Below are 45473 nucleotides of genomic sequence, written 5' to 3' on the forward strand. Positions count from 1 at the left end.
CGTAGAAGACATGCCACCTATCACCATCAAACCATTCCAATTGAAACCTTTCAATACGCTGACCTTCAGGCAAATATTCTTTAAGCACTATGCGGTCAACGATCTGTTTGCCAGCAAGCTCTAACTCAATCGAGGCTTGCTCAGTGCCGGGAATAGGATGCCAATACGTGTGCTTCAGACCATCTACTATTCTGGAACCCGAGTGCTCTTCGCTGCTGCTCTCGGAAGCGAGAACAGAAGCGCCTGCCGCTGCATTCGTTCGATACATACTCTCTAGCCGTTGTCCCAGATCCTGCATTCTTTGGGCATCATTCTCATGAATACGTCCGCGCCTGTCCGGCGGAAGATTAAGCAGAAACGTCGAATTGCCCCCGACCGTCCGTTCATAAAGATCCGTAAGCTCATCAACCGACTTCACCAAGTCATCTTCCTTGTCATGATAGAACCAGCCTGGACGAATAGACGTATTCACTTCGGCTGGATACCAAACGACGCGTTCTGCTTCAACTAATACATGCCGGCTCCCCAAATCTTCTTCATCAGAACCGATTCGCTTCGAGAACTCGTCGCCTTCTAATTGCTGCGAGTCAGCTTGTATTTTCTCGTTATCTTGCAGGCTTGCGGGTACGACGCTCCATTCTACTTGCCTTGTATGCCCAGCTTCATTGCCGCACCACCGTACATCAGGGCCGCATACAGAAATGACCGCTTGAGGTTGATGATCTCGAATTAAACTGTAGTATGCATCCCAATCATACACTTGCCGCTTGCCGTTCGGACCCTCGCCACAGGCTCCATCGAACCATACGCAGAACAGCTCCCCGTACCCTGTTAACAGCTCCTCCAGTTGATTAAGAAAGTAACGATTATACCGCTCGGAGTCACCATAGGACAATTCATGACGATCCCACGGTGACACATAAATACCAAATTTCAAGCCCGCTTCACGGCAGGCATCGGATACTTCCCTCACTAAGTTTCCTTTGCCATTTTTCCAAGGACTATTCTTAACGGAATGCTCCGTAAATTGACTTGGCCACAGACAAAACCCGTCATGATGCTTGCACGTTAGAATAATGGCTTTCATTCCTGCTCTCTTGCATACGTCCACCCATTGAGCCGCATCAAGTTCTGTTGGATCAAAGAGCAGAGGCGACTCTTCTCCTGTCCCCCACTCCCTGTCCGTAAACGTATTCATAGTAAAATGGATAAATCCATAAAACTCGATTTCTTGCCAAGCCAGCTGTCGAGGTGATGGAGCGACCCCCGCCGCATCAATAATAGAAACGCTCATTCTCTAACCTCCTTAATGATTAATCAGCCTAAATCCGCCTGATCAGTTAATGCCACAACTGCTTCCGTAGTGCCGTGAAGCTCAAATACGATTAACTCATTTACTCCAGCTCGCAGCAATGGAGCAGGAATATATAAGGTTTTCGTTGGGCCAACTTCCCAATACCTGCCCAAATGTACGCCATTCAAATATACGTTACCTTTGATCCATCCATCAAGGGTGAGGAAGGTGTCCGCAGGCTGATCTACCTCGAACATCCCTTTATAGAAGGCGGGCTGAGGCTTCACATGGATGTCTTCCCTGTGTTCCGAGGAGAATACTAATCCGGTTAAATCGTCCAAGGGCAATGGATAGATCGTCCAACCGTATAAAAACTGATTATCTAGCCTTACTCCCTCTGTAATCCCTTTTGGATCGCGGAGATGTGGCCCATAATTGATACGACCCATATTTTCGACCAGAATATCCAAGCGGATACCTTTTTCCGGTACGATGATGGGCAAGGTACGAGGTGCCCAACGTTCAATGACACCTCTATATTCACCATCAACAAAAACCAAAGCACGGTCTCTTACGTCTTGAAGCGTCAGCTGCGCTAAATCTCTCGGACCTTTGACGACAGTAGAATAAAGAATATAGCCCAACGATTGGCCTAGCTTCTCCATCGATTCCGGGCAAGTCCGCAGGACTGGCTTCGATAGGGCATTCAGCTGATCGAACAAGCTTGCTTGCTGCTTCAATGCTACTTTCCCGAATGCCCGTTTCGCTGTTGGCTCCGGCAATTGCAGCTCCGGCAGCTCGAAATGTTTCTCCAGCACTTCGCGAACCGCATAAAACTTAGGTGTCGGATCACCCGATTCATTAAGAAGCGTATCGTAATCGTAGCTAGTTATCGTTGGCTCATATTGATTGATATGATTGGCTCCGTTATAGAAGCCAAAATTCGTTCCACCATGGAACATATAAAAATTGACCGAGGCACCGACACTTAGCAGCTCATCGAGTGTCTCTGCAACCTCCAAAGACGGTCTCGTTTGATGGTTTTCCATCCAATGATCGAACCAGCCATTCCAAAACTCCATACACATCAGCGGTCCTTCCGATTGGTATTCACGAAGCTTATGAAAGGCCTCCGCAGGCTTCGAGCCGAAATTAACGGTCGCAAGCACGCCTTCAATCATGCCGCCTTGCAGCATATGATCTTCCGGACCATCTGAGGTAAAGAGCAGCACATCCATTCCCCTACTCACCATTGCGTCGCGAACATAAGAAAGGTAGCGCTTGTCATTCCCATAGCTTCCATATTCGTTCTCGACCTGGAGCGCAATAATGGGGCCTCCATTCGTACATAGCAGCGGCTTTAAACGTGGGAGCAGCTCGTCGAAATAATGATCCACATGTTTCAGATAGCTCTCGTCATAGCAGCGCAGCCGCAAATTATCATCCGCAAGCAGCCACGCTGGTAAACCTCCAAACTCCCATTCCGCGCAAATATAGAGGCTAGGTCTGACAATGACATGCAGCTCCATCTCTCCCGCGAGCCTAACAAAGCTTTCTAGATCATTCTGGTCTGAGAATTGAAATTCTCCCTTGCGTGGTTCATGTATATTCCAAGGCACGTAAGTCTCTACTGTATTCAACCCGCAGGCTTTGAGCTTCAGCAGCCTATCTCTCCAATATTCAGGCACTACCCTGAAATAATGGATCGCCCCCGAGAGCAGACGCAGCGGCATACCATCAATCATGAATTGATCCCCTTGCACTTCGAAAGCAGCCAATCTAAAGTCACCTCTTTCTTGATGTTACTTCATACGTAATTAACCTTTTACCCCGCCAAGCGACATGCCCTCTGTTAGTTTTTTCTGCAGCAAAGCATACACAAGAATGGTTGGTGCCAGCACAATGACTAACCCGGCAAACAGCGAGCCCCAATCCGTAGCAAATTGCTGGATTTGCATCAGATTAGACAAACCAACCGGAATGGTCTTCTTACTGTCGGTTGTGATGAAGGTCATCGCTAGTACGTATTCATTCCAAAAATCAAAGAAGCTAAATACGATGAGTGTAATAATACCCGGTCGTGCCATTGGAACGATAATACGCAGCAGTATCCCGAAATAGCCGCAGCCATCAATCATAGCGGCTTCCTCATAATCAAGCGGAATGGACTTCATAAATCCGGTCAGCAAGTATACTGAAAACGGCAAACTGCCTGTTGCATAAACCGCGCTTAACCAAAAGCGATTATCGAGCATATGCATATCGTTCATAAAGATGAACAGCGGTACGATAATATAGACGCCCCCGATAAATAGTCCAGCCATATAAAATTGAGAGATAAATCCGCGGCCGCGAAACTTCATACGCCCCAGTACATAAGCCGAAGGAACGGCCGCAAACAGAAGAACGGCCATCGATAGCAGAACGATGATGACGGAATTCACCATGTAGTCTCCAATTTTTGCTGTCGAGAACGCCTGAATATAATTGTCCCAATTGATACTTGTCGGCAGTTTCCACGGGCTTTCCATTACCTCTGCATTTGTCTTAAAGGAAGCGAGTACGTTCCACACAAGTGGATATACAACAAAAACAGCTTGTAAGAGGAGGAAAAGGCGAAGAATGCCTTTTCCCGCGAGGGATGCGCGAGTGGACATCTTAATGCGCCCCCTTTTCTGTAAGCTTATTGCTTATAAATGCGAGCAGCATCGAAATAATGAACACAACGACACCGATTGCCATGGCATAGCCGAAATTAGAGTTGGTGAACGCCTGAGAATATAAGTAGGTCATCACCACTTCCGAATGCCGATCAGGACCGCCCCCCGTCATAATCGAGACAATGATAAAGCTGATGCTGAGAACACCGTTGATGCTGAATATAATCGTGACGCGAATGATTTCCCAGAGCAGCGGAATAGTAATACGGAAAAATTGCTGTATGCGGCTTGCTCCGTCCAGATCAGCGGCTTCATAAAGCTCTGGCGAAATGCTGTCGATCCCCGCCATATACATAACCATGTAGTAACCGGCAGCCTGCCATATCAGTGTAACAGCTAATGCCCAGAGGACAGTTCGCTGGTCTCCCAGCCATGGCTTTGCCCAGTCACCAAGTCCAAACATTTCTAACCCGGCATTCACAAATCCCATTGTGGGATGATAAATAAAGGACCATAGAATAGCAATGACAACGAATGACAAAATACTCGGGAAAAAGAAAACCGTCCTGTAGAAGCCACGTTCCTTTAGCTTCGATTGCGTAAGAACGGAGGCATTAATTAGGGCGATAATAATCGTAACAATAGGCACAACCAGCATCAGAAAACCTGTATTGCGCATGGATAGAAGAAACGTCTCATCATGGAACAGATCAACAAAATTTTTAAATCCGATGAATTGAGGCTTATCACTTAATCCGGTCCAAAGGTATAACGATTTCTGGAAAATTTGAAATGTCGGATACACTTTGAATAAACAGAACAGCAAAAGTCCTGGTAGTAAACAGGCGATAATAAAAAACGTTCTTTTTGATTTCATGGTCATGGTCATTATTCCTTCCCCCTGCCGCACATGCTGCACTAGATCTCCCGGCTTGCAGCACGGATGTCTGTGATGAGCTAATTATATATTCACAGAGGGCAGTGCCAAATAAACAAAAGCGAAGATGATTATGGAGAATATAACGATATTCGTAGTGCATCTGCGCGTGCAATCATAAAATCGTACAGGTTCTATCAATGAAGCACCAAGCAAAAACGCCTGCGGCGACCTTTAGACGCTGAAGGAACTTTGACGGTGAAACGGCTGTCGCCATCCTTTGGCGGCGCGGCGCGTTTCATTCCGAGAAATATAGAGAAAGTTGGCGAAATAATACTCTTTCGTATATTTGTACAAATGCCGCCGACTGAGCCCAGTCGGCGGCATTTTCCTTACGTATTACGTAAACAAGCCAAGCTCAGCGAACTGCAGCTGTGCGGCACCGCCGCTATTGGCAGTCACGTTCAATCGGTAATACGCGTAAGCCGTCGTGTTCGTGAAGGTATACGTTTTGGTTAAGAAACGACTTGCAAATGCTTCATTTGTTCGCGTATCCAGCGTCGTCCAGGTTGTGCCGTTGTTCGACCCTTGAAGGGTCCAGTTTTTCGGATCTCTGGCCGGCACATCGTTGGCAGATGTTATCGCATATGAGGTTACCGTATGCGTAACGCCAGTTGCGAATTTATACTGAATCCATCCGGTACCCGTTGTAATTAGCCATTTCGTTGACGTGTTGGCATCGAATGCTTTCTCCTTCTCTTCTCCACTCGGGCTGCTGGTCGAGCTAGCTGTGACCGTTCCGCCTACGGTTACCGATGTCGGGCCACCGCCGCCTCCGCCTACAACGGTAGATTCGAATGCGCCGATATCTGGAGCAGCACCGTTAAATAACGTATTGCCATAGAAATCCTTCGTCCCCAATTGCGGGACATTGTAACCTGCATTTATTAACGGGGAAGTTGCCTGCAGCTTGTAACCGTCCCATACGGTCGCACCGCTTTTGAAGCCGTTAGCGCCTAAAGTCGGCGTTTGTCCCGGGTTAACCATTTGAGGCGGAGCAATGACTTTTGCTGGATCATTCGGCTCTCCTGCTGCATGACTGCCGGTCGTCACATAGAAGGCATTGTTTCTAAATACGGCCGTTCCATAGCTGCCTGAGCTGCTTGGCCAGAAGCTTGAGGAAGGCGTATTTTTGTCATAAAACACGTTGTTGTAGAAATAATACGGCACGCTTTTGAAATAAGTAGATGCAAGATTGGCGTTGGAGTTCGTGAATTTCGTTACACCGCCGTTATAAATAAACACATTGTTAAGGAAATAGGTTGGCGAAGTATCGACATCGAACCAGCCGAACTTAATCAGATAAGCGGCATTATCGTCACTGATATTGTATCTTGCGATATTGTTGCTGCTTCGGCCGAGGTAGGACATCCATCCCATCGGATTGTTGTGGGTGTAGTTGAATTGATAGACGATATTGCTGTTAGGGGAATCGAAATCAAAGGCCGTTCCATCACCGTTATTAGCACCCGTTGTCGTAGGACCGCCATAAACCTCGTTGTTTTGGAACGTTACATTTTGAGACTTCCAAGGATAGATGCCCGCGCTTTCGGCGTTGTAGCGTTTCGACCAGCCATCTACGACGTTGTACTCTACAATCGCATCTTTCGCATCGCATACGTCGATTGCACCTTGACCAATATTGCGCATGTAATTGTGACCGATATAAATATTCGTCTGCCACAAATTATTAGGCCCGATTTCGTCTTGGAATGCTGTTGTTGTCGTGTAATTGAAGTTGGCAATCGCGAGCAGATCGACCTTCTCAATCGTATTGTTCTCAATTCTTACGTCGTTAAAGGTCATGTTAGCCTTCAATGCTCCAATGACATAGAACATAATACCGCCATTAAACGATGCATTCCCATATAGGTTGGGCCATTCATTCGGGCTGTCGACATCATGTACATAGTTATCATGAATATAAATATGATCCATAATTGTGTCTCCGCCGACCGCCACTTGGTTCGTGTCCAGTACAATGAGAATACCGTCTCGTATGTTTGTAGGCTTGCTGCTCGCATACGTAGTCGTGACCAAATCCACATTAAAGTTGTCGTCATTCGTTACTTCGAGATTGCTAATCTCCCAATACTGTTGGTTGCGCAGCATAACTGCGCCTGTCGCTTGATAATCACGCTGCGTGCCTCCCCCATTAATTATGGGACGAGCCGTTCCGCCGTATTTATCGATTCGGATAGGAGCGTTCGCATCTCCCGAGCCCTTGGGCCATAATTGGCCGTTCCACACACCACCCGATTTGAACAAAATTTGGTCTCCAGGCTGGAACGTCGTTGCATTCACCTTCGTTAAGGTTTTCCAAGCGGTACTTGTTGTTGTCCCGTTGTTCGCATCGTTTCCAGCAGCAGAATCGATATAATACGTCGTATTTGCCGCGCTCGCCGGAGCAGGCCCAACTACGAGAATTGTGGAACATATGACTAGCAAAGCTAATATACTCAAAAAATGCTTTTTCATGTTATTGCTCCTCCCAAACTTATTTGAGTTCATCGTTAAGTTGGAAAATCGCTAGCATTCTTGTTTCTAACCATCACCCTAAGAGCGCATCACCTCTCCAGCCAAAGTCAACATTCTCCATTCTCCATGCTGTTAAATGCCGCTCACCCCCTCTCCGCTCATGGCTGGTTGCTCCTAATTATAGGTTCACTTAACCAATCGCCATATGAACAAATCGCACGATCTATATAGAGGATTTTCAGGTGCCTCGTACAGGAAAAGTGCTTTCACTTGTCAGTGATCATGCATGCTTACAACAAAAAAACAGAATGAGTGAGAGGTCATTCACCTCATCTCATCCTGTTCTCAACAACGTGCCTGCTTCCAATACTGGCCTAGCTGTCAATCAAAATAACCATTACTGCGCGCCAGCGGCGTCCAATTCCTTTCTAATTTCCGAATATACTTTATACAGCTTCTCACTGTATTGATCCAATGTCATTTGTTTGCTCATAATGGAGGAGATGGGCTTATATACTTCATCGCTTGGGTTAAATTTGCTGCCCTTCGCCACAGGCATAAATGAGCCATTCACAGCAATCATGCCGTCATCCGTCGCTTTATATACGTTATAGGTCGTCTCTGTAATGTATTCCTTCACCAGATCGGGCGCGCCTTTTACCGCCATGACCGCTTTGGCCTTCTCACCATTCAGCTTAATAGCCTTATCCGTGTACAAATACTTCAGGAACGCTTTCGCAAGCTCTGGGTTTTTAGCTTTTGCAGGAATCATCACAGTCTCCACACTCGTCAAGGCCGATACAGGCGTATCTGCTCCGAAGGCTGGCACTCCCAAATATCCGAATTTAAACCCATCCTCGCGAGGCGCATCCTTCATCTCATCCTCGAACCAGCTGCCGTTTGGAATGAACATCGATTTGCCTTGAAGGAAAGCCGTCTGCGATTGCGTATGGTTAAGCGCAACTGTTCCTTTCATCAGAGCATTGTCCTCTGTGGCAAGCTTCTCCACAAGGCCCCATACCTGCTTATACGTTTCGCTCTTCCAAAACTCAGGATCGAAATCGAAAAATTGATTCATTGCTTCTTGTCCTCCCGCCGCATAGATGGCAGGCACAATCATTTCCTCCAAATAACCCGGATAAATACCTTGGTAAGTAAAGAGTGCGCGACCGTTCTCTTTTGCCGCTACATTCGCAGCAAAAAATTCATCCCATGTTTTGGGTGGCGTAATCCCTTTGGTGTCGAATAATGCTTTGTTGTACCACAGTCCCATCACCCCGAAGTTGTATGGTGCCAAATACACTTTTCCATCATCATAAGGGGAGGAGGCACGCGAGTTTAAAACGCCATCGAGGATTTTTTCCTTTAGCGGCGCACCTTCTGGTGTAGCTTCCTCGAACACACTCGTCAAATCAAGCAATGCTTTATCTTTAATCAGACCGCTCACAAGCGGTGTATTGTCACTGCCCGCGATGTACATGAAATCAGGCGGATTGCCGGCAACGATTTTCGGGCGAATCAGCTCCGCAATTTTTGGACTGGCGGTAATACTAATCTTAGTTCCAGGGTTATCCTTCATGAATTCCTCTGCAACGCTATCCCAGAATTCCCTGCCATAGCCGCCTTGGAACACCGCAACATCAAGCTCTGGATTTTCAAACGTTGTGCCCTCTGGTGCAGCACTCTCCGTAGGAGCAGCTGTAGCCGCCTCCGTTGGTGCTGTTGATGCTGACGGTGAAGGCTCATTATTCGCATTGTTGCTCGATCCGCATCCAGCCAAAACCGTTGACAGCATGATCGCCGCCGATGCAACCGTAAACCAATTCTTTTTTTTCATTGATTTAGTGACCCCTTTCGTTTGTGATGAGCTTTATTATAAGTTCACCGGGGGTATTACCAAATGAACAAAAGAGCGGATGATGATGGATAATTTTATGTCTATTCACTCATAAAATCGGCGGGCCTATGTGATTTTTATTAATCTCATCCTTTACCTGTACGATCTTATGATTTGCATTTTCATCTTGGCGCGACTCTTATTATGTTTTTCGGAGCATGGCCAAAGCGTTTTCTGAAGAGACGGTTGAAATAGAAGGGGTCAGGTATGCCAACCTCGATCGCAACCTGCTTAACCAGATATTTCCCTGATAGCAGCATCTCGTAAGCCTTGTTCATCCGAATTTCATTCAACCGGGTCAGAATACTGCTTCCCGTCTCGGCTTTGAATAGTTGACAAAGATAAGGCTCTGAGAGGGCCACATAAGCGGCTACATCTGATATGGACACTCTATCCGCATAATGTTTTTCCAAATAGGCCATCGCTCGACGTATTTCTTCACGCAGCGCAGCGGTATGAGAGCCCTTCCCGATTGAACCTAGAATCTCATCTGACATCTCCTTAATGAGGAGCTTTAAGCTGGAATCCGAGTCCGCTTCTTCAATCTTTTCGATCCAACACTTTTCATTCCATGTCGTATCATTCTGCAAAGCGATTACATTCGAGAGCCCCCATATGCCTCCTGCTAATATTCGTTTAAGTGATTTCGAATGAATGCCATGCTTAGCCGCAATTTCAATTAATACAAAAGCACTTTCCACCCAAAGCTCGATGGCACCTCCGCCGAAGCCGCGCAAGCTCTCCTTCAGCTTCGTTTCCGCCGCTCGAAACCCTTCGTCTGTATCCACCGCAACCTCCTGATTCGAATGATAGCCTTCCTTGTACGCAGCATAAAAGCGGAGCTCCTCCGCCTTTTTATTTCGATTCATTTGCTGGGTGAGGCTCTCGAATGACGTGGCTACTTGTCCATAAATCACATTAATAGTCAGTCCATAATACATTTCGGACAGCTTGAGCATACGCTGCGCAATTTCTTCGGGATCGACGATATTCGGAACAAATGGCGTGGCCGCAATTAAGCTGTAACGGTTCGAATGCGTATGGAATACAAACAAAAATAACTTTTTAGGAAATAACCCTTCAGCAAGCTTTTCCAATGTTTCATGGAAATCGATTGTCTGATTAGTGGGAAGGTCACCCTCTTGCATATAGAAGGAGAAGGTATAACAGCATGATCCGTCAACAATAGCGGCTGTTCTCTGCTCCTCTTGATTGAATAGACTAAGATTTACATGTTCTGTAACACCTTGCTCAATCTGTTCCAACAGATCATAGAGCCGCTCGATCTCTCCATTGACTTGTTCATTAATTACCAGTCGGGCTTTCACATCTCCTTTTTTCCCATCCAGCTTCACAGCAATCTCTTCAAGGGTCTGCATAAAGGTTTCCGTCTTCAGCGTAAGCTTGAGCATATAATCATGGGCGCCGAACTTGAGTGCTTCTCGCACTAAATCGAAATCATTGTAATTGCTCAGCACAAGAACCTCACCTTTAAAGCCGCCCGCCATTAAGTTTTTTATGAGCTTGAGACCGTCCATTTCCGCCATTTTGATGTCGGTGATCACGATATCCGCATTCGTTCTTCTGACCAATTCGATTGCCGACACGCCGCTTGCGGCAGAACCTGCATACTCAAACCGACTATCCTCCCATTTGATAATAGTCTTAACAGCATGGCGAACGATCATCTCATCATCTACAATAATGACTTTATACATGTCCTTCTCCTTCTTTCATCTTCATTGGCAATCTGATTAAGGTCTCCGTCCCAAGATCCGGCTCGCTCCATGTTTCGATTCCGTACTGCTTTCCGACATGCAAGCGTATTCTCTCATCCACATTGCTCATCCCAATACCAGACAGCTTGTCATGGGAATACTTTCTTTGCTGCACCTTTGCCATATCAAAGCCTTTTCCATTATCCGAAATTTTAAACAAAAGCATGCCATCGCTAATCGAGCCCTCTACGCTAATATGGACTCTGCGCCCTTCCCCGCTTCCCGCATGCAGAATGGAGTTCTCCACAATCGGCTGTAGAATGAACCGTGGGACGAGGCAGCGATAGAGCTGATCATCCTTCATGCTGCATACTAATTTAAAGGAGTCGCCGTATCTGATCCGTTGAATAACTGCATAATGCAGTACATTTCCAATTTCCTTATCCAAGGTAATCATTTCTTCCGTGTCCAGAATCGTATTGCGAAGCAATTCAGACAACGAAGCGATCCCCTCTTCTACGATTTCGTTCCCGCTCATCATCGCACTCCATTTCAAGGAGTTTAACGTGTTGAAAAGAAAATGAGGGTTAATTTGGGCTTGAAGCATCTTAAGCTCTGCATCTCTCTTCGCCTGCTGCTCTTCCTCCACCTGATAAATCAACGATTTGAGCCGGTCTACCATTTGGTCGATCGTCCCAGCAAGCTTCCCCATTTCATCCGGGTGGGTCGCTCCCAGCCTAGTCTCTAATCTGCCAAGCTTAATTTGCTTCGCGTACTGCAGCAAATCGCGCATCGGCCTATTAATACTGCGATAAATCCACAGGGCTAGCGATCCGGCCAGTAGAAGAATGAACAAACAAATATAAATAATATTTTCTCTAATGACAGATAGCTCCGAAATAATATACGAATGTGGAATTAGCCCGATCATATACCAGTCTGCTGACCGGATATAGGCACTGCCGACAAGCACTCTTTTGCCATCGATAGTTGCATAAAAGGTTTGGGTAGCGGGGTTGGAGATAAGTGTACCGAACACTTCCTGTTGGTTGTAGAGTTGTCCATGGGGAATGGAAGCGGATACAGAAGAGACTACGATTCCCCTATTATCCGTAATATAGACCCTTCCTCCTGCTCCGAGATCCACATGCTCGAAGGTATTGCGTGAGAAAACTTTCTCGTCAATTACGATAATAAGGTACCCTAATCTTTCATTCAAATTATCTTGCGAATAGATAATGCGGCTCAAAGCAATTTTGTTCGAGCCTCGATTGGAATGCATATAGGTCCACTTGATATTGCCCGCCGTACCCGCTATGCCCTGGAGAGCGTCATCGATTTGGTTATCTGGATACCATTCAAATCCCAAATCAAAGAAACTTTTCTCCTCCTTTGTAAGAATGACGACGTTGGAAATATTGCTTAGCCGGAACACTTGCTCACCCAAAGCGTCTTTGATGTTGGTCTGCAAGCCATTTTGCTCGAAATCAGTCATGCTTTTCACATTTTGAAGCCCGTTCTGTATGAGACTATTTATAATAATCGATTCGCTGAGCGTCTCGTATTGCTCAAGCTCTCTTGATGCGTTATTGGCTGTTCCGTCTAGGACCTGCAAGGTAGATGTACTTAATTTCTCCGAAATGGACGTCTCATATCTAATGTTCGAGTATAGAGCAACAGAGACGACAGGCAAGAGAGAGGTAATCAGAAAGGCAATTAACAAGCGATGTTTAATGGATAATCTCCGTAAAAATGTAGCATCCTGCATACTTCTCAGCTTAAAACTCCCGCTCATCCATGCACCGCCCACTCCCTACACCTATTAAGTATCCGTTAATGAATAACTCTATATTAAGTGGAAATGAATAATCAGTCTACATTGCGACAGCCATTATGTCGTACGATTCGGAAAATACGTGATTAAAACACGCGCTGGAGAGGGCAAACGTCAGCGTTAACGCTGTAAAGCCTGCTATCAAACCTAACGCAGAAGTATAGTGAAGGGGCTTGCTTCGAGGCAGCTCTTATTTTTGTTCACTCAACTAAATGGCAGAATAGATCTAAGATGTGGTATAACATATCTGTAAGATAATGGACTGAATTATTATAGAATTTGAACGGATAGAGGTGGCGATCCTACTAATGAAAAGGAAAATAATTGGTGGGATAATCATGTTAACTGGCACCATGATTTCATTAGCGATTTTAATTGCTGCTGCTTCTTATGCACCAAGTATCACTACCTGGCAAGGTTCAAAGTTTTGGTTTACCATTTTTGGAACAAATGATTTTGGAAACGAAGTAGTAGTAGAAAGTTTATTTCTTGGTCTTCCTTTTATTATGGGTATTGTTTTGTTTATTCTAGGATTGATCCAAGCCGCTCTCTTTCTCTCCGACCACCTGGGCCTGACGTGCTTAAGCCGGGTGACACAAGACCAGCCCTGCATAACGGTGCAATGAAAGTCGGATGCGTCTTCGCGCTTCCTGTTATTCTGTTCACGAGAGGAGGTCTGAAGCACATATGGATTCGCTGAAGCACATGAACGCCGCGCTGGCATACATCGAAGCGCGGCTCGCAGACGACATCGACATGACCGAGGCGGCGCGGATCGCGCTTTGCTCGGAGTATCACTTCACTCGGATGTTCTCGTTCCTGGCGGGCATTCCGCTGTCCGAGTACGTCCGGCGCAGAAGGCTGACGCGCGCCGCGGCAGAGCTGCGGCAAAGCGACGCCAAGGTGATCGATATCGCCCTGAAGTACGGATATTCGTCGCCGGACGCGTTTGCGCGGGCATTCCAGCAATTGCACGACGCGACGCCATCCGAAGCCAGGAGGCCGGGCGCGATGCTGAAAGCTTATCCGCCGATGGCCTTCCGATTAACGATACAGGGAGGAAGCGAGATGAACTATCGGATCGTGGAAAAGGAAGCGTTCCGCATCGTCGGCTACAGCAAGCGGGTGCCGATCGTATTCGATGGTGTGAACCCGTACATCGCGGCGATGTGGAATTCGCTGGACGAGGAGGAGTTCGTACGCTTGGAACGGCTGTCTGACGTCGAGCCGGCGGGACTCGTCAGCGCGTCGGCGAACTTCTCCGAGGGACGCATGGAGAAGCAAGGCGAGTTCGACTATTATATCGGTGCCGCGACGACGAATCCCTGCCCTGAGCGGTTCGCGGCGCTGGAGGTGGCGGCGACGACGTGGGCGTTGTTCGAAGCGGTCGGTCCGTTCCCGGAAGCGCTGCAATCGGTATGGGGGCGTATTTATTCGGAGTGGTTCCCGACAACCGGCTACCAGCTGGCGCCGGGGCCGGAGATGCTGCGGAACGTGAGCAAGGACACGAGCTCGCCGGCGTTCCGTAGCGAGATCTGGATCCCGGTAAAGAAGCGAGCGAGCGAATGGGAAGCGTAATGGGCAGGGCAATGGAGAGCTGTTTCGCGACAGCTCTCTTTTTGGCTTTATAACGCAACGATGCTGTGTTGTATTACGAAAAGAGATGGAAGTGGTGGATGAACTTTAACATGGAAAACTAGGAACCAGAGATTTCATCATCATATTCATGCCCCAGCATTAGGCAGTTATAGTGATTCACAATCCAATGAGATAATCAATATTCATTCAGAAATACCCTAAGCGATTGAACTAACGAAGAATGTTAGTTCAATAAGAATCAAGGACGAGGCTGCCGACACGAATCGGCAGTCTCGTTGAAGTAACGAGTACGATATTTAAATTAACCGCCTTTTCAAAGGGCGATTTTCTTTAGGGCTAAAAACAAAATTAAAGTTTAACATAGCCTTTAAAAAAAGGGCCATCCTGAATTTATCATCAGGACGACCCTTAAATAATCCGCTATATTTTAAATTGCGACAGCTTCTCCAGCAATTCTTGAACCATGTTGCTCAGCGCCTCCGCCGAAGCGGAGATTTCCTCCATGGAAGCAAGCTGCTCCTCCGATGCCGCAGCAACGCTTTGTGATTCCGAGGACGCCTCCGATGCAAGGTCAGCCAGTTGTGAAACGCTCGCAGAAACTTGCTCCGTGCTGGCTGTCATTTGCTGCGCCGCAGCGGATACCTCTTGAATCTGACCATTAACCTGCGACATTTCCGTTAGAATGGAAGTGAACAATTGGCCGCTGTCCGCCACGCTCTTCACGCCCTGCTGTACTTTCTCATTGCCTGCTGCCATCGTTAATGCCGCTTTATTCGTGTCTCCCCGCACATCCTCAACCAAGTCGGTTACCTGCTCGGCAGCTTTTTTGGTTTGCTCTGCGAGCTTGCGGATTTCTGCGGCCACAACGGCGAACCCTCTTCCATGCTCGCCTACTCTGGAGGCTTCGATTGCCGCATTCAGGGCAAGCAGATTCGTTTGCGTGCTTATGTTCGAAATCATATCAATCATGCCGCCGATCTGATCTGACCGCTCACCTAAACGGTCAATTGCTCTTCCCGTTTCTGCTACCGACATTTGCAGCTCATCCATTAGATGTATAGCTGATTGAAGCTGGGCGCTGCCCGCTCTTGTCTGCTCAGCTACCTCCTCCGCGGATGACGAGACCGATGCTGAAGAATCTGCAATCCGCTGCACGCCTACTGTCATTTCACCCATCGCCTGTGATGCTTCCGACGCATAGCTATGCTGGCTTTGCGCCCCTTCAGCTACATGGCCAATCGACATTGCAATCGTCTCAGAAGCCTTACCAGTCTGCTCCGCACTAGCGGTTAGCTGTTCCGAAGTCGCGCCGACCGCCATGGATAAATCGGATACGAGCAGGAACATCCCGCGAAGCTTGCTCGTCATTTCGTTGAAATGTCCGCCCATAATGCCGAACTCGTCGCCTGTCCGAATGTGAAGCTGCTGCGTTAAGTCTCCTTGCGACATAAGCTGAAGCTTGCTCGACAGCACTCGGAGCGGCTTGATGACCATGCTCCAAATGAGGAATGCCATAATGCCTGCCAAAACCAGCATGGCAGCAACTGCTGTCCATATAGCAGTAAATTTCGCATCATTATATTCAGCGAAAATAATATCCTTTGAAACCGCCGACTGCGTATACCAAACCTGCTCACTGCCCGGCATTAGAACCGGTTCGAATACACGGAGTACAGTGATGCCTTTGGAATTCGAAGTAAAGTCTTTGTAGTTGGTACCACTCTTTACTTGTTCCCATAATTTCTGCTTCTCGGGATTATCCCCGTATGATTGTAGAATCGAATCCGGATCATTCGGATTGGCTGCGTACAGGCCGGCGGCTGTAACTAACGAAACATAACCGCCTAATGGTTTGTGCTTCGCAGCTTCCTCCTGCAGCTGGGCAAGCGATAAATCGATGCCTACTATGCCGAGAAACGTACCCTTTTCATCCAAGATCGGGTGGACAATCGACATTAGCTCCGTTTGTACGCCTCCCGCCTCATAGCTGTAAGGTTCAATATAGGAAAGCTTCTTGCTCGCTTTTGGAATGAGATAATAATCACCAGCTCCCGGCGTCTCATAATCCTTCAACGGCTCAGCAGCCACCTTATCCCCATCGTGAATGAGGTATGGTACGAATCTGCCGGAAGCATCGTCATACACCGCTTTGCTTTGATTATCCTGATCGCTTTGATCGAATGCATTCGGCTCCCACAGTGTATAGAGACCGAACACATCCGAACGCTCCTGCAGCATTCGACTCATAATGGAAATGACATCCTCCCGTGAGAGTTGGCCGTTGCCTCTTGTCTCAAGCAGCGTCGTCGACAGCGTTTGCAAGGCTGCTTCTAACTCCGTCATCTTGTTCTCTAGTTTTGTAGCGTAATCCATGCCAGCCTTCTCGGCCTCAAGCTCCCCTTTATTCATACTTAATGACCTTACCTGCTGTAGATTAATCAGCAATATCGAACCCAGCACCAAGGCAGTTACTAATCCGACCACCGTTATAAATTTGAATGTCAAAGATAGCTTTCGAAATACGCTCATATGTTCAACCCCACCCATTGTAATAAGACATTAATCGACAAAAATCGACCAAAACATAATAGACATTTATACTTGATAAAAATATATTTTCATAGCTGTCAGCCCTAGCCATTTTCCTTTAACATACAAAAAAAATGGCACCCTCTCGAATGGGTTATCGCCCAGTTACTGCTAACAAGCAGCTTAATGAGGTTATAAATTAAGGGTATATATGGTAAAATTAAGGAAACGTATAAGGTTGGTGAAGTTTTGGACAGAGAATGGTTAGCAAATAAGATTTACGAAACAGCACACTTAACAGGAAGCTTTAAATTAAGGTCTGGAAACGTATCAAATGATTATTTTGATAAATATCTATTTGAGTCCAATCCTGTTTTACTTAACGAGATAGCTGAGCATCTATCCAAGCTAATTCCTTCAGGTACTGAGGTTATAGCGGGACTTGAAATGGGCGGAATTCCAGTCGCAACAGCACTATCATTAAAGTCTGGAATCCCTGTGGCATTCGTTCGTAAAAAAGCAAAAGAATATGGTACATGCAAGCTTGCAGAAGGTATTGACGTAAATGGGAAAACGGTTTGTATTATTGAAGATGTCGTCACAACAGGAGGACAGATTTTGCTGAGTGCGGCAGACTTGCGAAACGCTGGAGCAAATGTTGTGAGCGTCCTTTGTGTGATTGAGAGGGAACCGCAGGGAAGAGACAACCTGGAAAGTGATGGTCTGAGTTTCTTCTCTTTGTTCAAGATGGAGGAACTCCTTGAAACTCAATTGAAAAGCAATTAATTTGGATTTATTGCAAATATGAGTGGTTTAGAAGAATTTCATTAATGGAGCTAACGGGCAGTAGGTTAACGTCATGCCCAAATAACATGAATATGAATGAAAAATTTGATAACAGCTGGGATCCTCTCAGGTGGGTTATGATGCTGATACCCAGCAAATCTCAGGGGTCATTGACGGTTCTGACATCAAATTCGGAGTCGGCGAAATCCCAGTCCGAGACTTCGATGACCGCGAAGAGCTAAGTGAATAATTAATAGTTGATATTTTTCCTCATACTAAGACGTTATCTACTTATACAGCTAACATGAAATTCTAGCCCAGCAATACGACAGCAGCCAACGTATTACGTTCGGTTGCTTTTTTAGAACTAACACTATTTTATGGAGGATGTGCTAATGATGCAACCGGAGCCGTCACTGGAGGTAATCAAACAATTATTTTCGAACGCAGGTTTGGAAAGACACTGGGAGAAATATAAACAATTAGTGAAGCCTGGATTCTTCTTAGAGCCAACTATAACACCAGAAGATCAAATCCCTATCGGAAAAAGTAAAATTGGGGGGAGACCTGATATCCCTATGGGATTTAAGTGGCCCGACTGGGAAGGGCATCCAATGAGTTTTATAGCACAAATAAATGTAGAGGAATTTCCTATATCTTCGATAGATCCGAATTATCCTACCAATGGAATTTTTCATTTTTTTTATCCTTGTGATGACGATGTGCTCTTCTCTCATGAATTTTTATATGACACTTTTCCAAAAGATCAAAACGTGGTGCTATACACATCTAATATATCGGATCTGATACGATTTCAGGCAGGCCCGGATATTATTTCATTTTCGAGTTGCTTAATGAATTTTAAGTTTGAAAACACGATTCCGGATCACTCACTTATTACTGAAAAACGTTTATTTAACAACGACGAAGATGCATATGTCCTCTACGAGAACTTCTGTTCATCGTATTATGAGATGTGCCAGCATGATATTGGGTTCCGTTTTTTAGGTTATATAAATGGGTTACAGTATGGCTCTCAAGATGCTGATACTGAATTACTTTTTCAGGCAGATACCAATGATGAAATAGGAATGCACTGGGATTTATCAGGATTACTATATTTTTATATTACAAAGGAAGATATGCTGAATAGAAATTTTGATGAAGTGTTTACTGATCTTGTTGGTACTTAGTAGCGGCGCATAAAATCCCCTCTCTAAGCTGCTTCACCGTTCGACAAATAAAAGACTGGCCGCGACGTCATTACGTTGACATACTGGACCAGCCTTTATTAACGTGCTCTCGTATTATTTAAGAAATTTCCAAAACCCTAAAAGCATAACGGCAGCTTCCGCTCTCGTTGCTACGCCATTTGGCACAAATAGATTCCCTGCCCGTCCGACCAGAATCCCTCGTTCACGGGTTGTTTCAACATAAGCCTTAGCCCAGTGCTTTGCAATATTCGTAAACGGACACCCTTGAGCTGGTGGAGCAATACGATTAATTGTTAGCGTATAGTTTGCCACGGTTCATCGGCAGCTTGAACCGCAATCTTAAGAACATTGGCTCCCATTGCTAATGAAACGGTACTCTTCTCTCCTGCGCGTTCACCCAGCAATTTAACATTTGCCGTGAAGTAAGAGGGGGCCAAGTGCAGCTCGATATACTCCGCATCTGTTTCTGCTGTATACGTTTTTGTTCCATGTGTGAATGCAGGCGATAAACCCAGCGGCTTGCTTGAGATATACACAGTAAATTTAGCCAACTCAGCATTGCTTGATAGAGTCGTTTCCTGTGGCGGCGCTGCACTTACGGTACCCCAGCAGCTTGGCCTATAACTTCTACGCCGTTCAGATCAACAGTTAAACTATGATTTCTAACGGACTGATCCGCATTGGTGATTCTGAAAATAAAGATGATCTGCCTTATAAAAAATATTATAAATATGCAGCTTTTTATGGAAAATTTAGTCGTTTGAAGTAGAAGTGAGGGATATTTAAATAGGGAGGTCTTACAATTGAAAAAATGGATGCAAACAACGGTTGCTTCGCTTTCCATTGTTGGAATGCTGGCATCAGGATCAGCTATCTCCGCTGCGCCGCAAAAACAAACATTGGTTTATATTGATGGCGCTTTACAGGAGAATGTACTAACAGTAAACGAAAGGACAATGGTACAGCTCAACTCTTTTAAAGATCCTGAAAAACTATTGTACTCCTATGAGCAGGCTACGAAAACGATAATAATAATTAATAAAGAAAAGAAATTAACTGTGCGCCTTAATGGTGGCACCAAAACAGCCCTCGTTAATGGTAAAAGCGTCAAGCTGGATGCCCCTGTAATGATTAAAGATGGTCGAACTTATCTTCCTCTGCGTTTTCTATCAGAAACACTGGGGGGAACAGTGAAATACAACAGTACGGATAAGACTGCAATTGTGCGGACTCCTTCTGGTCATGAGCGCTTCAAAATACTCATGAGCGGAGATTTAGTAAAAGCTCGTGAAATTGCAATTCATTATCCAGCAACGTATGTGGATAAACAAATAGAAGCATCAGGAGAAGGATTCACTTTTACTTATACTTTTCCAAAGGGAGAAGCACTGCGTTTTGAGGTAGAGTATAAAGGACTAATTCATTATAAAGAGATTGATCAGGATGGAATTGCGGTTGTGACATGGCAAAATGATTCTATGGGAAGGAATGGTGAAGTTGGAAAGAGACCTGAGGGCTTTGGCGAATCCGTCTTTTTCACTCAAAATGTTATGCTTGAAAAATTTTTTTACGGAACGATCGATAGTAAAGGTACAAGTACCGTGTTAGGCTTTACCGACTACCCTTTGATCGAAGATGCCAATGATGTTATTATCGTACCAATCGAGGGAGAAGTCCGGACAGATCAAAAGGCATAGGATCTGCCCAATAGCTTAATGATACACCATCAGTCTAAGACTTTATTTTCTTCTGACATTCAGCATTACATTAACAATAATCACCAATACCGTAATATTAGACCGAAGTTATCGATTCAATGATTTAAATACGCTATCTTCTCAACCAGCAACAGCCCTGCTCACTTAAGAGCAGGGCTGTCTATATAGAACCTCTAATAAAATTAGTTCGGATAAGAAGGATTAATAACCGCTTGGCCGCGATGAGACTGTCTTTCGGTTGCCGCGTTCGGGTCTAGCACGCTGCGCAGCTGCTCGAAGCTTAGCTCACCTGTCGGCTTGAACTCCGCTGAAGCTGCATAGCTAAGCAGACTGTGAAGAAGCTGCCTTGCTTCTGGCTTATCCTGCTGACCAATCAGATCACTCGCACATACGAGCAGGCTTCCGCGGCCTGCTTTTGCCTCGAATATCAAACCCAGCTTATGGTTGCGCTCAAAGTTGTCAATCACCTGTACGATCGGGCGGAAATCGGCAGGCAAATCATCCAATAGCAGCGAATGTGAGTTCATCATAATGGGCCACCATTGCCAATTGCTATGGAACTCGGTCGGAAACGCCTGAAATGCAGGATGCTGCTCATCACATAATAAGCCCAGCGTTCCCGGTGCAGGTGCAGCATTATTTCCTTCGCAGATGGATCTAAACATCGGGTAACACCAGAAATCCGAGGCGAAGGCCCCGTCAATATGGGATTCTAGCTGATCCTGCTCGGCAACAAGCAGCACACGGCCACCGCCGTCCAGCAACTCTTGAACCTCCTGATCGAACCTTCGACGTACATGAACACCGTCTGCTCCATCCGTCTCAACCGCTTCTGGGTATACCCAAATGTTGTAATGATTCGCGATCCCGCCCTCCTTCCATGCAAGCTTCAGCGTAAGCTTAGCTGGCGCAATCACCTGGGACAGCTTGATTTGCAGCTTGCCAACGGACGCCAAAGTACCTTGCTGGGCATCCGCAGCGGCTGTCAAGCCAGCCTCGATTAGCTGCTCGCCCTGATGAAGCGACCAGTCGAGTTGAACGCCCTCAAGCTCGTCAGAACCGTAATTCGCCATTTCCAATTGCGCTTCGAACGTCTCATCCGTGGTATACGTATAGCGTGGGAAACGGGCAAGCAATACGATGTCCGAGCAGAACTCGCGCCATTTCTCCGGCTCAATAAACCCTTTCGAATCCATGAACGCATCCAATACGCCGACCAAAGCCGTCCCCTGACCGGGGAAATCCTGCAGATCGAGCAATTGAAACCCGCCGAAGCCCGGCGTACGCAATGCGGCTTCAATTTCTTCGCGGTAGCATATAACGGCTAGCTGTCCGGATGCTTGGAAGAAAGCCTCTGCTTGATCCCCCATTCCCGCCTGTACAAGCCTTTCACGAAATACCTCGAAATTACGGGCCTGTAGAACACCGACATATTTGTCGATTTCGCCAAAGTTAGGGAAGGACTGATATTGCCCGATTTCATGGCTGACGATCGGTGCTTGAATGTCCGGCAGATTGTGCCTATAGTCCGTGAGCGTTGACGGATAGCTTGCCTGCACATGTCCAAGCGGCAAATCCGCATGTGAGAACGAAGCTCTAACGATCGAGCCGGCATGTCCCGTACGCATCGTCACCCAGAAATCAGATTCTTCCGTGAAGGAAGGTGCCCAGAAATAGTTGTTCGCTCCTTCAGCGTATAAGCGTCTGCTGTCTCGTTCCCGATACTCCTTCAGCAGAGCCAGCATCGCTTGGCGGCTTCCATGCAATTCGTTGCCAAGCGTGAACAAAGCGAATGATGGATGATTGCCGTATGCATCCAGAATACGCAAGCCTTCCTCACGCAAATAGTCCGCCCTCGCTTCATCATAATCCACATCCTCTGGATCTTGGAAGGCTCCCCAATAGGGCAGCTCCGGCTCGAAATAAATGCCCAGCAAATCCGCAGCCATAAAGCCCGCTTCAGGGGGGCAGCAGGTGTGGAAGCGGTAATGGTTAATGCCATAAGCTTTCGCAATGGACAATACCTTCACCCACTCCTCCACGGTCATCGGCGAATAGCCCGTTAACGGAAACGTTAGCGCGTCATGCTTGCCCCGCAAAAACACTTTTCGACCGTTGTTCGTAAACTGCGTTCCTTCTGTACCGAATTGACGTATGCCGAAGCTTATAGCCTGCTCATCCCGATAAGTTTCCTGCCCGGCAATGGCCTCAAGGTCAATGTTCATAAGGTAAAGCGCAGGAGTAAACTCGTCCCACAGCGCTGCATCCTCGCCGATGACGTAATCCCATTCAACCGTTTGAGTGCCCGGTTCAGAAGAAATATTCAGTATCCTCCCCACACTCCCCGCATGCTTAGAAACTGCATGAGCTGTCCCCACAGCATCCGACAGTTCAAATGAGAGCCTGACATCGGCAGCGGTCGAAGTTTCGTTAATCAGTTGAAAGGTGAACCGCGCCGACTTATTCGCAACATCGGGGTAGACATTGACCCGCTCCACACGAATCAATTCCACTGCCTGAATTTCGATTCTGCCCAGCAGTCCATTCCAGTTCGTTTGCGTGTCTGGGGATGTCATATGTCCGCCCTTTACAGGCAAGCTGCTATTGTCGACTAATACCGTTAACCTATACGTTCCTGGAGCCATTGCTCCAAATTCATAGACATGAGGCGCGCTGACACTATTCTGCGTACCCTTCCACTCTTCGCCAATCCAAACCTGTGTTATTCTTGTTCGTTCCATATACAGCCGAATAGGCCTGCCCGCCCAAGCTTCCTTAATTTCAATATCGCGCTGATACCAAGCATATCCGGTCAACGGATACGTTTCCGTAAGATGGGCAACCTCCCTAGACAGGTTATATTCACCTTTTTTATTCTCAGCTGTCGTTCCCGGCAGCTGAATATCATCTTGCAGCAGCTCTTTATAATAACGATCCTCGATTCCCTTCTTCAAAGCATCTAGTTGAAATCTCCACGTTCCCGCAATGGACTCTATCATCATTTCTATCGCATCCTCCAGCTCTTGGCAGCATCTGCCTTAATGGTAATCTCTATATTCTTGCGGGGTGTAACCCGTCGTTTTCTTGAACAAATAAGCGAAATAAGCGGCGGTCTGGAATCCAACCTGCTCCGACACCTCGTACACCTTGATGTTTGGATTGTTAAGCAGCTCTTTCGCCTTATTCATGCGCGTTTCCTGAAGAAAATCAGATATCGTTTTGCCCATTTCTTTCTTGAACAGTACACTCAAGTAACTCGCATTCAAATGATGAATTTCTGCAATTTGCTTCACTGTAATATGTTCTTGGAAGTGTGTCTCCAAATACTCGGATACCTTGCCAATCAGATTATGCCTTTGGCTGGCTTCACCTTTCTTCTCGTTGACCATATGGCGTTGCACGTAATCGAGCACAACTTCACGAATTTGCGCCTCACTTCTGCAATCGATCAGCTTCTGCCACATCTCCAAATTCATTTCCCCGCCCATCTCTTTATTCCACGTCTGCTTGCGAGCCAGCTCACTTAGCAAAGCCATGCCAAACGCTTGAATATACGTAAACGGCATAGATGGCTGAGGCAGCAGCATATCGAACACATTCGTAACGTAGTCAACAACCTTATGTGAATCGGCCGCATCTTCTGTCAGCTGTATAATCTCAGGAATAATCTCTTCACGCAGACGAAATTGTTGAAATTCCGATTCATCCAGCCGATCGTAGTGCAGAATTTGTCCACTCTCCATCAGGCGGAATCTCGCCATCATGAATTTGACTTCCTTATACAAGGTCGACACATCTTCCCAAGTCGTACATACTCTACTATTGCCGATTGTAACCGTTGAACCGTATTGCTCCTGCATGACGTTTTGGATAAAAGCAAGCTGTTTCTCGATCGACGCACGTTCAATCGGGCTTAAATTAATGTGCAGAGCGACGATTTCGTCGTTGCCGGTCTTTGCGACATAAACATGATCAAAATCACTTAAGCCTATATGAACCGTTCTCAAAAATCCGTTGCTGATTACAACTCTCTCTCTTGCGTTCTGCACGGTCGAATGAAAGTGATCATAGCCCAAGACGATTAATCCGATCTCTCGATTGCTTACAGGAAGCTCCAGCAGACTGCCCCATGAATGCAGCATCTCGGCATGTATGCCTGCTTCCCCAATGACGTCGGACACGAATCGTTCCCTGACAATATCGAGGCTGCCGGATACTTTCTGCTGCAGCTCCTGTGCTTGAGTCTCAATTTGCTTTAGCTTGGTTAGTGACTTGCGGAATCCGGTAAGCTTGCTCTCTACCTCCTCCACCTTAATTGGCTTCAACACATAGGCTTTTGCTCCAACGTTCATCGCTTCCTGCACAAATTCAAATTCGTTGTACCCGCTGATCATAAGCACCTGAAGCTGCGTCTGGACTACTCGCGCCTCGGCAACAAGCTCAATTCCTGTCATAACAGGCATAGATACATCAGATATCAACACATCTATAGGAGTATTGTGCAATATGTCGAGCGCTTCTTGGCCGGATTCTGCTGTGAAAGGTACCGCATAGCCTAGCTCCTGCCACTTGATATAGCGCACAAGCCCCTGAATATGGGTTGGCTCATCATCCACAATCAACGCTTGTAACAACATTACATCACCTTCCTAATCTGCGGCCTATGGACACTTGCCGGTATGATAATCGTAACCGCAGTCCATTCGTTTTGTTTACTGTCTATCGTAAATTCATGCTTGCTCTCAAAATAGAGCTGGAGCCGCTCGCGAATATTGGCCGTACCGTATCCATTGCCGTTCCCCGCCTGCTTGCCTAATCGAATTTGTTCCAGCATATCGCTTGAGATGCCTATTCCGTTATCAAAAACCTCGAGTCGAATGTTGTCTTGTTCGAGCTGCGCCGATATTCGAATGACGCCGCCCTTCTTCCCTGTAATGTTGCCGTGCAAATAACAATTTTCTACAATAGGCTGCAATATCAGCTTAATCGTATAAAGCTCCAGCAGCTCTTGCTCAATATGCCACTCAATGGTCACCCTCCCCGGATAACGCATCTCTTGAATGTCCAAATAGGCTCTCACGTGATCAAGCTCGCCCTTTATTTGTATGACATTAATTTTATTGTCCAGTGCCAGCCGGTAAAAGGCGGTCAAGGCATCAATCGTGCGCAGCTGTGTTTCATCTTGAAGATCCAGCGCACGCCACCTCAGCAGACTTAACGAATTATATATGAAATGCGGATTGATTTGAGCTTGCAGCGCTTTGAATGATTGCTCGCGCTCCTTGAGCTTCGCTTGCGTGATGTCTTCAACGAGCATACCTAATCGGCCGGACATCGAATTAAATAAAACCTCCAGATCGCCGAGCTCATCTTTAGCCGTATTGCGGATACTGACATCGAATTGACCTTGACTGACATCATACATGCGAGTGCCTAGCTTACGAATACGCCATACGACATTTTTCAGCACCGTCATGATCAAAAAAGTCGAACAAAGTAGAAATAAAAAAATAACAGCAATGATGCCGTATAAAATCGTCTTGGACTGTTGCTCCAGCTGATCCATCTGAATCAATGCGGCAACATGCCAATTCGAATCAATCGGCCTTACCATTAGCAAATTGCCATCCACCATTACGCCGTCAGACAGGCTCGCTTGTTCCCAGTGATGGTTCAGCGATAGAGATTGTAGCTTTAATCCGATTTTCTCTGGATCGGAGGAAACGATGATCGTGCCGTAATCATCAATAATTGATAATTCGCCTGAACCGCTGAACGGCTGATCGAACAGGTTGCCGAAAACCGACTTATAGTCTAGCAGCATATAAATAATGCCCTGCAAATTGCCGGCAGGACTCATCACTTTGTGGGAGATGACCAGCTTATCCTTGTTCACATTGCTCCATATTAACGAACTTGAAGCTTCGCTCGTTGCTTTGAACCAATCCGTTTCATTCAAGCCGGGCTGCAAAATACGTCCTTCCGGCTTCCACAGCAAGCGTCCATCCTGGACAAGCATTGGATTCGTGTGATAAATCCGAAAATCATCGATACCCGGCAAATATTTACTCGTATATACAAATGAACGGTCCACGTACTCAACTGTATTCAACTGCTCGAACATGTCCGAATAATCGCGGCTTAATCGCGAGATTAGCTCCCCATCCGTTGCTGTCCGGGTGGCAAGCACATCGTAGCTTTGCTTGCGGAATTCTATATTTTGAACGGTTTGGCGCATCGCTTCATTAATGGTGACCAAGTAATTGTCTCTGAAGCTTTCAAGCGCAAGATAACCCGCAATAATGCCTAAAAAAATCGTTGGAACAAAAATAATGGCTCCATACAAAATTAATATTTTTCTACGCAGGTTCATTTTCTGGGTGTATTTAATAACGATTCGTTCAAGGCTTCGGCGTAATTGCATCGTATCCCTCCTTTCCGTATTGTAATCGTATTCGTAACAATGGAAAAGGGAGCAACCTCCCAGAAGGGGTTGCTCCATTATGGTGTACTGTTAGCTTTGCTCTTTCAGCAATACTTCATATTGCTCCTGCCATTCTTGCTTAACTTCAGTCCAGTGCCCACGTTTCTCAAGGGCATCGCGGAAAGCCGTCCAGGTTGCTTCGAACTGCTCTTCGCTTTTAGACATGAGAAACTTCGCTCTATACTCTTTGCGAATATTTTCGAGCTCAGGCAAGTATTTCTCTAGCAGACCGCCTGCCTTCGCTTTAACCAAGTCATAGGTTTGTGTGCTGCGTACAGCGCCCATCTGTCCTACCGTTGACGTGAATTGCGACGTTTTTTCGTTTCCGACTTTATCGCCTGTGCCGTAATTCCACCACGGATACCAGTCGTTATTGTAGGAAGAAATCATGTACAGCTCTGGCGTTACTTTCGCTTTCTGTGCAGGCTCGCCAGAATTACGCGCTTTATCATATTCTGCATCAATATAATTCCATCGTCCTAGCGGCTGATCGATCCAGCCCCAGAACTTTCCTTCTGGTCCTTCATTAATGACTTGCTGCTGTTCCGCCCCAGGCTTAAGCGAGTAATCAAGGAACTTCAAAACCGCCTCTAGATTTTTGGAATCTTTGCTAATGTAGACGTCATATCCTGGATATGGATTGATGACAGTGTTCGCTCCAAGCTTCTCGACACCCTTTACCTTAGGGAATGGAACGACTTGATAGAACCAGCCTGGCTCAGTTGGACCTTCCAACGTTTCCCAGATCGAATTATCCACGTTAAAGAAGGAGCCTACGTTCATCGCTACTCGTCCAGCTTTGTTTTTCTCTTTGTAGCGTTCCTTTTTATCCGTTACGACCTCTGGGTCCACCAGATTGGAACGATACATTTTGTTCATCCATTGGTAAGCCGCTTTATACTGTGGGTCGTCATACAAGAGGACAAGTTCGTCACCCTTCTTCTCTACCGGGATAATACCGCCTCCCGTCGTTACGCCAAACGTGCTCAAAACCGCATTTTCATCATTCCAGCCTGCCGTATCGTTGGGATCCATTAAGAAGCTAAGCGGAATAAGCGACTTGCCTGACGCGTCTTTCTGCTCAGCAGCTTTTTTCAAGTACGCTTCAACGCCTTCAATTGTAGCCAGATCCGCAGTCGTCATTCCTGCTTTCTCAAGAACGTCCGTACGTACAAGCCATGTTTGCGATGCCCAGCCCGGCCATGGATTGTCTGGGTTTTGGTCGAACCAGGTTGGAATGGACCAAATATGTCCATCCGCATCCTTCATTTGTTCCAAGTACTCCTTAGGAATCGCTGCAAGACTTGGATATTTATCAGGCATATCGAAATATTGCTCTACTGACAGAATTTTTTTGGAACGAATCATCGCCGCTTTCACGATTTCACTGCGGTTGAAAACAGCTGCATCCTCGAATCCACCTGTATTTAGCTTCAGGTTAAGTGCCGTTACAGCGTCCCCTTGTGTCGCCTCAAGCTCAATCTCAATGCCCGGCTCCTCTTCTTTCCAATATTTTTGGACAAGGCTGTCATTGTTAACGGTTGCGGACCAGCCTAGCCAAAGATTGAACTTCTGCGGACCCTGTACAGTCTCGGGACTTCCTTCGGCTGTATTCGTACTCGTTGGTTCGTTCTTAGGTGTGTTTGAGCCTGAACATCCTGCGACAACAGAAAGCAATACGACCGCGGACATGGCCATTAAACCAGTCTTCTTTACCCATTTGCTCTGCATGCTTATTCTCTCCCCTTTTCACTTGCATGAATAACGGTATGTGATGAATCCCAATACCCTCAAGTAACGGCTCCTATCCTTTGACGGAGCCGATCAATACACCCTTCACGAAATACTTCTGAAGGAAAGGATACACGCATAGAATCGGAATCGCACTTACCATTACGGTCGCCATTTTGACAGACATGAGCGTCACGTTCTGCATTTGCGTTCCTCTTGCCAGTGCTTCCTGATTCGAGTTCGAGCCCAAGATGGCCGACATATCCTGCGCCGACAATAACTGCTGCAAAAACGTTTGTACCGGAATCAAATCTTGCTTGGTCACATAGAACGCTCCAGCGAACCAATCGTTCCAATGGCCGACGGCGGTGAACAATCCGATTGCAGCAAGCATCGGCTTCGACAGCGGGACGATGATTTGAAGCAAGACTCGGAACGGTCCTGCCCCATCGAGCTCCGCTGACTCAACAAGCGCCTCCGGAATGCCTTGAATGAACTTCAGCATGACAAACATATTCCAGGCAGAGAACATACCAGGTATGATGTAAACCAAGAAGTTGTTAATGAGACCCAAATTATAAAGCTGAATATAAAGAGGTACAAGTCCACCGCTGAAGAGCATCGTGAGCAAAATATAGCTCAAAATCGATTTGCGGAATGGCACCTTCGTATACGATAAACCGAATGCTACCATCAGCGTGACCATAAGGCCCGCTATCGTACCAGCAATGGTACGCAAGATCGTAATGAGATAAGCGTGCTGAATCACTTCGTTGCCAAGTACGATTTCATAGTTGATCAGCGTAAATGCCCGTGGCAACAAGTATACGCCGCCTTTTGCTGCGTCGGTTCCCTCATTCAGTGAGATCGCCAGCATATACGCGAATGGATAGAGCACGGATAAGCATAGCAGAAGCATAAGAACAATAAGAATGATTTGGGAAATGATCTCTCCAGATGTACGTTTCATCGATTACCATAACCCCTCGCCATTCAATTTTCTAGATATCTGATTCGTGAGCACTACTAGAGTAAGACCGATAACGGATGACAGGAGACCGATTGCTGTAGCCATTCCGAAATACCCCTGTTGCAGACCAGTCCGAAGCACATACGTATCGAGAACGTCCGCCACCTGCATGTTCGCCGGGTTCAAGAGCGGATAAATTTGATCCATGCCCACGGTGATAAGACTCGGAATGCTAAGGATGAGAACGATCGAAACCGTCGGGATCATACCTGGAAGCGTGACATGGCGAATCTGTGCCCACTTCCCGGCGCCTTCCACCTTGGCCGCTTCATATTGCTGTGGATCTATTGCTGTAATGGCTGCGAGATAAAGAATCGTATTCCAGCCCACTTCTTTCCACAAGCCGCTGGAGACGATCATCGGTCGGAACCAACTCTCCGAGCCTAAGAAGAAAATTGGTTCTCCACCCATTTTTGTAATCAAATCATTCGCCAAGCCGCCGTCTAATGTCAGAAACGATTGCAAAATATAAGCGACGACAATCCATGAGAAGAAATGAGGCAAGTAGCTGACCGATTGAACGAATCTTTTGAAGCCTGCACTCACCAATTCATTAATCATTATTGCCAATATGATCGGAGCAGGAAATCCGAATACGAATTTCAATACCGATATGAACAGCGTATTTTTTACAACAATCCAAAACTGAGGCTCTTGCAGAAACGCAAAGTTTTGGAATCCAACCCAGGCGCTGTCCCATATGGAGGACCCGATCTGAAAATCGCGGAAGGCGATTTGAATGCCAGCCATTGGAACATAGTTAAATAGAAACAAAAGCAAAACTGCCGGGAAAATCATTACATACTGCCAACGATATTTGTATAGTTGTGCTAACATGATGTCGCGTCCCTCCTTCTGTTATTCATTGTAAGGGCATTCATAGCAGCAAACCATATAACGTTGATTGGATTTTCATCGTAATGATTAGTACTTTGATTTATGATGGTTATATTCAATTGGCTATACTAGCCATCGTATCATTCGAGGGGGAAAAGGGTTGAAGCTGCATATTCTTGTCGTTGACGATGATGCCCATATTCGTGAACTGCTGCGATTTATATTGAAAAAGGAAGGCTATCAGGTGCTGGAAGCGGAGGATGGCATTCAGGCAACTGCGGTTCTGGAACGTGAGCTTGTGCACTTGGCTGTTGTAGATGTGATGATGCCCAGCAAGAACGGCTGGCAGCTCTGCGCAGAAATTCGCGCTGACTACGATATTCCTGTTATTATGCTGACCGCGCTTGGTGAATTCAAGGACAAGGAACAAGCCTACCTTGCTGGGACAGACGACTATGTCGTGAAGCCGTTTGAGCCGGAGGAACTGCTGCTGCGAATGAAGGCGCTGCTGCGTCGTTATCGCCTCGTTTCCTCTGAACAGATCACGCTGAACAAGGTTCGAATCGACAGAAGAGGCTATCAGATACATCTTGGCGAGCAGACGCTTGTCATCCCGCTCAAGGAGTTCGAGCTGCTCGCTTATCTCGCGAGCTATCCTGGCAAGATTTTCACCAGAGAGCATCTGATTCAAAGCGTCTGGGGTGCCGATTATGAAGGCAATGGCCGCACGGTCGATGTCCATATCAAGCGGCTTCGCGAGCGATTCTCGCATTGCTCAGATGATTTTGTCATCACCACGCTCCGCGGCATTGGCTATAAGCTAGAGGTTGCCGGCGAATGAAATCACTATACACACGAATTGTGACTACCTTTATCCTAATCGCGCTAATAAGCGGCGCCGCCTCGCTGTTTATGTCCAACTTTTATTATTTGGCCAAGCTCCGAGAGATCAATGAACAACGAATTACGAGCATGGTAGAAGAAATCGCACAGCTATACCAGCAAACACCTGCTATGGACATTAAGGATTACGCGGATCGAATCGGGCGGCTGGGCTTCCAGATTTATGTTGTGGATGAATCGCTGACAGGCGAATACTTCGGCGGGACTTACAAGCGTAAAGAGCTTGACGCGCAGATTGTGAAGAAAGTGCTTGCAGGCACCCTTTATGAGGGTATTCTACAGCAGCACCACGCGCTGAAAGTAATCGGTTTTTTCGAAAACAGTCTGCGTAACAGTGTTGGCATTCCAGTAGACAGCGACGGCAAACGTTATGCTTTATTTATCCGTCCGGATCTAGCGCAACAAATCGGCGACGTCCGGCTGCTGATGGCCTTCTTGCTCGTTGTCACCTTCCTGCTTAGTCTTATCTTGATCGCACTGCTAACCAGACTCATTGTGAGACCGCTCAAGAAGCTGACGAGAGCAACAGATCAAATTATTCATGGCGATTATCATATTACGATGGATGTGGAGCGGCGAGATGAGCTCGGCGATCTAGCCCGGCATTTCACCACTATGGCAGGCGCGCTGCGCCAAGTGGACAAGATGCGGCAGGAATTCGTCTCGAACGTCTCCCATGAGATTCAATCGCCTCTTACATCCATTCAGGGATTTGCAAGTGCTATTCGCAGCGGAGCAGCAACAAAGGAAGAACAGGAGCTGTACTTGCGCATTATTGAGGAGGAGAGTGGACGGCTGTCTTCCCTCAGCACACAGCTCCTGACGCTAGCCTCGCTCGATAACGAGCAAATGCTGCCGAGCCGCTCCACATTTCGTATGGATGAGCAAATCCGGCAGGCCGTAATCGTGCTTGAGCGGCAATGGTCAGGCAAGGCGCTCACCGTTGAGCTTGATCTGGATGAAGTTACTGTAAGTGCTCATGAGTCGCAGCTCTATCAGGTATGGATCAATTTGCTGACGAACGCTATCAAATTCACCCCTGCTGATGGTCATATTACGGTTCGGCTTCAGGTAAGGAAAGAGATCACCGTGACCGTACAGGATTCTGGAATCGGCATAGCGAACGAAGACCTAATGCATGTGTTTGAGCGCTTCTACAAGGCTAACAAATCACGCAATGGCAAAGGCAAGGGCAGCGGACTTGGCTTATCTATCGCTCAAGCGATTATCGAGCTGCACCAGGGTCATATCTCCATTGAAAGCAAAGCTCGCGTAGGCACAGCGGTTACGATAAGGCTTCCGCATTTGTAACCGTCCGTTCATCGTCTATTCACACTCCTGTTCTACCCTTAATACAGAACAGGAGGCTGACTATATATGAATCGATGGCTGCATACATTTTCCGGAGTAATAACCAGTCCCAGAGGGGCCAAAATATCATTAATTTGCTGGTTATCCATCATTATTCTACTTACCGCATTAGCTCCAGGAGCGAAGGAGTACGCCATAAGCAGCAGCGAGGGAAGCGTGTTTCAGACTGCTCCTTCCGCACAGGCGGAGGCGCTGCTGCTGCAATACGCGCCAGCTGAACAAGGGCAGAAAGCGCTGCTTGTGTTCCACAGCGTCGCCAAGGTGACTGCTACTGAGCTTACAGGGCTTGTGCAATACAGCGAGTGGCTTGCTTCCGAGGAGAAGCCTGCGCTTGTAGCGAGCAGCTTGCCCTATCATTTGCTGCCGGTTGAGGCACGGGAGAAGCTAATGTCGACGGATCGAACGACACTCCTTCTTCCTGTCACTCTTCATAGCGGCATCGACTCGAATCAAAATTATTCTACCCTTCAGCAGCTTCGTGATCAGATGTCCGAGATTCCTATGGGGACACTCGCTCTGGATATCACAGGCCCAGCAGGCATTGCAGCGGATACGATTTCGTTGTTCCGCAACGCCGATATTGTGCTTATGCTCGCTACGGTCTTGCTCATTCTGATGATTCTGCTTGTGATCTACCGCTCACCGCTGCTGGCGCTTGTACCGCTTATGCTTGCAGGTGCGGTATATGCGGTTGTCGATCGGCTGCTTGGACTCGCAGGACAAAACGGTTGGTTCGTCGTCGACAAACAGGCACTGTCTATCATGATGATTCTGCTATTCGCAGTGCTGACCGATTACTGTCTATTCATATTCTCGCGTTACAGAGAGGAGCTCGCTTCCGGAGCTTCCAAACATAACGCCATGCAAAAAGCGATGGAGAGAATGGCCGAACCGATTGTATTCAGCGGCGGAACAGTGCTAGCCGCTATGCTGGCGCTCTTGGCGGCAACGTTCGAGCCGTATCATCATTTTGCGCCGGTCTTCGCTGCCGCGATGGTTGTTATCCTGCTAGCGGGGCTAACGCTTATCCCGCCCGTATTCGCACTGCTTGGCCGAAGGGCATTCTGGCCATCCCGCTTGAATGCTGCGATTTCGGAGCCGAAGCAATCCCGCTTCTGGAGCAGCATCTCAGCGCTCGTTGTGAAGCGTCCTGCTCTTGTCGCTTCTGTGCTGCTAGTCGCATTGCTCGCAGCTGCCTCGCCAATCGCCGGATTAACCTATTCCTTTAATCTAATGAAGTCATTCCCTGAGGATCTATCCTCACGCGAAGGCTTTGAGGTGCTTGCTGAGCGATACCCCGCTGGGCAGCTTGCGCCTGTAACCCTTCTGCTCGCACCCAGTGACAAGCAGATCAGTGACGATTCACAGCTAGCCAAAAAACTGCTCAAGCTTAAAGAAGCTATCGAGCAACAGACGGGCGGAAGAATAGCGGAGCCTGCTGTACCCGCCTCCGCTGACAGCTTAAACGGCTCGTACAAGCTGGAGCTGGTGCTTGAAGAAAATCCTTATGAGGAAGAGGCGCTGGACAAGGTCACTGAGCTTAGACAGGAAGCTGGCCGATTACTGACAGAGAGTGGGCTTGCAGACGAATACGCCTTGCACATTGCCGGACAAACGAGCAAACAGGTGGATGTGCGTCATATGAACGAGCGGGATACACTCGTACTGCTGCTGCTCATACCTCTGCTTCTCGGGGTAATGCTTTGGCTTCAAAGCCGTTCAGTCCTCATGGGAGTGCTTATGCTCGGTACGATGCTCGTTTCTTATGGCGCTGCGCTTGGTTTGACTTGGCTGATCAGCCAGCAATTGCTCGGACTTGAAGCAATCAGCTACCGAATGCCCGTTTATACATTTGTTTTTCTCGTGGCGCTAGGTGTAGATTACAACATTATGTTAATCTCCCGTATTCGCGAAGAAGCGGCTAGCTACGAATGGACAGAAGCAGTACGACGCGGCGTGAGTCTGACGGGCGGTGTTATATCTTCAGCCGGCTTCATTCTAGCCGCCACCTTCGCCGTACTTATTACGCAGCCCATGCAAGAGCTATACCTATTCGGACTCGCCATGGCGCTTGGTATTCTCATGGATACGCTGCTCATTCGCGGCATGCTGCTGCCAGCGCTGCTCGTGCTTCTTGGCGGCAGATTTTCAAAGTCTAGCGTAAACGGCTGATGCCATCCTATTTACTTTCGCAATTCACGTTAATCCGTATAAAAAAGAGACAGGTGAGCTATATGCCAACTGTCTCATTCACTACATATAAATATACTCATTTTTTTATTTACCAATTGAATATTACATTCGATCATGCTCATTAGAAAGTAATAATGACTTTACCTTGCGAATGGCCTGTAGCCACTTTAAGTAATGCTTTGTTAATATCATTAAATTTATAAATGGCATCAATAGACGGCATCATTTTTTCTTTTTCAATTAGCGTAGTCATTTTTTGCAATTGACTGCCATTAGCTTGGACAAATATAAATTGATATTCAATGTGATGCTTGCGTGCCAAAGAATCAATGCGGGATCCCACTAGGCCAAACAACCATTTTTTCCATAATGGAAAATGGTGATCAACCGCAAAACGATAATTAGGCGCTGCTTTCAAGGACACTAATTTCCCATAAGGTTTAAGAATACCCATTTCAGCTTTGATCTCTTTGGCTCCCAAGGTGTCGATTACATAATCGATGTCGGATAGAACGTCAGCATAGTTCTCTTCTTTATAATTGATAAAGCGGTCTGCGCCAATTGAAATGGTACGTGATCTCCCTCTTTCACTGCCGCTTGTAATCACATATAAACCCATGGATTTGGCGATTGGAATTGCCATTGCGCCGAACCCGCCGGTCCCTCCAGGAATAAACAGCTTTTTATTTGGCTGAGCATGAAGCATGTCATTCAATGCTTGATAGGCCGTCAAAGCAGTGAGGGGTACTGCTGCCGCTTCCACGAACGATAAATGTTCAGGAATAAGAGCGATAGCCTCTTCCTTCACGGCAGCATATTCCGCAAACGCTCCAATTTGATTAATCGGTAATCGCGTATAAACGCGGTCTCCCACATGGAAATTCACAACCGATTTCCCTACGGCTTCAATGACCCCGGAAAGTTCATTTCCTAAAGTAAGCGGGAATTTATAATCAGAAATCATTCGAATACTGCCCTTTGAAATTAGTATATCTAATGGATTTACACCCGCTGCTTTAACTTTAATGAGAACCTCATCACGATTCAGATCAGGTATTTTCACTTCGTTCAATTTCAGTTGAATTTCTTTTGAATAGCTGTGTATTTGCGCCGCTCTCATGTTACATCCTCTCTCTTTACTTATTTTTTGGGGTAGCATCCCCTGTGAATGCGATTCGTACAGATAAATTTATGGCGTACAATTTTGAGTTGTACGCCATTCTTCACCCTATAACTGAATCAAACCTATTTTATAGCGCTTCAAAGATCGGATATATTTGACCCCGCAAATTGAAATCATAGTTCTGGTCTACAATTCCTACCACTTCGTCGCTCGCATAAAGATCCAGCATGAAGCCCGCCATTTGCTTGGCAGTGTGATACTTAGGCATGTTCGCTTTGTAATCAAAATCTTCAGCATCTAATGATTTTTTCACAAATTCCGTTTCTGTTATGGCTGGTGCCAAAATTTTCGCCTTTAATTTCGCACCTTTCAGTTCGAGTTCTTTTGCAAGCCCTTCTGTGAACGCACTTACATAATATTTCGATGCAGAATAGGCAACACTGCCAACAGCAATGACATATCCAAGTGCTGAGGATACGTTAATCAACTGAGTACCATCTACATCCGCATAATCCCGTACATATAGTGTAGAAAGAATGGTCAAGGATTCTATGTTCACACGTAACATCGTTTCTACTTTGTCTAGTTTCTGATCGGCAATAAAGGAGCCTTCACCAAGCCCTGCATTATTGATCCATGTCTCAATTTGATATTCCTTCAATTCGTTGTACAGCGTATAAGCCTGATCAGTAACCGATAGGTCGCTTGTACGAACCACAACCTCTACCGTAGGATGGTTGTTTTTAATCGTAGATTTAAGCTCTTCTAATTTATCCAATCTTCTGGCTACCAAAATCACATTTTTGCCGCGTGCTGCAAACGCCAATGCTGTCTCATATCCAATACCTGAACTTGCTCCTGTGATAACGGTGTACTTCATCGTATTCTCTCCTTCAAACATTCATATTAGTGTACATATGCGCGAAATTCTAGAACGATCGTTCTATTTTGATCAAAAAATATCAGCTCCAACTTGCATTTACTATATCATTACTAGAACGATCAGTAAAGAAAAATTTTAATATACGAATAGAGATGACCTATTCGTATATAGTAGCCCTAATCAGCAGCGCGGCTAATTTATACCTCATTTAATGAAAAATATAACTACTATCCGATCTTATCAATGGTCATACTCGTAGTAATCTTTTTTAAAAAAGGATGAACAAAAATGATGATTGCTTCAATGCAGGGTCGAGTAAACTGTTACGGCACACAGGTCGTGCTTGATTATATTGGTCTTGACATTGCCCAAGTTGAAATTATCGGATTACTAGGTCCGAACGGGGCCGGTAAAACGACGTTCATTCATCCGCTCTCACCTGTAAATCAGGGAAAACCCCGATAATCAAGTCAGGGTTTTCCCTTGCTGAGCACTCAGAACAGTAAGGGATATAGCTGTGATTTTCATCACACTTTCTAAAGAAATCTCAAAAGATCAGTAGAACTCCCGATAAACAAAAACAGCTGACTCCGTTATCCTTAAAGTAACAAGAAACGTCGAGGAGTTGGTCCGCATGACCCTTCATTTTCTGGTAAAAGCAGAGCAAACAGCACCTACTACAACAGATCCGGTTCATAACAAAGGCATTATGACGTTGTTCTCTCAAGCGAATTTCGATAAATTAAAGAGCATCATGTATCCCAAGCAAGCCAGAAAAGGCGAGCATTTATTCTGGCAAGGCGACACCGCAGACAAATTATATTATGTCATCAAGGGCAGAGTCCGCATCACGAAGATGTCGGAGCTGGGTAAAAGCTTTGTCTTGTATTTGCATCAAGCTGGCGATTTATTCGGTCAAATTGATCCTTTTCAAGATTCCGTACAAGCCTTTAGCGCCGAGGTCACCGAAGATTGCGAAATAGGTATTATTTTGCGAAAAGATCTTGAAGTACTAATCTGGCAGCACGGCGATTTAGCGATCGAATTTATGAAATGGATGGGTCTCGTTCATCGAATAACAGAAAGCAAATTTCGTGATTTGATGATGTACGGCAAACAAGGCGCGTTTTGCTCGCTACTGATCAGATTGAGCAATTCCTACGGTATTCTAAGTGGCAAGCATGAGCATGTGCTGATCGACTATAAAGTCAACAATTCGGAACTAGCTGATATGATCGGCTCGACACGCGAGAACATAAATCGGATGATAAGTGATATGCGTAAAGAAGAAGTACTCGAATTGCAAAATGGTTATATCGTCATTAAAAATGCTGCCTATCTGCGCAATATTTGCCACTGTGAAAATTGCCCAACGGAAATATGCAGAATGTAAGATTATGCGATGATCAATAATCCCCATCATCGTTCCCAGAACCCCCGTCAAGCAGCGCCATCTGTTCTTTCATATATCGCGTACCATGTACAGCATGCTTAGGGCTAACCTCTTCAATGCGAACCAAATCCTGAGGGGTTAGTTCAACATCCACGGAAGCTGTATTTTCCTCCAAATAATTGATTCGTTTGGTTCCCGGAATAGGAAGTGCGTGATTAGCCATGGTCCATGCTAGAGCCAATTGTGAAGGTGTACAATTTTTTCAATAGCGATTTCCTTGATTTTATCTGCGATTTCTACATTCTTATTAAAATTCTCGCCTCGGAACCTTGGCATATATCTACGAAGATCATTCGCATCCAAATCTTCAAACACTCGAAGCTCGCCAGTAATAAAGCCTCTGCTTAACGGACTGTAAGCTACATGAGTAATGCCCAGTTCTCTTACAACAGGGAGAATCTCATCTTCAATATCCCGACTCCAAAGTGAATACTCGCTTTCTAATGCCGAAATTGGGTGGATCGCATGTGCACGACGAATAGTGGAAGCAGATGCTTCTGACAGGCCAAGATAGCGTACTTTCCCCGCCTTAACTAAATCAGACATCGCCCCAATCGTCTCCTCGATCGGAACATTGGGATCTACACGATGCTGGTAATAGAGATCAATATGCTCCATATTTAATCGACGCAAACTCTCTTCCACTGCTTGTTTGACATAGTCTGGATGACCGCTAATGTTTTCATAATTAGGTGTGTAGGAAAACTTAGTCGCAATAATGGCTTGATCTCGACGCCCTTTGAGCGCTTTCCCAAGAAGCTCCTCGTTATGCCCATTCCCATAAACATCGGCAGTATCGATCATTGTAACTCCTAATTCCAGCGCACGATGTATAGTCTTAATCGACTGTTCATCATTTGTTTCACCATACATACCCGGAGACATTCCCATAATTCCCAGTCCCATTTTGATAAAAAGGTTAAAAAATAGTCGGCACCATTCCACCATCCATCCGAATTGGGGAGCCTTTAAAGGCGGATGCATATGGACTGCATACAAATGTAGCAAGTCTGCCTATTTCGATAGGTCTGATAAATCGCTGTAATTCAGATTGCGGCAGGTTCGTTTTCATAAATTGCTTCTCTTTGTCCGCGAAAGTCATCGCTTCATCCGAATAAATACGATCAATAATTTGATGTACATTCTCAGAAAGTGTTGGTCCCGGCAAGATCGTATTAACTGTAACTTCCTTTCCTGCTGTTAATTTAGATAAGCTTTTGGACAATGATAATAGCATGGACTTGGTCATACAATACTGGGGCATTTGTCCAGAAGGCATAACAGCTTCCTCACTCGCAATAAAGATAATGCGGCCATAATCATTTTTCAACATTTTGGGCAAATAAAATTTAGAAAGTCCGTTCGCAGCAAGAACATTGGTACGGAAATAGGTTTCCCATACCTCGTCGCTAACATCCTCATATTTCATGATTTCATAGATCCCCATACTATTTACTAAAATATCGATTTCGGGGTATTTTTCAAATAATGCTTCTCTTTGCCCAATATCGACAATATCGGCAGCAGCATTTTGCGGGAAAGTATTCGGGAAACTTGTTTTGATTTCATTAACTATATGTTCTACGGCTTCATGATTACGCCCATTAATGAGGACATTAACGCCGGATTTGGCAAGCTCAATGGCTATTGCTTTCCCAATTCCTTTTGTAGATCCTGTAACTAAAGCTGTTTTGTTATTTAGTCCCATATCCATATCCATTTCTCCTTCTCTTGTTGCGGGGTAGTACTTATATTACAGAGTATGGGTTGTACAGTAACTAGCTTCGCGCGCCAACGTTCTTGTTAGACACGCCAATTTGCAAAATATGTGCTAGTCCGCTAGGAAGATGAGAAATGAATAATTGGATCAACGATTTGCCGGATTGCTTAGCCATCCAAATGTTAACGGGTTTGTATCGCATGCTCTGTACGCCAATTCGCGGGTGTATCCCCTTCCCAGAGGCGAAAGGCGCGGTAGAAAGAGTTCTGGTCTTGATAGCCAATCAAGAAAGCCACTTCTTTAATATCGAGAGAAGGGTCAGCTAAATACGCTCGTGCCTGCTCATGTCTAGCATGTGTTAACAGCTGCTTGAAGCTCGTGTTTTCGTCAGTAAGTCTACGTTGCAAGGTACGGTCGCTCATACTGAGCTCCTTCGCTACCGTCTGAATGTCCAATCGACCTCCTGTAAGGCTGCGTTTCATAATCCACTTGACCATCTCGGCATAGGAGCGGCTTTGCTTCTGTTCATTCAATGATTGGTCAAGAATAGGCGTCAGAATCTCTAGCAACTCTTCGTTATATGAGACAAAGGGACGATCCAGATCACTCCGATGCAATGTCAGCCGATTGCAACTCGCATCCATTCGAATTGGGCATCCAAAGTAAGACTCAAGAGCCTGCACATCGCCCATCGATTGCGAAAATTCGACGTAATGCGCCTTCAAAGGTGAACCTGTGCCCCTGCGTCCAAGCTCCAGAAGAAATGCCAGAGTGAGACCCACAAGTAGTGGCGGACCAGGTTGGTCCTTATTCAGCCATTCCAGTTCGATCAAACAGTGCTCACCATCCTCGGTGATCTGTAAGCTTTCAGGCGGGCAAAGCTGTTTATACCGAGCCATGCGGTTCAGGGCGTCGCGATAGTCTCGGGCATGGTAAGTCGCTAACACGGTCGGAGGGAACTTCGTTGTTTCATAAAAAGTCGCCATTTTGATGATTCCCTCGGCAGTATCACCGATAAGATCGGAGTAGGCTTGCCAAATAGCAAGATATTGGGATTGAGTAACTACCGTCTCCGTAATAAAGGTGAGCGGCAATTGTGCTATTCGGGCTACTTCGTGGTCCGCAATTCCTAATTGACGTATCCCTTCCCAAAACCCTGGCGATATTTTAATACGATCAGAGGTGTTAGACTTCATAAGCGCTGCACTCCTTTTCTACATATGGCTATCATTCCGCTACTCTTATTTATAAATTTATAGAAATTTATTATTGTATGACAACGGGAAATATAATCGAGGCGACGACGATTTCTAGCAATATGGGCATTTCACGTATTACCGTTAATGCGTATATGTCCCTTCTCGAAATGGCCAATTTCATATACATTGCCTACCCTATTGATATGACTGGGAAAAAAGATTTTGAAAGTAAAGCCTAAAGTATATCTTACAAATTCTTCTATTAGGAACGCCGTTCTTGGTCATGGTGAAGACATAGATACAGCACACTTTGCTTAGACGTATTGAATAGTAAATCAAGATCAGGATGTGTATCCGAATACGCTGAAGGTCATACGCATCTCAGGACGAGAGATTCGCGAAGCTTTGGAGAAGACAGCGGAGTATTTCGAGGTTAATGCACATGGAAACATAGCCGTTAATGAATCCTTCCTAAAGCCCAAGCCGCAGCATTTCAATTATGAGATGTGGAGGGCATTGACTATCAATTAGACATTTCAAGACCGATTGGTCAACGAGTGGCCTACTTAGAGCAGCTCGGTCAGCCACTGGCAGACCATGCGCTATCGACGTTGTCATGAATAACTATCGTGCTGCTGGCGGCGGTAACTATACGATGTTCCAGAATAAACCTGCCGTTAAGGACATCCCAATGGATATGGTACAATTAATGGCCGATTATATACAAGCACGCAGTCCTATTAAAGTGAGCACGAATCATAATTGGCGTATACAAAATCACTTTCTAAAATTTCAGCGATTGCATCTACCCCTTTTCAACAATCTCCTGATGCTTGTTAGTATACGATATCAACATAACCGCCCCCTACACTAGGATAATCGCATGTACGTTAATTGAACGACTGACTGCCACGAGGCAGCCATTTCAACATTGAAGTATCGTTTCCGGTTAGTTCAATCCTGCCTATGTATAACTCCATGCTTATAAATGGAATCAGCAAGAAACTCATCAATTGTATCAAAGAGCATAACTATTCCTTCAGTACTTCCCTCGTACCATTCTAAAATCGGTGGATTATCACCTGCGCTTAATTCAAAAAATCTAATTTCATATCCCTAATGCATAGAGAATATAAAAGAACTCTCAGACAAAATTATTGAATCATTATTCTCGTGCAATAATTTCTTAGCCTCATACTGAAGTTCCTTTAACAGAGAAAATTCATATTTGTACCTTGAAACAATCTTCCTGAATCATGCCCAGCAGCAAGAAAGTATTACCGATAAGACCACGGTAATTTGATTCCCATTTCTTGCTCAAGTACCTTGATTTCTGTTTCACTGCAACCTTTAAATGGGCGAACAGTATGTGAATTCTCATCATACAGAAGCTTTAACAAATGATCCCTTTTCACTACGAACAATAAAAAATCCACAACCTTTTTAAACAGCATCCCCCTTTACTAAACACCATCTAACAAGTGGGATGCAGATTATTTCGGTTGTGGATTATCCTATATAAAATTTAATAGTTTCAGCATACGCGAGAGAAGTGTAACCATTTCTGCTCGAGTTGCTTCTGCTTGCGGTTTGAAATTACCTTGCTGATCGCCTTTAATGATACCTAAACTAAGCGCTTGATAAATAGAATCCTCTGCCCAAGATGAAATAGATTCTACATCCGCTAAAGCTAATTCCCTTTCAGGTGCCTGCAAGGAAGGGTTAGCATAAGTAATTGCTCGGGTAAGCATAACCGCCAATTCCTCACGTGTCACACGGTTGTTCGGACGGAAAGACCCGTCACTATATCCATTGATTAACCCCGCCTGCTCAGCTGCAATAACATCTGCTTCATACCATTTCCCATCCACATCAGCAAAGCTTAATTCAGTGTTATTTAACGGAATACCTATTGCACGAACAAGTAATGCAGCCGTTTCTGCTCGTGTCAGCATACCATTCGGATCAAAGTTCATTTCATTACGCCCTTGAACAATGAGCTTAGCTGCAAGTAACTCTACATCCGACTTTGCCCAATGATTCTGCAAATCTACAAAGCTAACTTGACGATCAATTACGAAAAAGTAGCCGTTTCGCTTACTCTTCACAATTGCAGTGACTTTACCATTCTCCTTCACAAATTGTGCGGGAACAAAGGTGAACACTTGCTTTTCTTCATCCCACAATACAACTGTAGCAAAATCGGACTCTTGGCCATCAAGCTCAATCTTTCTTTCCACATAGGCTGTGAAAGCTGAGAGCTCATAGCTTCTACCTTGACCATCTAGTCCATTAACGTTGAACGCAACTGGCCCTGCCCAAACGTTTGCACCAAGACTCTTCGTAACTTCAACAAATTCTGTTGTCGTATCAGCTCTGCCTATTTTAATGGTTAGATCATGATTATTCCCTGCGATCGCCATTTCTTGAATGGGTATAGTAATTTCATCTCTTGCTGTGATGAATTGCAGTCTCATAGAAGGTGAAATGGCCGTTAACTGCGTTAACGTCGCTTGACTTATAACAAACTCTGCGACTTCAGTATCTGATTGGATTGTCACAAATCCTTTTTTCAAATCATCAAGTTTTAGTTCAACTCGTTGCTTTCCATTAGCTGTCATAGCCTCAATGTAATAGGATGCTCCAGCTCCAGAACTAGTATTACTGTTTGCAATAATGATTAGCGGATAAATGGCTTCATAAGTGGCACCATCAGCTGTGGTCGTCGCTTTAAGTGTTACGCTCTTATTCCCCTCTGTATAGGATGGGCGCTGCACATAACCTGTCGCACCATCTACAAATTGATTATTCGAGGAAGCCCATTGAATGCTTCTGCCTTTATCATCGGTTGCTGGAAGACCGAGAGGTCCAATAACTGATGAAGCCGTATCGTTAGTAGCATAAGTTAATTTCGGAACATCATACACGTTGAGCATCGCAGTATTGCTCGTAACTTCATAGTTACCTAAACGTTGATTAGGATCAATGATTTCAGTCTCTATCGTATAATTGCCCACTGGGCTGCTTTGCTCTGCATGCGTCACATACTTCACGGATATGTCATCGTTGTTCAGTACACCTGTTACAACACCGGTCAGGGAGGGATTCCCATTGTTCACCCAACGCGACATGGAGTGAGGAGTCACTGTCAGAGGCGCTTTCGTAACACTTAGACTGCCTGCGGTTTTCGTGACTTCATAATTTCCTAGCTTGTTATTCGGATCAACCAGTGCTGCTTCGATCGCATAGTTCCCTACATCGCTTGCCTGATCAGCACTCGTTGCGTACGATGCTGTAATTCCATCTGATGACAAACCACCAGTTATTGTTCCTGTGAAAACCGGATTGCTCATGCCATATTCACGCGTCGCATCGTTTGCGGTTACGGCAAGTGAAGCTTTCGTAACGCTTAGACTACCTGCTGTTTTCGTGACTTCATAATTTCCTAGCTTGTTATTCGGATCAACTAGTGTTGCTTCGATTGCATAGCTCCCTACATCGCTAGCATGATCGGCACTCGTAGCATACGTTGCTGTTATCCCATCTGATGACAAACCGCCCAATACCGTTCCTGTGAATACCGGATTGCTCGTTCCATATTTACGAGTCGCATCATCTGCGGTTACGGCAAGTGAAGCTTTCGTAACGCTTAGACTGCCTGCTGTTTTCGTTACTTCATAATTTCCTAGCTTGTTATTCGGATCAACTAGTGTTGCTTCGATTGCATAGCTCCCTACATCGCTAGCCTGATCGGCACTCGTAGCATACGTTGCTGTTATCCCATCTGACGATAAACCGCCTAAGACCGTTCCTGTGAAAACCGGATTGCTCGTGCCATATTCACGCGTCGCATCGTTTGCGGTTACGGCAAGTGACGCTTTC

Annotated in this window: 33 protein-coding genes and 1 pseudogene (1 of these 34 only partly in view); 11 read left to right on the plus strand and 23 right to left on the minus strand. The window is 45.9% G+C overall.

Translation table 11 applies throughout. From position 1 onward, the window contains the following. From FGT79_RS27025 to FGT79_RS27060, 8 genes are all read right to left on the minus strand, one after another. Window positions 1-1294 carry the 5' portion of an alpha-L-fucosidase gene (locus FGT79_RS27025; protein ID WP_138755956.1) on the minus strand. The gene continues 161 nt to the left of window position 1, outside the view, so only the first 1294 of its 1455 coding nucleotides appear in the window; it begins with the start codon at window positions 1292-1294; the stop codon falls past the left edge of the window. Window positions 1295-1317: 23 nt separating this feature from the next. Beyond that, a complete protein-coding gene (locus FGT79_RS27030) occupies window positions 1318-3072 on the minus strand; it encodes a glycoside hydrolase family 35 protein (protein WP_138755957.1) in 1755 nt (584 codons plus the stop codon). Window positions 3073-3111: 39 nt separating this feature from the next. Continuing rightward, window positions 3112-3951: a carbohydrate ABC transporter permease gene (locus tag FGT79_RS27035; RefSeq protein ID WP_138755958.1), complete on the minus strand. Its 840-nt coding sequence runs from the start codon at window positions 3949-3951 to the stop codon at window positions 3112-3114. 1 nt (window position 3952) lies between these two features. Further along, entirely contained in the window at window positions 3953-4843 is an 891-nt protein-coding gene (locus FGT79_RS27040; RefSeq protein ID WP_246096652.1) for a carbohydrate ABC transporter permease, read from the minus strand. A 387-nt stretch (window positions 4844-5230) separates the two neighbouring features. Next, the gene (locus FGT79_RS27045) at window positions 5231-7369 is read right to left on the minus strand and encodes a discoidin domain-containing protein (protein WP_138755959.1); all 2139 of its coding nucleotides are present in this window, start codon (window positions 7367-7369) and stop codon (window positions 5231-5233) included. 397 nt (window positions 7370-7766) lie between these two features. After that, the gene (locus FGT79_RS27050; RefSeq protein WP_138755960.1) at window positions 7767-9206 is read right to left on the minus strand and encodes a carbohydrate ABC transporter substrate-binding protein; all 1440 of its coding nucleotides are present in this window, start codon (window positions 9204-9206) and stop codon (window positions 7767-7769) included. 182 nt (window positions 9207-9388) lie between these two features. After that, window positions 9389-10984, minus strand: a complete 1596-nt coding sequence (locus tag FGT79_RS27055; protein ID WP_138755961.1) for a response regulator transcription factor — start codon at window positions 10982-10984, stop codon at window positions 9389-9391. Beyond that, on the minus strand, window positions 10977-12779 hold the full coding sequence (locus tag FGT79_RS27060) for a sensor histidine kinase (RefSeq protein WP_246096653.1): 1803 nt from the start codon (window positions 12777-12779) through the stop codon (window positions 10977-10979). The genes FGT79_RS27055 and FGT79_RS27060 overlap by 8 nt, the downstream gene beginning before the upstream one ends. 347 nt (window positions 12780-13126) lie before the next feature. Here FGT79_RS27060 and FGT79_RS27065 point away from each other — a divergent pair, with 347 nt between their 5' ends. Continuing rightward, window positions 13127-13444 carry a hypothetical protein gene (locus FGT79_RS27065; RefSeq protein ID WP_138755962.1) on the plus strand — a complete coding sequence of 106 codons (318 nt, stop codon included), beginning with the start codon at window positions 13127-13129 and terminating at the stop codon, window positions 13442-13444. Window positions 13445-13505: 61 nt separating this feature from the next. Further along, window positions 13506-14396, plus strand: a complete 891-nt coding sequence (locus FGT79_RS27070; RefSeq protein WP_138755963.1) for an AraC family transcriptional regulator — start codon at window positions 13506-13508, stop codon at window positions 14394-14396. Between the two features lie 441 nt (window positions 14397-14837). Here the strand turns inward: FGT79_RS27070 and FGT79_RS27075 are convergent, their stop codons facing one another. Then, complete coding sequence (locus FGT79_RS27075) at window positions 14838-16946, minus strand: methyl-accepting chemotaxis protein (RefSeq protein WP_171056471.1); 2109 nt, start codon at window positions 16944-16946, stop codon at window positions 14838-14840. Between the two features lie 249 nt (window positions 16947-17195). Between FGT79_RS27075 and pyrE the strand changes: the two genes are divergently transcribed. Further along, the gene (gene pyrE, locus FGT79_RS27080; RefSeq protein ID WP_138755965.1) at window positions 17196-17732 is read left to right on the plus strand and encodes an orotate phosphoribosyltransferase; all 537 of its coding nucleotides are present in this window, start codon (window positions 17196-17198) and stop codon (window positions 17730-17732) included. A 395-nt stretch (window positions 17733-18127) separates the two neighbouring features. After that, the gene (locus FGT79_RS27085; protein WP_171056472.1) at window positions 18128-18925 is read left to right on the plus strand and encodes a YwqG family protein; all 798 of its coding nucleotides are present in this window, start codon (window positions 18128-18130) and stop codon (window positions 18923-18925) included. Between the two features lie 114 nt (window positions 18926-19039). On the opposite strand, the gene FGT79_RS27090 is transcribed toward FGT79_RS27085, so the two are convergent. Then, window positions 19040-19258: an S-layer homology domain-containing protein gene (locus tag FGT79_RS27090; RefSeq protein ID WP_138755967.1), complete on the minus strand. Its 219-nt coding sequence runs from the start codon at window positions 19256-19258 to the stop codon at window positions 19040-19042. Then, a complete protein-coding gene (locus tag FGT79_RS27095) occupies window positions 19240-19497 on the minus strand; it encodes a cadherin-like beta sandwich domain-containing protein (RefSeq protein WP_138755968.1) in 258 nt (85 codons plus the stop codon). Before FGT79_RS27095 ends, FGT79_RS27090 begins: the two co-directional genes overlap by 19 nt. 252 nt (window positions 19498-19749) lie before the next feature. On the opposite strand from FGT79_RS27095, the gene FGT79_RS27100 reads away from it, so the two are divergent. After that, a complete protein-coding gene (locus FGT79_RS27100; RefSeq protein WP_138755969.1) occupies window positions 19750-20643 on the plus strand; it encodes a copper amine oxidase N-terminal domain-containing protein in 894 nt (297 codons plus the stop codon). 203 nt (window positions 20644-20846) lie between these two features. Here the strand turns inward: FGT79_RS27100 and FGT79_RS27105 are convergent, their stop codons facing one another. The 6 genes from FGT79_RS27105 to FGT79_RS27130 form a co-directional block, all read right to left on the minus strand. Further along, window positions 20847-23666, minus strand: a complete 2820-nt coding sequence (locus tag FGT79_RS27105) for a glycoside hydrolase family 2 protein (protein ID WP_212758638.1) — start codon at window positions 23664-23666, stop codon at window positions 20847-20849. Window positions 23667-23702: 36 nt separating this feature from the next. Next, entirely contained in the window at window positions 23703-25301 is a 1599-nt protein-coding gene (locus tag FGT79_RS27110; RefSeq protein WP_246096654.1) for a response regulator transcription factor, read from the minus strand. Beyond that, window positions 25301-27088: a cache domain-containing sensor histidine kinase gene (locus tag FGT79_RS27115; protein ID WP_138755971.1), complete on the minus strand. Its 1788-nt coding sequence runs from the start codon at window positions 27086-27088 to the stop codon at window positions 25301-25303. The genes FGT79_RS27110 and FGT79_RS27115 overlap by 1 nt, the downstream gene beginning before the upstream one ends. A gap of 90 nt (window positions 27089-27178) precedes the next feature. Beyond that, window positions 27179-28879, minus strand: a complete 1701-nt coding sequence (locus FGT79_RS27120; protein WP_138755972.1) for a type 2 periplasmic-binding domain-containing protein — start codon at window positions 28877-28879, stop codon at window positions 27179-27181. Window positions 28880-28952: 73 nt separating this feature from the next. Continuing rightward, window positions 28953-29849: a carbohydrate ABC transporter permease gene (locus FGT79_RS27125; RefSeq protein WP_138755973.1), complete on the minus strand. Its 897-nt coding sequence runs from the start codon at window positions 29847-29849 to the stop codon at window positions 28953-28955. Between the two features lie 3 nt (window positions 29850-29852). Then, the gene (locus FGT79_RS27130) at window positions 29853-30746 is read right to left on the minus strand and encodes an ABC transporter permease (protein ID WP_138755974.1); all 894 of its coding nucleotides are present in this window, start codon (window positions 30744-30746) and stop codon (window positions 29853-29855) included. A gap of 160 nt (window positions 30747-30906) precedes the next feature. On the opposite strand from FGT79_RS27130, the gene FGT79_RS27135 reads away from it, so the two are divergent. The 3 genes from FGT79_RS27135 (at window position 30907) to FGT79_RS27145 (ending at window position 35192) form a co-directional block, all read left to right on the plus strand. Further along, a complete protein-coding gene (locus FGT79_RS27135) occupies window positions 30907-31587 on the plus strand; it encodes a response regulator transcription factor (RefSeq protein ID WP_138755975.1) in 681 nt (226 codons plus the stop codon). Then, window positions 31584-32960: a sensor histidine kinase gene (locus FGT79_RS27140; RefSeq protein ID WP_138755976.1), complete on the plus strand. Its 1377-nt coding sequence runs from the start codon at window positions 31584-31586 to the stop codon at window positions 32958-32960. Before FGT79_RS27135 ends, FGT79_RS27140 begins: the two co-directional genes overlap by 4 nt. A gap of 66 nt (window positions 32961-33026) precedes the next feature. Beyond that, window positions 33027-35192: an MMPL family transporter gene (locus tag FGT79_RS27145; protein ID WP_138755977.1), complete on the plus strand. Its 2166-nt coding sequence runs from the start codon at window positions 33027-33029 to the stop codon at window positions 35190-35192. Between the two features lie 142 nt (window positions 35193-35334). Here the strand turns inward: FGT79_RS27145 and FGT79_RS27150 are convergent, their stop codons facing one another. Both FGT79_RS27150 and FGT79_RS27155 read right to left on the minus strand, forming a co-directional pair. Further along, window positions 35335-36333: an NADP-dependent oxidoreductase gene (locus tag FGT79_RS27150; RefSeq protein ID WP_138755978.1), complete on the minus strand. Its 999-nt coding sequence runs from the start codon at window positions 36331-36333 to the stop codon at window positions 35335-35337. 130 nt (window positions 36334-36463) lie between these two features. Continuing rightward, window positions 36464-37216 (minus strand): SDR family NAD(P)-dependent oxidoreductase, encoded by a 753-nt coding sequence (locus FGT79_RS27155; protein WP_138755979.1) that lies wholly within the window; start codon window positions 37214-37216, stop codon window positions 36464-36466. Between the two features lie 291 nt (window positions 37217-37507). On the opposite strand from FGT79_RS27155, the gene FGT79_RS27160 reads away from it, so the two are divergent. Both FGT79_RS27160 and FGT79_RS27165 read left to right on the plus strand, forming a co-directional pair. Beyond that, the gene (locus FGT79_RS27160) at window positions 37508-37684 is read left to right on the plus strand and encodes an ATP-binding cassette domain-containing protein (protein ID WP_138755980.1); all 177 of its coding nucleotides are present in this window, start codon (window positions 37508-37510) and stop codon (window positions 37682-37684) included. 169 nt (window positions 37685-37853) lie between these two features. Further along, window positions 37854-38612 (plus strand): Crp/Fnr family transcriptional regulator, encoded by a 759-nt coding sequence (locus FGT79_RS27165; protein ID WP_138755981.1) that lies wholly within the window; start codon window positions 37854-37856, stop codon window positions 38610-38612. Between the two features lie 13 nt (window positions 38613-38625). Here FGT79_RS27165 and FGT79_RS27170 read toward each other — a convergent pair. The 3 genes and pseudogenes from FGT79_RS27170 to FGT79_RS27180 all read right to left on the minus strand — a co-directional run bounded on the left by FGT79_RS27170 (window position 38626) and on the right by FGT79_RS27180 (window position 41588). Beyond that, a pseudogene (locus tag FGT79_RS27170) lies at window positions 38626-39620 on the minus strand (aldo/keto reductase). Continuing rightward, window positions 39592-40386: an SDR family NAD(P)-dependent oxidoreductase gene (locus FGT79_RS27175; RefSeq protein WP_138755982.1), complete on the minus strand. Its 795-nt coding sequence runs from the start codon at window positions 40384-40386 to the stop codon at window positions 39592-39594. Before FGT79_RS27175 ends, FGT79_RS27170 begins: the two are co-directional and overlap by 29 nt. 188 nt (window positions 40387-40574) lie before the next feature. Further along, window positions 40575-41588 carry an AraC family transcriptional regulator gene (locus tag FGT79_RS27180; protein ID WP_138755983.1) on the minus strand — a complete coding sequence of 338 codons (1014 nt, stop codon included), beginning with the start codon at window positions 41586-41588 and terminating at the stop codon, window positions 40575-40577. Between the two features lie 351 nt (window positions 41589-41939). Between FGT79_RS27180 and FGT79_RS27185 the strand changes: the two genes are divergently transcribed. Then, window positions 41940-42122 carry a hypothetical protein gene (locus FGT79_RS27185; RefSeq protein ID WP_138755984.1) on the plus strand — a complete coding sequence of 61 codons (183 nt, stop codon included), beginning with the start codon at window positions 41940-41942 and terminating at the stop codon, window positions 42120-42122. 983 nt (window positions 42123-43105) lie between these two features. Here FGT79_RS27185 and FGT79_RS31390 read toward each other — a convergent pair. Then, window positions 43106-45473 (minus strand): MBG domain-containing protein (locus FGT79_RS31390; RefSeq protein WP_171056473.1); only part of this gene is annotated, 2368 nt, incomplete at its 5' end.

It is taken from the genome of Paenibacillus sinopodophylli (genome assembly GCF_005930355.1).
In the GTDB taxonomy this organism is placed as follows: domain Bacteria; phylum Bacillota; class Bacilli; order Paenibacillales; family Paenibacillaceae; genus Pristimantibacillus; species Pristimantibacillus sinopodophylli.

Bases quoted from the DNA above. Each gene is read 5' to 3' on its own strand.
- FGT79_RS27035 (WP_138755958.1), bottom strand. From the start codon at position 3,951: ATGTCCACTCGCGCATCCCTCGCGGGAAAAGGCATTCTTCGCCTTTTC.
- FGT79_RS27040 (WP_246096652.1), bottom strand. From the start codon at position 4,843: ATGACCATGACCATGAAATCAAAAAGAACGTTTTTTATTATCGCCTGT.
- FGT79_RS27045 (WP_138755959.1), bottom strand. From the start codon at position 7,369: ATGAAAAAGCATTTTTTGAGTATATTAGCTTTGCTAGTCATATGTTCC.
- FGT79_RS27050 (WP_138755960.1), bottom strand. From the start codon at position 9,206: ATGAAAAAAAAGAATTGGTTTACGGTTGCATCGGCGGCGATCATGCTG.
- FGT79_RS27055 (WP_138755961.1), bottom strand. From the start codon at position 10,984: ATGTATAAAGTCATTATTGTAGATGATGAGATGATCGTTCGCCATGCT.
- FGT79_RS27060 (WP_246096653.1), bottom strand. From the start codon at position 12,779: ATGAGCGGGAGTTTTAAGCTGAGAAGTATGCAGGATGCTACATTTTTA.
- FGT79_RS27065 (WP_138755962.1), top strand. From the start codon at position 13,127: ATGAAAAGGAAAATAATTGGTGGGATAATCATGTTAACTGGCACCATG.
- FGT79_RS27070 (WP_138755963.1), top strand. From the start codon at position 13,506: ATGGATTCGCTGAAGCACATGAACGCCGCGCTGGCATACATCGAAGCG.
- FGT79_RS27075 (WP_171056471.1), bottom strand. From the start codon at position 16,946: ATGAGCGTATTTCGAAAGCTATCTTTGACATTCAAATTTATAACGGTG.
- FGT79_RS27085 (WP_171056472.1), top strand. From the start codon at position 18,128: ATGATGCAACCGGAGCCGTCACTGGAGGTAATCAAACAATTATTTTCG.
- FGT79_RS27105 (WP_212758638.1), bottom strand. From the start codon at position 23,666: ATGATGATAGAGTCCATTGCGGGAACGTGGAGATTTCAACTAGATGCT.
- FGT79_RS27110 (WP_246096654.1), bottom strand. From the start codon at position 25,301: ATGTTGTTACAAGCGTTGATTGTGGATGATGAGCCAACCCATATTCAG.
- FGT79_RS27115 (WP_138755971.1), bottom strand. From the start codon at position 27,088: ATGCAATTACGCCGAAGCCTTGAACGAATCGTTATTAAATACACCCAG.
- FGT79_RS27120 (WP_138755972.1), bottom strand. From the start codon at position 28,879: ATGCAGAGCAAATGGGTAAAGAAGACTGGTTTAATGGCCATGTCCGCG.
- FGT79_RS27125 (WP_138755973.1), bottom strand. From the start codon at position 29,849: ATGAAACGTACATCTGGAGAGATCATTTCCCAAATCATTCTTATTGTT.
- FGT79_RS27130 (WP_138755974.1), bottom strand. From the start codon at position 30,746: ATGTTAGCACAACTATACAAATATCGTTGGCAGTATGTAATGATTTTC.
- FGT79_RS27140 (WP_138755976.1), top strand. From the start codon at position 31,584: ATGAAATCACTATACACACGAATTGTGACTACCTTTATCCTAATCGCG.
- FGT79_RS27145 (WP_138755977.1), top strand. From the start codon at position 33,027: ATGAATCGATGGCTGCATACATTTTCCGGAGTAATAACCAGTCCCAGA.
- FGT79_RS27150 (WP_138755978.1), bottom strand. From the start codon at position 36,333: ATGAGAGCGGCGCAAATACACAGCTATTCAAAAGAAATTCAACTGAAA.
- FGT79_RS27155 (WP_138755979.1), bottom strand. From the start codon at position 37,216: ATGAAGTACACCGTTATCACAGGAGCAAGTTCAGGTATTGGATATGAG.
- FGT79_RS27160 (WP_138755980.1), top strand. From the start codon at position 37,508: ATGATGATTGCTTCAATGCAGGGTCGAGTAAACTGTTACGGCACACAG.
- FGT79_RS27165 (WP_138755981.1), top strand. From the start codon at position 37,854: ATGACCCTTCATTTTCTGGTAAAAGCAGAGCAAACAGCACCTACTACA.
- FGT79_RS27175 (WP_138755982.1), bottom strand. From the start codon at position 40,386: ATGGATATGGGACTAAATAACAAAACAGCTTTAGTTACAGGATCTACA.
- FGT79_RS27180 (WP_138755983.1), bottom strand. From the start codon at position 41,588: ATGAAGTCTAACACCTCTGATCGTATTAAAATATCGCCAGGGTTTTGG.